The sequence below is a fragment of the Enhygromyxa salina genome (genome assembly GCF_002994635.1).
Lineage (GTDB): Bacteria > Myxococcota_A > Polyangia > Nannocystales > Nannocystaceae > Plesiocystis > Plesiocystis salina_B.
This window is the reverse complement of record NZ_PVNL01000077.1, coordinates 1-57,671: the sequence shown is the minus strand read 5'-3', so window position 1 is coordinate 57,671 and position 57,671 is coordinate 1. Positions and strand designations below refer to the sequence as shown.

At 68.5% G+C, this 57,671-nt stretch carries 40 protein-coding genes (1 of these 40 running past the window's edge); 28 read left to right on the top strand and 12 right to left on the bottom strand.

Annotation, left to right across the window (positions count from 1 at the left end):
* From ENSA7_RS20175 to ENSA7_RS43950, 7 genes are all read left to right on the top strand, one after another.
* On the top strand, positions 1-1,118 hold the 3' portion of the coding sequence (locus tag ENSA7_RS20175) for a sigma 54-interacting transcriptional regulator (protein ID WP_106090945.1). It extends 298 nt beyond the left edge of the window; the window shows 1,118 of its 1,416 coding nt (coding positions 299-1,416); the start codon falls outside the window, past its left edge; its stop codon occupies positions 1,116-1,118.
* Between the two features lie 212 nt (positions 1,119-1,330).
* Positions 1,331-3,142, top strand: a complete 1,812-nt coding sequence (locus tag ENSA7_RS20165) for a hypothetical protein (protein ID WP_181233932.1) — start codon at positions 1,331-1,333, stop codon at positions 3,140-3,142.
* An 82-nt stretch (positions 3,143-3,224) separates the two neighbouring features.
* Entirely contained in the window at positions 3,225-4,274 is a 1,050-nt protein-coding gene (locus ENSA7_RS20160; protein WP_106090942.1) for a hypothetical protein, read from the top strand.
* Between the two features lie 46 nt (positions 4,275-4,320).
* Positions 4,321-4,848 carry an RNA polymerase sigma factor gene (locus tag ENSA7_RS20155; protein ID WP_106090975.1) on the top strand — a complete coding sequence of 176 codons (528 nt, stop codon included), beginning with the start codon at positions 4,321-4,323 and terminating at the stop codon, positions 4,846-4,848.
* Complete coding sequence (locus ENSA7_RS20150; protein ID WP_106090941.1) at positions 4,845-5,636, top strand: hypothetical protein; 792 nt, start codon at positions 4,845-4,847, stop codon at positions 5,634-5,636. The genes ENSA7_RS20155 and ENSA7_RS20150 overlap by 4 nt, the downstream gene beginning before the upstream one ends.
* A gap of 31 nt (positions 5,637-5,667) precedes the next feature.
* Positions 5,668-6,486, top strand: coding sequence for a hypothetical protein (locus tag ENSA7_RS20145; protein ID WP_106090940.1), 819 nt, complete (start codon positions 5,668-5,670; stop codon positions 6,484-6,486).
* A 168-nt stretch (positions 6,487-6,654) separates the two neighbouring features.
* Positions 6,655-7,095 carry a hypothetical protein gene (locus tag ENSA7_RS43950; protein WP_181233931.1) on the top strand — a complete coding sequence of 147 codons (441 nt, stop codon included), beginning with the start codon at positions 6,655-6,657 and terminating at the stop codon, positions 7,093-7,095.
* 7 nt (positions 7,096-7,102) lie between these two features.
* Here the strand turns inward: ENSA7_RS43950 and ENSA7_RS20130 are convergent, their stop codons facing one another.
* A complete protein-coding gene (locus tag ENSA7_RS20130) occupies positions 7,103-8,731 on the bottom strand; it encodes an IgGFc-binding protein (RefSeq protein ID WP_106090937.1) in 1,629 nt (542 codons plus the stop codon).
* 172 nt (positions 8,732-8,903) lie between these two features.
* Between ENSA7_RS20130 and ENSA7_RS20125 the strand changes: the two genes are divergently transcribed.
* Positions 8,904-9,860, top strand: coding sequence for a DUF1152 domain-containing protein (locus ENSA7_RS20125; protein WP_106090936.1), 957 nt, complete (start codon positions 8,904-8,906; stop codon positions 9,858-9,860).
* 58 nt (positions 9,861-9,918) lie between these two features.
* Positions 9,919-10,614: a hypothetical protein gene (locus tag ENSA7_RS20120; protein ID WP_146157907.1), complete on the top strand. Its 696-nt coding sequence runs from the start codon at positions 9,919-9,921 to the stop codon at positions 10,612-10,614.
* Positions 10,615-10,620: 6 nt separating this feature from the next.
* Here ENSA7_RS20120 and ENSA7_RS42360 read toward each other — a convergent pair whose 3' ends face one another.
* The gene (locus tag ENSA7_RS42360; RefSeq protein WP_146157906.1) at positions 10,621-11,799 is read right to left on the bottom strand and encodes a hypothetical protein; all 1,179 of its coding nucleotides are present in this window, start codon (positions 11,797-11,799) and stop codon (positions 10,621-10,623) included.
* Positions 11,800-12,438: 639 nt separating this feature from the next.
* Between ENSA7_RS42360 and ENSA7_RS20110 the strand changes: the two genes are divergently transcribed.
* On the top strand, positions 12,439-13,767 hold the full coding sequence (locus ENSA7_RS20110; RefSeq protein WP_106090933.1) for an ATP-binding protein: 1,329 nt from the start codon (positions 12,439-12,441) through the stop codon (positions 13,765-13,767).
* 3 nt (positions 13,768-13,770) lie between these two features.
* A complete protein-coding gene (locus ENSA7_RS20105; protein WP_106090932.1) occupies positions 13,771-15,450 on the top strand; it encodes a hypothetical protein in 1,680 nt (559 codons plus the stop codon).
* A 10-nt stretch (positions 15,451-15,460) separates the two neighbouring features.
* On the opposite strand, the gene ENSA7_RS20100 is transcribed toward ENSA7_RS20105, so the two are convergent.
* From ENSA7_RS20100 to mfd, 5 genes are all read right to left on the bottom strand, one after another.
* A complete protein-coding gene (locus tag ENSA7_RS20100) occupies positions 15,461-16,279 on the bottom strand; it encodes a hypothetical protein (RefSeq protein ID WP_106090931.1) in 819 nt (272 codons plus the stop codon).
* 18 nt (positions 16,280-16,297) lie between these two features.
* Positions 16,298-16,615 (bottom strand): peroxiredoxin family protein, encoded by a 318-nt coding sequence (locus ENSA7_RS20095; protein ID WP_280524024.1) that lies wholly within the window; start codon positions 16,613-16,615, stop codon positions 16,298-16,300.
* A gap of 12 nt (positions 16,616-16,627) precedes the next feature.
* On the bottom strand, positions 16,628-18,115 hold the full coding sequence (locus tag ENSA7_RS20090; RefSeq protein WP_106090929.1) for an ASH domain-containing protein: 1,488 nt from the start codon (positions 18,113-18,115) through the stop codon (positions 16,628-16,630).
* Positions 18,116-18,379: 264 nt separating this feature from the next.
* Complete coding sequence (locus tag ENSA7_RS20085) at positions 18,380-22,456, bottom strand: serine/threonine-protein kinase (RefSeq protein ID WP_106090928.1); 4,077 nt, start codon at positions 22,454-22,456, stop codon at positions 18,380-18,382.
* Positions 22,457-22,646: 190 nt separating this feature from the next.
* Positions 22,647-26,351, bottom strand: a complete 3,705-nt coding sequence (mfd, locus tag ENSA7_RS20080; RefSeq protein WP_106090927.1) for a transcription-repair coupling factor — start codon at positions 26,349-26,351, stop codon at positions 22,647-22,649.
* A 300-nt stretch (positions 26,352-26,651) separates the two neighbouring features.
* On the opposite strand from mfd, the gene ENSA7_RS20075 reads away from it, so the two are divergent.
* The 7 genes from ENSA7_RS20075 to ENSA7_RS20045 all read left to right on the top strand — a co-directional run bounded on the left by ENSA7_RS20075 (position 26,652) and on the right by ENSA7_RS20045 (position 38,196).
* A complete protein-coding gene (locus ENSA7_RS20075) occupies positions 26,652-27,926 on the top strand; it encodes a hypothetical protein (protein WP_106090926.1) in 1,275 nt (424 codons plus the stop codon).
* A 9-nt stretch (positions 27,927-27,935) separates the two neighbouring features.
* Positions 27,936-29,855 (top strand): DUF8809 domain-containing protein, encoded by a 1,920-nt coding sequence (locus ENSA7_RS20070; RefSeq protein WP_106090925.1) that lies wholly within the window; start codon positions 27,936-27,938, stop codon positions 29,853-29,855.
* A 613-nt stretch (positions 29,856-30,468) separates the two neighbouring features.
* Positions 30,469-31,473 (top strand): AAA family ATPase, encoded by a 1,005-nt coding sequence (locus tag ENSA7_RS20065; RefSeq protein ID WP_106090924.1) that lies wholly within the window; start codon positions 30,469-30,471, stop codon positions 31,471-31,473.
* A 69-nt stretch (positions 31,474-31,542) separates the two neighbouring features.
* A complete protein-coding gene (locus ENSA7_RS20060) occupies positions 31,543-32,499 on the top strand; it encodes a DUF58 domain-containing protein (protein ID WP_106090923.1) in 957 nt (318 codons plus the stop codon).
* Complete coding sequence (locus ENSA7_RS20055) at positions 32,496-34,511, top strand: vWA domain-containing protein (protein WP_106090922.1); 2,016 nt, start codon at positions 32,496-32,498, stop codon at positions 34,509-34,511. The genes ENSA7_RS20060 and ENSA7_RS20055 overlap by 4 nt, the downstream gene beginning before the upstream one ends.
* Positions 34,508-37,567 (top strand): VWA domain-containing protein, encoded by a 3,060-nt coding sequence (locus tag ENSA7_RS20050; protein ID WP_106090921.1) that lies wholly within the window; start codon positions 34,508-34,510, stop codon positions 37,565-37,567. Before ENSA7_RS20055 ends, ENSA7_RS20050 begins: the two co-directional genes overlap by 4 nt.
* A 188-nt stretch (positions 37,568-37,755) precedes the next feature.
* On the top strand, positions 37,756-38,196 hold the full coding sequence (locus ENSA7_RS20045; protein WP_146157905.1) for a hypothetical protein: 441 nt from the start codon (positions 37,756-37,758) through the stop codon (positions 38,194-38,196).
* 9 nt (positions 38,197-38,205) lie between these two features.
* Here the strand turns inward: ENSA7_RS20045 and ENSA7_RS20040 are convergent, their stop codons facing one another.
* The gene (locus tag ENSA7_RS20040) at positions 38,206-38,700 is read right to left on the bottom strand and encodes a hypothetical protein (protein WP_106090919.1); all 495 of its coding nucleotides are present in this window, start codon (positions 38,698-38,700) and stop codon (positions 38,206-38,208) included.
* A 9-nt stretch (positions 38,701-38,709) separates the two neighbouring features.
* A complete protein-coding gene (locus tag ENSA7_RS43945) occupies positions 38,710-39,783 on the bottom strand; it encodes a hypothetical protein (RefSeq protein WP_106090918.1) in 1,074 nt (357 codons plus the stop codon).
* A gap of 123 nt (positions 39,784-39,906) precedes the next feature.
* Between ENSA7_RS43945 and ENSA7_RS43940 the strand changes: the two genes are divergently transcribed.
* From ENSA7_RS43940 to ENSA7_RS20010, 5 genes are read left to right on the top strand one after another with little or no spacing between them, the layout of a single operon-like run.
* Entirely contained in the window at positions 39,907-40,494 is a 588-nt protein-coding gene (locus ENSA7_RS43940) for a putative signal transducing protein (protein WP_106090917.1), read from the top strand.
* Positions 40,495-40,511: 17 nt separating this feature from the next.
* Positions 40,512-41,363, top strand: coding sequence for an alpha/beta hydrolase (locus ENSA7_RS20025; RefSeq protein ID WP_181233930.1), 852 nt, complete (start codon positions 40,512-40,514; stop codon positions 41,361-41,363).
* A 9-nt stretch (positions 41,364-41,372) separates the two neighbouring features.
* Positions 41,373-42,218 carry a M48 family metallopeptidase gene (locus ENSA7_RS20020; RefSeq protein ID WP_106090915.1) on the top strand — a complete coding sequence of 282 codons (846 nt, stop codon included), beginning with the start codon at positions 41,373-41,375 and terminating at the stop codon, positions 42,216-42,218.
* Positions 42,219-42,230: 12 nt separating this feature from the next.
* A complete protein-coding gene (locus ENSA7_RS20015) occupies positions 42,231-44,846 on the top strand; it encodes a hypothetical protein (RefSeq protein ID WP_106090914.1) in 2,616 nt (871 codons plus the stop codon).
* Entirely contained in the window at positions 44,843-45,763 is a 921-nt protein-coding gene (locus tag ENSA7_RS20010; protein WP_106090913.1) for a leucine-rich repeat domain-containing protein, read from the top strand. Before ENSA7_RS20015 ends, ENSA7_RS20010 begins: the two co-directional genes overlap by 4 nt.
* A 10-nt stretch (positions 45,764-45,773) precedes the next feature.
* Here ENSA7_RS20010 and ENSA7_RS20005 read toward each other — a convergent pair whose 3' ends face one another.
* Positions 45,774-46,733 carry a hypothetical protein gene (locus ENSA7_RS20005; protein WP_106090912.1) on the bottom strand — a complete coding sequence of 320 codons (960 nt, stop codon included), beginning with the start codon at positions 46,731-46,733 and terminating at the stop codon, positions 45,774-45,776.
* Positions 46,734-46,812: 79 nt separating this feature from the next.
* Between ENSA7_RS20005 and ENSA7_RS20000 the strand changes: the two genes are divergently transcribed.
* A complete protein-coding gene (locus tag ENSA7_RS20000; RefSeq protein WP_106090911.1) occupies positions 46,813-49,926 on the top strand; it encodes a DPP IV N-terminal domain-containing protein in 3,114 nt (1,037 codons plus the stop codon).
* 70 nt (positions 49,927-49,996) lie between these two features.
* On the opposite strand, the gene ENSA7_RS19995 is transcribed toward ENSA7_RS20000, so the two are convergent.
* Positions 49,997-51,634, bottom strand: coding sequence for a p24 family protein (locus tag ENSA7_RS19995; RefSeq protein WP_106090910.1), 1,638 nt, complete (start codon positions 51,632-51,634; stop codon positions 49,997-49,999).
* A gap of 174 nt (positions 51,635-51,808) precedes the next feature.
* Entirely contained in the window at positions 51,809-52,186 is a 378-nt protein-coding gene (locus ENSA7_RS19990; RefSeq protein ID WP_106090909.1) for a hypothetical protein, read from the bottom strand.
* Positions 52,187-52,379: 193 nt separating this feature from the next.
* Between ENSA7_RS19990 and grpE the strand changes: the two genes are divergently transcribed.
* From grpE to ENSA7_RS19970, 4 genes are read left to right on the top strand one after another with little or no spacing between them, the layout of a single operon-like run.
* Positions 52,380-52,919 (top strand): nucleotide exchange factor GrpE, encoded by a 540-nt coding sequence (grpE, locus tag ENSA7_RS19985; RefSeq protein ID WP_106090908.1) that lies wholly within the window; start codon positions 52,380-52,382, stop codon positions 52,917-52,919.
* Positions 52,916-54,631, top strand: a complete 1,716-nt coding sequence (locus ENSA7_RS19980) for an Hsp70 family protein (protein ID WP_181233929.1) — start codon at positions 52,916-52,918, stop codon at positions 54,629-54,631. The genes grpE and ENSA7_RS19980 overlap by 4 nt, the downstream gene beginning before the upstream one ends.
* Positions 54,631-56,841, top strand: a complete 2,211-nt coding sequence (locus ENSA7_RS42345; RefSeq protein WP_146157901.1) for a hypothetical protein — start codon at positions 54,631-54,633, stop codon at positions 56,839-56,841. Before ENSA7_RS19980 ends, ENSA7_RS42345 begins: the two co-directional genes overlap by 1 nt.
* Positions 56,841-57,212, top strand: a complete 372-nt coding sequence (locus ENSA7_RS19970; protein ID WP_106090906.1) for a J domain-containing protein — start codon at positions 56,841-56,843, stop codon at positions 57,210-57,212. Before ENSA7_RS42345 ends, ENSA7_RS19970 begins: the two co-directional genes overlap by 1 nt.
* The last annotated feature ends 459 nt before the right edge of the window (positions 57,213-57,671 follow it).

Genomic DNA, 57,671 nt, shown 5'->3' with positions numbered 1-57,671 from the left:
ACGCGCGACGGGTCGAGCACGCGACTGTCGACGCTGGCGCGCTGATCGGCCTGGGCCGGGTGCTGCTGCTGCTGCACCGCGCGCCGCTCGAGCTGCCGCGAGCGCCCGCGCTGCCGGGTCTGGTCGGCTGCGGTTGGTCCCACGCCAAGCTGCTCGAGGCGGTCGACAAGATCGCCACACGGTCGATCACAGTGATGCTGCTGGGGCCGACCGGCGCCGGAAAGTCCGCGCTGGCCGAGGCCATCCACGAGCGCAGCGGTCGCACGGGCCGACTTCATCGGATCCCGTGCGCGACCCAGACCAGCGAAGGTCTGGCCGAGCAGCTTCAGCGCCTCGATCCCGAGTCAACCGTATACCTCGACAGCGTCGGCGAGGCCTCGCCGGGCTCGCAGGCCAGCTTGCTGCCGCTGCTCGAGCTCGACCGCGCTGACGGGCCGCGGATCATCGCCAGCAACCGCACGCCACTCACCGCCTCCGTCGCCGACGGCCGGGTGCGGGCGGATCTGGCGACCCGACTCGAGCGCTGGCTGATCCACGTGCCCCCGCTCGCGTCTCGTCGCGAAGATCTGACGTCGATCGCTCGTCACTTCGCCGAGCGCCACGCGGGTGAGCCACGCGCGCTGCACTTCAAGCTCGCCCGCGCGCTGCTGCTGCACGAGCTCCCCGGCAACCTCCACGAGCTCGAGGCGGTGATCGAGTGCGCGTGCATTGACGCCGAGCCCGACGGCCCCCTGCCCTTGTCGCCACAAGTCCGCGCGCTGCTCGAGCGCGACGGCCCCCCGCGCGAAGCTCGTGGTGGTCCTGGCCTCACGGTCGCGCGCGACGGCAGCTGGTTTTGTCTCACCGGGCACGCGCGGGTCGACATGGGACATCGCCGGCCGCTGACCCGGCTGGTGCGCGCGCTCGCGGAGCATCGCCTGGCTCACCCAGGTCAGTCGCTGGAGCTGCGAGAGCTGCTCGCGCTGGGGTGGCCCGACGAGCACGTGGTCGAGCGCGCGGGCGCCAATCGGGTCTACGTCGCGCTGACGACCCTCCGCAAGCTCGGTCTGCGCGACGTGCTGCAGCGAGACGACCACGGCTACATGTTCGCGCCCGAGCTCGCGCTCGAGATTCGCTAGGCGATCGGCGGCTGGGGTCTGCTTAAGCTCGTTTAAGCCCGAATTAAGCCGCGTTGGGGCAATCGAGCGGTCAGGCTCTCGTCGTAGGCACCACCATGCGCACCCCAACGATTATTTTCAGCTCGGGCGAGGCTCCTCGCCCGCTTGCAGGCGCCATCTCCGGACTGCTTCACCGTGGGCAGCGAACTGTCACGCTTTGCTCGGCACTGCTCTTGCTCTCCCCGACTGCGGCCTGCGTGATCGTTGGCGACGACACCGCCGACACCGGGACCAGCGACACCACCGACACGACTGGCACCGACACCGACACCGACACGACGGACACCACCGACACTGCCGAAGACTGGGTCAGCACCCACGGCCCCGAGCACTGCGGTGAGATCACTGGCGACGAGGTCTGGGCCGCCGACCTCAACCCCCACATCATCACCTGCGACGTGTTCGTGGAGGGCGGCAGCGTGCAGGTCGGACCGGGGGTCGAGATCCGGGCATACGACAAGACCGGCATCTTCGTGTCACGCGACGGCGGGACCGCGGACTTTGGCGTGTTCGGCAGCGAGGCGGCGCCCGTAGAGCTGCGCTCGGACTCGGGGACGGGCGCGGGGCTGTGGAAGGGGATCAGCGTGTTTCCAGCGGCCGGCACGATCGAGCTGCACCACGCCACGATCGACTCCGGCGGTGGATTCAACACCGAGGCCAATCTCTATGTCGAGGGCGGCGAGGCGCTGGTCGATCACGTGACCCTGACCAACGCCGAAGAGTGGGGCCTCGCGCTGCGCGAGGGCGCGCGCCTGAGTCCCGACAGCACCGCCCTTCAGATCCACGCGACCATGGGCTGGCCGGTCCTCGTCGACCCTGGACACGTTCACAGCTTGCCCGCGACCGACAGCGACTACACCGGGAACGACTCGGATGGCATCTACATCCACGCGACTGGGCTCGACTGGTACGACGTGCACGAGTCGGTCACGTGGGAGCACCTGGGGGTCGACTACTTCGTGTTCACGCCGCTGTCGCTCGAGGGCACGGCCAACGCCGCGGCGGTGCTGGAGCTGGGCCCTGGCGTGACCGTGCGCTTCGCCGACGACGCGCCGCTGCGCCTGGCCTATCACGAGGGCGCGGCCGGCTTGATCACGCTTGGCGAGCCGACCGCGCCGGTCGTGCTCTCGTCGATGAACTCGCTCGACCGGGGGGCGTGGCCGGGGGTGCGGGCGTTCGACAACACCGTCGATGCCTCGTTTCGCCTGACCCACACGATCATCGAGTGGGGCGGAGGCTTCAACGCCGACGGCTGCCTGTATGCCAGCGACGCGGGGGTGTTTGTCGACCACGTCGAGCTGCGCGGCTGCGAGAGCGCCGGGTTCCTGTTCGAAGACAACGCCCGGTTCTTGCCAGACAGCACCGACTTGCAGGTCCACGACAGCGATCGCAGCGGCGAGATCCGTGCGAATCAGGTCCACACGATCCCCAAGACCGGCGTCGATCTAACCGGCAATGACGCCGACGTGATTGCGATCTGGGGGTTCAACCACGAGATCGACCACGCCGTGACGTGGGCCAACCTCGGCGTCCCCTACCGGGCCGAGACCCACATCTATCTCGAAGGTACGGCGCTCGATCCCGGCGTGCTCACCCTCGAGCCTGGGGTCACGTTCGCGTTCGCGGCGGATAATTTTCTGCGCTTGAGTCAACATGGCGGCGCCTCGGGGTTACTCGCGATCGGCACCGCCGAGCAGCCGATCGTGTTCACGGGCGCGGACGCGCTCGATCCTGGCGCGTGGGCGGGCATCCGCATCCAGGACGACGCGATCGACGGCCAGACCCGGTTTGAACACGTGGAGATCCGCTCGGGCGGCGGATTCAACTCGGACGCCAACGTGACCCTGTACGACGCCTCGCCGACCTTCATCAACACCCGGATCGTCGACAGCGACTGCTGGGGGATCTGGGCCGACAGCTTCTCCAACCCGTCGCTCAGCGGTGTCGTGTTCGAGAACAACAGCTGCGGCGACGTCGGCCCCTGAGCCGGACGGCCAGTTGGCCGGGCGCCTGCGACCGCGCCTGCGATCTTGATCCGCAAGATCCCGCGTGCTACCGCGCGAGTGCGTGATCACGAAGCTCTTGGTCGCCGCGCTGCTGGCCAGCGCCCCGGCTGCCCACGACCTGCAGGTTCGGTGGGCGGGGGCGCCAGAGTGTCAGGGTGGACAGCGCATGATCGAGCGGCTCGAGGTGCTCGCGCCCGAGCTGTCGGTCGCGCGCGCCGAGACGTCGGCGCTCGTGACCGCGACGGTGATCATCGAGCGGGATCCACGACGGCAGTGGTCGGTGCGGCTCGAGCTCGACGGCCCGCTCGGTGTCGAGCGCCGGACCTTCGTGGCCGAGAGCTGCGCGGTGGCGATCGACGCGACGGCCCTGGTGCTGGCCGTCGCGATCGATCCGGTCGCCGTCGCGGCGCGGATCAATGAAGAGGCACACGCGCCCGAACCACGACCCAAACCGGAGCCGGAACCACAATTCGAGCCAGCGCCGCCCCTGCCGGCTCGCAGCGAAGGCCCAGACGCGCCCGCCGTCGCGGTTGAAGACGAGTGGGACCCCGGCACGCTGGTGATCAGCGACGCCCGAGCAGACCGCCCGCCCGAGCAAAGCGGCCGCGTCCGGTTCGGCATCGCGGCCCTCGCTGGCGGCGGCTACGGTCCGATGCAAGCTGGGTCGGCCACCGTCATGGGCCGGCTGGCGGTGATCGGCCAGCGCTGGCGGGTCGAGCTGCGCGGCGCCTGGCTGCCGCCGCTTCGGCCCCCTCTCAATGACCGGGGTCGCGCTCGCGTCGACGGCTTCACGGTCGGCGCCCTGGGCTGCAACCTGTTCCACGCCGGCCCCGTCGAGTTTCCCCTGTGCGCCGGGATCGAGGCCGGGGCCGTGCGGGCCCGCGCGCTCGAGCCGATTCAGAACCCCGAGATGGCGACGCAGCCGATCGTCGAGGTCGTGCTCGGCCCGGGCCTGAGCTGGGCGCCGACCGAGCGAGTCGCGCTCGGCCTCGAGGTCCAGGCGCTGATCCCGTTTGTGTTCGGGGGCTTCGCGCTCGACAACCAAACGGCCCTCGACACTGCGCCAGTGGGCATCCGCGCGCTCGCGGGCGTCGAGATCCGACTACCGTGACCGGCCACCACGGAAACCGCCGCTGCCGGCAATCGCTGTGGATCGGATGACCTCGCCCAGCCTCGCGCGCGCTTCGAGCGACGAGTTTGACCTCGTGTATCGGCGCGAGATGGGGTTCGTGTGGCGGGTGCTTCGCTATCACGGCGTCGGCCCCGAGGCGATCGAGGACGCGGTCCAGGACGTGTTCATGGTCGTTCACCGCCGCTGGCACGCCTGGGATCCGCAGCAGTCGATCCGCTCGTGGCTGTTTGGGATCGCCCGCCGGGTGGCGGCGACCCGGCGGCGGGGCGCGGCCCGACATGAGCGAAAGCTCGCGGCGATCCCCGAGCGCGCGCCGACGGCCGCCCTCGATGAACAGGCCGCCGACCGCGAGACGCTGCGCCGCCTGGCCGACGTGCTCGCGCAGCTGGATCACAAGCTCGCCGCCGTGTTCGTGCTGTCCGAGATCGAAGGGCTGACCGCGCCCGAGATCGCCGAGCAGCTCGACGCCAACCTCAACACCGTCTACTGGCGGTTGCGAACCGCCCGCGCCCACGTCAACGGGGCGATGGCGCTGAAGGAGTCCCCGTCATGACCGAACTCGATCCGCGGATCCACGCCTCGATCGGGCGCAGCCTCAGGCAAGGGAGCCACAGCCCGCCCGCTGGCGTCGAAGATCACATGCTGGCCCAGTTTCACGCTGCGCTTGGCGGTCCGCCCGACGGTGGTCTGAGTGGCGCCGAGCCGGGCTCCGGGCCCGCGCTCGCGGGCGGCGGTCAGGTCGTTCACGCGATCAAGATCGTCGCGGCCGTCATCGGTCTGACCACGGTGGGGCTCGGCGGCGTCGCGCTGGTCGGGAAGGTTGTGCGGGGTGCTCGGACCGAGCGAGCGCCGATCGTCAGCGCGAGTTTGGAGCCAGACCCCGCGGAGGGGGTGAGCCAGGAGTCTGAGCTGGTCGCGAACGAAGCCGTGGACTCGAGCGCGCCCCCAGAACCTCCCGAGGTAGTCGAGCCGTCTCCGTCCACCTCGCAGCCCTCCAGCGCCCGCACGCCCTCCCCGACCTCGACCAGCTCGAGCGCCTCCGCCACGCTCGCCGCCGAGCTGCAGCTGATCCGCGCGGCACGCAACGCGCCCGCGGCCCAGGCTCTCGCGCTGCTCGACCAACACGCCGAGCAATTCCCGAACGGCGAGCTGGCCAACGAGCGCGAGGGCCTGCGGGTCATCGCGCTGTGCGAGCTCGACCGGTTTGACGAGGCGCAACGAGCCGGCGAGCGGTTCGTGGCCGGCTCGCCCGGCAAGCTGCTCGTCCAACGGGTCGAGTCTGCGTGTCGCAACAAATTTTCGTTGCCAACCACGGAACCCGAGGTGGCCGGCCACCGCTGAGGTTGAACCCGGTGCACGGGTCACTAACCGCATGAACGACAACTTGCAGAAACTACTCATCCTGGTCGGCGCGACCGCTCTGTCCCTGACCGCGCCCGGCTGTGATCTAGACGACAAGAACATCGGCGAGACCGGTGAGACGGACGACGGCGACTCGACAGGCGACGTCGACCCCGACCCCATTGGTGACGGTGACGGCGACCCCACGGGTGACGGCGATGCCACCTGCCCGCCCCCCGATGGCGCCGTGGAGTTCAGCTACGGCCCGGCCAACTTCAACCTCTCGCTGCCACCGTTTGACACCAAGATCGACTGGACCTGCACCGTTGCGATGATCGACAACGTGGACGATCTGTCGCTCGAGCTCGACTGCCCCAACAGCGAGGATCCGATGTTGATCCAGATCACCGCCGAGCCGGGGCTCTCCGTTCCGCTGGCCCAAGACGACATCGTTCGGGTCCGCTACACAGTGGAGACACCGTTTTGGTCCAATCTGTACCTGCGCCTGGACCTCGAGGGCTACGGCCACGTGCTCACCTTGGTCGACGGCGACAGCTTGACCCCCGACGACGCCGGGACCTTCGAGCTGCCGTTTGGCGTGAGCGCGGCGTCTGCAAATTGCGCCCCGGTCGACACCGAGTGCGGCATGATCGACCGCCTCGCGCTGACCTTTGACAGCATGGGCGAGCCCACGCAGATCGTCTTTGACGGTGACTACGGCAACATTCAGGGTGAGCCGGGCGCCAATGTCTGGCTGACCGGCGCACAGAACCTGACGCAGCACCCGAACATGATCTGCACGGACGTGCCCGCGAGCTGGTATCAGATGCTGATCGTGGACGCGAATTAGCGCGGCGATCTGTGCGACCCGCCCGCGGGTGTGTCGGTTTCATCGGGTTGGCTGCTGCAGCTCACAGCCAGCTCGACCGGACCGCGAAGCAAGCACACCCAGCGGCGGGACCAAGTGTTCGTGATGACCAAGCGAGCACGGCGATTAACGACCCTTTGGATCTCGAGCATGGCGCTGCTCGTCGCTCCCGCGTGTGACGAGGGTGACGACGGCAGCGACGAGCAGGCCGCCAGCACTGAAGGTGACGGTGACGGTGACGGCGACGGCGACGGCGAGAGCGGCGGCAAGCACGAGGGCGACGGCGACACCAGCGAGTCCGAGACCACGGGCGAGCTGATGGGCTGCGCCGTGCACGAGACCCAGGCAGCCTGCATGGCTGAAGCGGGCTGCGGCGCCATCTTTGGCAACCCCGTGGTCGAGGATGGCGAGGGCAGCTACTGCACGCAGAGCGAGAAGACGTACATCGGCTGCGTGTTCGCGGGCGACCTGTGTCCGATGCTGCCCAACATCCTGTGCAGCGAGGACGCGGTGTGGACCTCGAGTGGCTGCGTGCCGGAGAACGTGATGATCTGCGAGTCACCCGGCGAGATCACTGGCGCCTGCGCGTAGGCGCAGGTTACCCCTGAGGACTCGGGTTGATCACCGAGGTCCCGACCCCGCCGAGGTACGCGTAGCTATCGTACGAGTCGAACCCGACCACGGTCACGCTAACCGGGTCCCCGAGCCCGTCGACGGCGTGCACGCCATCGGGCGTCAGCAGCCGCGCGACCTCATAGTCCCCGTTCCCGACCGGGATGAACTCCATGTCTGGAACGACGACCCCGTCGACCTCGACCTGCGCGCCCTCGAGCCGCGTGATCACCAGATAGTCATTGACCCACGTCGCTGGGACCAACACCACATAGCGCGGCAAGTACTGCTCGACCGGGCTCATCTGCACCATCGCCGGGTCGCCGTCGCCGGAGTTGATCCCGATCAAGTACGACATGACGGCGATCGGCTTGTCGGCATCAACAAAGAAGTCACCCGGATTGGCAATTGAGCCGGTCGCCGGGAACTCGACCTTTTCACCTGCGTCGAGCACGATCGGGCCCGGCGGGAGCCCGGTGACCTCGACGCTCGCGTCGATCGTGATGGTGGTGTCGTCCTCCGACGCGTAGATCTGCCAGATCGTGGCCTCGGGATCGTTGACTTGGCGGATCGGCATGCGCGAGGCCACGAACTGCGTGCCCCACAGGCGCAGGCCAGTCAGCATCTCTTCCATGTGATCGCAGGCGCCCTGCCCCGTGTTGGTGCACTCGGTCCCGGTGAACACCCCGACCGGGTGATCCTCGTCGGTCAGCAGCCGGGTGCCGGTCATGCTGTTGTTGGCGCCCTCGGTTGCGATCTGGGCGACGTCGCCCTCGTCGAGCTGGATGATGAAGGGCACGTTGGGCTGCCCGGCCGGGATCCCGGCCCCAGCCACGGTTGGGTTGGCGACGGTGACCTCGAGCTGGGTGCCGTCGACGGCCCCGACCACGTTGATGTAGCTGCCATAGCTAATCGTCACGTGATAGCCAACGATGTCGTAGATGTAGTCCCAGCTCGCGACCGGATACAGCAATGAGGCGTCAGTCGTGTACGAGTTGTTCCCGTCGTATGGGTTGAACTGGTAGGCCACCGTGGGCACGTCGGTGGTCACACGATACGTGCCACCGACCTTGAGCCCGCTCCCCTCTTGGTGGTTGTCGGGCAGGAAGAACGGGAACGAGTCGAGGGGCTGGATGGCCTGGGGCCCGGCGATCATGTTCCAGTTGCCGCCCACCTTCTGCTCGACGTAGGCGGTGGCGACCTGATCCTCTTGCACGTTCGACACGATGATCCCGTATTGCGAGGTCTCGCCGGACGAGAGGTTGTCGAGATCCAGGCCGAAGAACAGGCACCCGACCGCGCTCTCGACCTGGGCGGCGGTGTTGCAGTCTTCGGGGATCCCCATGAAGCCCCCGCCCGTGTCGCCGCTACCGTCGGGCACTGGCATGAGATCGAACTTGGGGCCGGTGCCGCCGCCGGTCGGATCATCATCGCCGTCCCCCGAGTCGCCATCGCCGTCGCCGTCGCCCGTCGTGCCGGAGTCAGGCCCGCTCGCGCCGTCGTCGGGACCGCTGGTCGAGTCGCTGGTCGTGGGCACGATCGTGGTCGGTCCAACCCCGGTGTCCGACTCCGCCAGCCCATCGGATGACGTACACGCGGCAAGCGAGATTGACATACATGCAAGAAGAGAAGCGCGGCGCATGGCTGACTCTACCAGCCCAGGCCCCGGTGGCGCAGCAACGCGGGCCGACGATTGGCATCTTTCCGATCACGTGGCTTGCGCGAGGCCCCAGCGTCGCGCCAGTGACGCGAGCCGCTCCGCACGGATTCTCCAATAGACTCAGCCCATGCAGCTCGACGCCATGCCCTTCTTCGATCGCCTGCGCGACTGCAAGCGCGTCCTGCTCGCGGGCGCGGGCGGAGGGTTCGACATCTTCTGCGGGCTGCCGCTGTACTTCGCGCTGCGGCGGCGCGGGTGCGAGGTCCACCTCGCCAACCTCAGCTTCTCGCGCCTTCCGCTTCGAGATGACGACCCTTGCCCCGTGTACAAGGTCGAGCCCACGACCGAGGGCAGCCCACACTACTTTCCCGAGCGCTGTCTCAGCGAGTGGTTCGCCAGCGAGCTCGGCGAAGATGTCCCGATCTGGTCGTTCGCCAAGTCGGGCGTGCAGCCGCTGCGCCGCGCCTACGAGCTCGTGCTCGCGCAGACCCGCGCCGACGCGATCGTGCTGATCGACGGCGGGACCGACAGCCTCATGCGCGGCGACGAGTGCGGGCTGGGCACGCCGGCCGAGGACATGTCGACGATCGCCGCGGTCCACGGCATCGACAGCGCGCTGGCGCCGACGCGATTGCTGGTCAGCGTTGGCTTTGGCGTCGACAGCTTCCATGGGGTCGCCCACGTCGACGTGCTCGAGGCGATCGCCGCGATCGACCAGGCCGGCGGCTACCTCGGAGTGTTCCCGCTGCTGCGTGGCATGCCTGAGGTCGAGCGCTACCGCGAGGCGTGTGAGTACGTTTGCGCAGCGACGCCAACGCGCCCCAGCATCGTCAACCTCTCGATCCTCAGCGCCATCGACGGTGAGTTTGGTGACCACCATCGGACCGCCCGCACCCGCGGCAGCGAGCTGTTCATCAACCCGCTGATGAACCTGATGTTTGCGTTCGAGCTTGGGCCGCTCGCGCAACGCGTCCTGTACCTCGACGCGCTCGAGCAGACCCAGACCATCTACGAGATCAGCGCGGTGCTCGAGCGGGTCCGCGGTGCCAAGGGTGGCCGCCCGCGCCGCAGCATTCCGATTTAGCGCCGCTGCAGGCTCAAAACTCTGCTCGCGACTCGCGCTCGTCGCGTATGATGCCCGCGTGCGACGTCGACTGTCACTCGCGTGTGTCTTGGTGACCGGCTGCACGCTGCCGAACCCCGCGTTCGACGACCCAGCGACAGCTGGCGACGAGTCGACCTCGGGTGAGCCAGGCGACGGCGACTCAGGCGACGGCGACTCGGGCGACGCCGACTCGGGCGACGCCGACTCGGGCGACTCGCCGGGCGACGGCGACTCAGGCGACGGTGACGGTGACGGTGACGGTGACGGCGATGGCGACCCCGAGGCGTGCGTCCTCGAGGACTACGAGGGGCCCTACGTCCCCGTCGCGGTCCACTCGATCGCGGACGTCGACATGACCGGCGCGCCCGAGTTCGACGCGTTCCCCATGGACTGCTACGCGATGACGATCTGCGCCGCAGAGCAGGTCAACTGCGGTCCCAACACCAACTTTTTAGGCCGGATCCGCAGCGGCGGCAGCTTCGCCACTGGCAGCGGCTCGGGCACCTTGACGCCGATCAGGCTCGCGTTTCACCCGGGGCCCGCGATCTGTGGGCAACCCTTGCTGTTCGGCACCCAGCAGTCGTTCGAGCTCACCTACGAGATCAATCAGGTCGAGTACACGATCCCGGTCCGGCTGCCCTGCGTCGACGGTGACGACCCCACGCTGTTCGTCGCCGACGATGGGTCGACCTTCTGGGACCCCCTGCTCACCCAGCCCGCCGCGCTCTGGTAGCGACCGTCAATCACCGACGCAGTTCTCGGGGTCCACGGACTTGTCGGTGGGATATGAGCCTGGGAATTTGTCGTTTGCGGGGCACAGGCGCATGTAGACGTCACCAGCGTCGACCACCGGAAGCTCGACTCGATGTTTGCCCGTCCTGCGAAACGTCGTGGGTCCGTTGTTGTTCATCGTAGTGCTGCGTACTGTGTCAAAATCGACGCCATAGAGCGGCTCATCGAGGCAGGGCGCTACCGCGGCTGACATGTCCGACGGAATCCACGCGGCGATTGGCACACCGTCGAACTCGACGGGGACGTCGATTGTGAAGGCGACGAAATTCGTCCCGTCACCGCTCGGCCCGAAGGTGTGTGGCGCATCACAGTCCGCGGTGAGGTTGAGCTCCCACCTGTCGCCGTTGAGGGGCAGCTCCATGAGCCCTTCGCACAGACCCGGGAGTGGATAGGTGATCGCGGCGGTTGCTGCGTATTCGGCTTCGAGCTCCGCGAACGTCAAACCGTAGATGTCTTCGACGGCATCGAGCACCTGTTCCTTGGTCGCGTGCTGGTCCAGCCGCGGCTCGAACAATTCGCTAAACTTCCCCGGACCGAAGCGAGCAATCAACCACCGCGAGAAGTGGCCGCTGTCATACGAGCCAGATCCAACGATCTCCAAGAGGACTTGATTAGTCATGGAAGGATAGACCCACGACGTGCCCGGTAAGTACCAGTCGAGGCCATGCGCGATGCCTTCCGAAAACAGCCTGACACTCCGCCCCCACGCAGGCGTCACCACCGCATGAACTAGTTCGTGACGAAGGGTCCTAAAATCAGAATGAACGACGCCTTTGTAGCAGCCGGCACAGCTCCCGTTGCACCAGTCGCAGATTTCAGCCCGTTCTGCCAAGGATCCCGTCGCTAATCCATTGTACCAAAACACCGTTGTCGGCTGTTGTATCTCGATGCCCAAAAGATCAGCTACCGCTTCCATATAGCGATCCATCTCGTCGAGCGAACCCCTGCACACAGGCTGGCTAAACCCTGGCGCGATGTCCAAATATTTCGTGTGGTAGCGTACTTCGAAGTCCGGCCCACGAGCCGGAACTTCGCCCGGTTCGTCATCCGGTTCGTCATCCGGTACGCAAGATGACAGCAAGATGGCCGGCACGAACAGGATGTGGGGCGGGATAAAATTTCTCATGGACGACGAGTATCCGCACAGGCCGGGTCTGGCGTCAAGCGGCTTGCCTCCTCGCCGAAGATAGCTGCGATCTGCAACAACTCAGCTGTTGTTTTTTGCAACACCAGGATGCATGTACGGATTACTGAGGCCTCGACCAAAAAGAACGTTCACATCAACGTGGGCACATTACATCAGTGCATTGGCGAGGCCCGCGGCACCCTCGACTACGAAAGCCATGGTTTCGGGACGGCCGAAAATGCGGTGGATCCCCGGCGACCGACCCCAACGCAGGGGGAATCCTCGAGGGTCAGCTGGGCCAACCTCTCGACCGCCGCCACCCGGAGCGCGGCCCAGAACTCTGCTCGGCTTGCGCCACCTACGCCCGACTGAGCGTGCGACGTCGACTGGCACTCACATGGGGGCTTGGTGACCGCCGCACGTTGCCCGGCGCCTCCGAGCTCGACTGCCGGGCCGGGTCCGCCGTGGCGGCGACTTCGCCACAGACAGCGACTCGGGACCCCCTCACGCCGCTCAGGCTCGCGTTCGCCCGGACCCCGCGATCTTGTGGCCAGCCGTCGCAGTTCGCCGCTCAGCGGCCGCTCGATGGACTCGCCTCCGCTCTAGGCGCTGGCGCGCGACCCCTGTAGAGTGGCGTGGGTGGGCGAGCACATTCAGGCGAGGAACGCGTCGGAGGCATACTGGACCCTCGATCCCTACGCCGTCGTGCAGCCGGGTGATCCATGGTTTGCCAACCTCGAGACCATCGTCCCGCGTGAGCACTACGGCGTCGCGCACAGGCTCAAGAAGCAGCTCAGCGCGGGCCCGGGCCGTCCGGACTTCGTGCATGTCGGGCTCATGGGCCACGCGGGCGTCGGCAAGACAACGCTGGCCCGCAACGCGCTGGCCGAGCTGTCCCGGGACGGGATCGCGCCGATCTACATCAACTCGCTCGAGGCCTTCGATCAGAGCGACTATGTGTTCTCGGATCTCATGCTCGTGGTCGCCGAGTCGATCATTCGCCACCTCGCGGCGCTCGACGTCGACATTGACCACGAGCGGCTCGAGACCGTGCGCCAGTGGTTCGCCGACGAGGTCCTGTTCGAGACCCACCGCGACCAGATCATTGGCAGCCTCGAGGTCTCGGCCGAGGCCAACACCTCGCTCCCGTTCCTCGCTGCGTTCGCAGCCAAGCTGACGGCCGCGCTCAAGTCTGACAACGAGTACCGCCGCGAGATCCGTCGCCGTACCCAGCGCGATCCGATCGACCTGGTCCGCCGCATCAACTTGCTGCTCGACGCCGTCCACGAGGGGCTCGCGCCGCGCAAGGCCAAGCTGTGCGTGGTGTTCGACAACCTCGAGAAGACCAAGCTCGAGCTGGTCGACCGCGCGCTGCTGGCCCGCTCGGACGAGTTTCGCCGGCTGCGGACCAACGCGCTGCTGTTCTTCAATCCGGCCTGCGAGTACTCCCCGCTCAGCACCCCGGCGAGCCGCGCGTTCGAGTGCATCAACGTGCCCGTGCTGCCCGTGCGCCACCCCGGTGACCCGGCCGAGCTCGTCCGCCCCGAGGCCGCGAAGGCTGTCGAGATCCTGCTGTCGAAGCGGCTGCTGCTCGACGCGGTGTTCACCGACGTGCCCGCGTGCATTCACGCGCTCGCGCACTGGTCGGGTGGCCACATTCGCGACATGCTCATGATCGCCAGGCGGGCGGTCGAGAACGTCGAGCCCGAGCCCGTGACCGTGGTCGACATCGAGAAGGCGGGTCGCTGGCTGGGCGGTCGCCGCACGTCCTCGCTGCGCCCGGAGGACTTTGCGCGGGCGGTCGCTATTCATCGGACCAATCGCATTTTGGACACCGATCAAGACCGCCGCATGCTCAAGAATTCATGCGTGCTGCCGTACGATGGCACCGAGTGGTGGGACATGCACCCGGGCGTCCGCGCAGATGAATTGTTTCGCCAGGCCCTGCGCGAAGCCGACCAGGCGTGAGCCATGCACGATGAGCAGGAGCTCGACCGACTGCGTCGGTTCTCGACCCGGCCGGGACCGCGGTTTGGGCTGGCGATCGCCATATGTGCCGACATGGTGCTGGCCGAGCAGCACCGCGCAGCCTTGACCAAGCTGGTCGACAAGCGGATTGCGACGGTCGAGTTTCAGCATGAGGACGAGCGCAGCGATCTCGTTCAACCGATCATGGACGCAGCGGCCAACGCCGACGTGGTGTTCGTGGTCGGCCTCGACCGGCTGGTGACCGACAGCTTTGGGCGCACCCGCAACGCTCCGGCGGTCGCCAACCTCAACCAGCGCCGCGACGAGCTGCCGGAGCTGCTCGACGCGCGGGTCGTGTTCTGGGTGGCCAAGTCCGCGTATCCAAGCCTCAGCGAGGTCGCGTGGGATCTGTGCCAGGTCATGCTCACGACCGCGGAGTTCGAGGCCACCCGGACCCAGAGCTTCGCGCCGCGACCCGCCGCGAGCCTGCCCGAATGGATGGAGCTGGCCGACGAGCGCGAGGCCCCGGCCTTGGAGCGGCAGCTGGTCACGCTGGCCGAGATCCATGCGAACGCGACGACCGCGATCAGCCGGTCCGAGCTGGCCGAGAGCGCCAGCGCGATCAACATTCGACTCGGCCGACCAACGCAAGCCGTGACCTGGCTCGAGCGGGCGGTCGCGGCCGCGATCGAGGCCGAGCAGCCGCGCGAGGCCGCCCGCCAGCATCGCCGGCTCGCGCAGCTGCGCATGTTCGTGGGTGATCTCGACGGCGCCATCCAAGACGTCGATCACGCCGCGCGGCTCGGCGACTCTCCCCAGCAGATCGCGCTGGCCGACATGCTGCGGGCCGACATTGCGATCCAACGGCTCGACTTCGACGCCGCGCTCGAGCTGCTGCGTGAGCGCTGTCTGCCCGCGTTCGAGCGGGCCCGCGACCGCGCTGCCACGGCCCAGGTCTGGGACAAGATCGCCACCATTCACGAGCTGCGTGGCGAGCTCGATCAGGCGATCGCCGTGCGCGAGGAGCAGCAGCTGCCGCTGTATGGTCAGCTCGAGGACCCGCGCGGCGAGGCCGTCGCGCTCGAGAAGATCGCCGGTAGCTTGGCGCGCCAGGGGCAGCTCGAGAGCGCGCGCAAGCTCATCAACCAGCGCGTGCTCCCGGCCCTCGAGGGCATCGACGATGCGGTCGCCCACCAGTCCGCGATGGCGCAGCTCGCCGACGTGATCGAGGACCAGGGAGATCGTCGCGAGGCCACGCGGGTCCGCAAGCTGGCCGCGCGACCGGGGAGCACGCCCAACGCCCGGGCCGCGACGCTGAGCCTCGAGGCCAATGATTTGACCGACGCGGGGCGATCACAGGACGCGCTGACGCTGTGGCGCGAGCAGATCCTGCCGATCCACGTCGAGCTCGGCGATCTTCGCAGCCAGGTGGTGGCGCACCTCGAGATCGCGCGCGCGCTGGCGGCGACCGGCCGAACCGCCGAGGCGCTCTCGGTGCTAGAGCGGCAGGTGTTGCCCTCGACCGAGCGAGTGGGTGACGCACACGGTCGGGCCGCCGCCCTCGAGCTGGCGGCGCAGCTGCGTCGCACGCTGCAGCAGCTGCGACGGCGGCGTTGGATGATCGGTGCTGGCGTCGCGCTGGCTGTTTTCGCGGTCGTGGCCGTGCTCGCGTTCGTACTTTAGCGAGCGCGCGCTACAACGCGCAGATGACCAGATAGGTGAGCCGCGTGATCCCGGCGCCGGGGTCGGTCGTAGCGTAGCCATCCAGCACGTGACCCGGGACCGAGTCCGAGAAGCTCCCGTCGAGCGAGCTGATCGTGCGAAAGCTGACCGCGGTCCCGTTGGGCAGGTCGACCGGGGCGCGCAGCTCGATCGGAGACGCGCTGGTCGCAGCGAAGGGATGCATGGCATAGACCGCCACCAGCGTCTCCGCGTCCCATTCAGCGTCCAATTCGGGATAGGACGGGACGTGCTGAGGAGGCAACCGGCGCGCCGCGACATCGTAGAGAAACTCGCCGATCGGCGGCGTGATGTCGTCGCGGCGCAGTGTCAGCTCGAGCCCGTCGCCGGCCGCCAGCGTCTGCGGAGCGCTGCCCGCAAATTCGATGATCGCCCCCTCGGGGAGCTCGGGGACATACACGGTGCCAATGTCCACGAGCGCCTGGTCGACGATGTCGACAGGCTCGAGCGCCGCGGCCATGCGAGGGCTCTGGCCCAGATCCGTGTGGGTCTTCAGGGCCACCTGTGCCGGTGGTTCGATCTCGAATTCGAAGTAGCCGTCTGGCCCGCTCTGACCGTACGCACAGCTGGTCGCCTGGCAGGCGAGGACTTGGACGTTGGGCATGGGTTGCTCGGCCGCGTCGATCAGGCGGCCGCGCAGGCCGGGCCCCGCGATCGTGTCTTCGCTCCCGCCTTCGGACACATCGTCTCCACAGCCGACCTGCGGCGCGATCATGATGGTCAGGGTGATCGCCGTCGTCGTGAGCCGTGCAAGGGTCGCCTGGCGTCGCATGATCCTCCGAGTCCGATGCTACTCCGCGAGCAGCTTGATGATCATCGCATCCATCGCAGCCGGATCATACTCCCGGGCGACGTAGCGGATGATGCCTTGCTTGTCGACGATGACGTCGACCGGATAAGGGTTGGTGCCGTCGAAGCTGCTGGTGAACAGCTCGTAGGTCGACGTCTCCTCCACGCCCACGGGGTAGGTGACGCCAAGTGTCTCGCAGAACGCCTGAACCTCGGGGATCTGCGTGTAGTCGTCTGGGTCAGGATTGATGGCGACCATCACCAGGCCCTGCGACTCGTACTTCTCGAAGAAACGCTGCTGCATGTCTGGTAACTCCAGACTGCAAACCGGTCAGAAGGTAGCGAAGTAGGCCAAGACCATGACGTTGCCGATCAGCGGCGCCGTCGACAACGTCGAGCCGTCGAGCAGCGTGACCTCGGTGTCGGGGAGCGGCTGACCGACACCGAGACCGGGCTGGTTGCCGACGAGGTACGCGCTGCGAATTGGCTGCTGCGGATCGTCGGACCACAGCTGCAAAACCGCTGTCTCGCTGGTGGTCACCGTGGCGGTGTAGCTGAGCGTGAGCTCGGCCGATTCGCCGGGCTCGATCCGAACTTGGGCGGGCGAGACCGCGAAGGCCTCGTTGTCGACCCAGTTGTCAAACAGCGTCAGCGCGGCGTTGCCCTCGTTCTTGACCGAGAGCTCGCGCGTGTTCGTGTCGCCGACCTCGGTCGGTCCAAGGTCGATGCGGGCCACGTCCTCGGGGAGCACGATGCTGGGCGCCGAGCGATCGGCGTGGACGCGGAACGAGTAGGGCACCCACCAGTTGCCGACGAACATGTCGTCGCCAGACGCGGCCACATGCAGCGTCCGCGCGGTGGGATCCGGGCGCTGGGTGTCGGGCACGCACACTTCTGGATCGCCCGAGCAGGTCTCGTAGCCCTGCTCGATCGTGAGCCGCAGCGCCGCGATGAACGCGGGCGAGGCCGGGTCCGACACGTCATAGATCCGCGTGTCGTTCCAAGCGGCGACGTAGGCACGGCCAGCCGAGTAGGCGACCCCCACTGCGCTGCCCGGCGTCGGAACGTCCGACAGCACGCTTGGGGCCGCCGGATCGCTGACATCCACGAGCACGAGACCACCGCTGCCGGCCGCGACGTAGGCGACGCCATCGGCGACGACGAGATCCTCGGCGTTGCCCCCAAACACCACCCGAGCGATGAAGCTCGGGGCCAGCGGATCGCTGACATCGACAGTCGCGAGGCCACCGGTCCCGTCGGCGACGTAGGCGATGTCGCCGATGACCTGCACGTTCCAGGCGTTGTTGAGCCCGGACGCGGTCGAGATGTTGGTCCAGCCGGTCCCAGCGTCGTAGTCGTAGATCCCCAGGCCGCCCGTCTGCAGGGCGACGTAGATGAGCCCGTTCTCTACGTCGATGCCACCGTAGGCGACGCCCGGCTCCTGCAGCGCGGGGAGCTGAACCGGAGCGTCGGGATCGGTGAGATCCCAGCCGCTCAAGAACACCGCGAAGTCGATGTTTCCACGGTGTGAGGTGTAGACGAGGTCGAGGTCGTCCTCGTCCCACGCGAGGTGCAGGCACCCCGGGTCGCGATTGGACCCGCTCGGCGTGACGTGCTTGAGGCCCTGGACCTCATAGCTCATGTCCTGGGGATCGGAGGCGTCGATCATCCCAAACGTGTAGCTGCAGAAGAACAGCTTGCTGTCGGCCTCGCGGTACTTCAGCTGGGCGATGTGCATGTGATCCGCGTCGCCCTGCAGCCGTTGCAGCTGAACGAGCGGCGACAGGTGACGCCCCGGCTGCAGCAGTGGGTCCGGCATGTCCTCTGGACCGCAGCCACTCAGCCCGCCCGCACACGTCGCGATTAGCACCACGGAAGCAAGCCCAAGCCTGGTCATAATCGCCAGGCTGTCACGCCCCGCGAGACCCGTCAATCGGATCGTTGGACCCCATGGACGTGTCGAGATCGCTACTGCCGGATACACTCGACCGGCCCAAACGGCGCGGCGAGGCCGTCACAATAGGCCTGTAGCACGTTGGCCGCCTCGCGGCTGACCATATTGGACTGCAGATCGTTCTCTTGGCTAGCACACGTTCAGCTCGGGGTAGCGAGCGTCGAGCTCACGTACGAGCCGCCTCGCGCCCCATTGTTCATACAGCCCCCGGGCGTCCCGAAGGTAGGCCTTGGCGGTGCGCTTGCTGCCACGGCCTCGCCAAAACTCCCCAAATCGCCAGCACGCGAGCGCCTCCTGATCCAGGACCGCGCGCTCGCGGGCGTGCTCGATCGCCTGCTCGTACAGCTCGATCGCCTGCTCGAGCGGACCCCCGCTGACGCGAACGAGCTCGGCTTCGACGAGTAAGTGCATGTGTCGAAAGTTGTCCGGGCACCGCTGCGCGCAACGCTGGAGGTCGGATCGCCAGGCTTCGATCAACGGTCGCGCGCGCGCCCGCTGGGACTCGAGCAAGCTCAGCGCCGCGTAATAGCGAATCTCTCGAACCTGCAGGTTCCCAGGCAGCAAGGTCTCGAACATGGCGACCCGCCGGATCAGCTCGTCTGGGTCGTGGGCGTGTCCAAGCAGATACTCGAGCTTGGTCAGCGCCGGGTAGTACCAGCCCAGCGCGAAGGTCGAGCGACCAAACCTCGCCAGGTGCGAGTCGTGATCAAAACTCAGCCCGAGCTGGGCGAGCGGGATGTCCATCAGCGTACACGTGACCAGCACGATATGCGGCACATAAAAGGCCGAGAGCAAGCTTGGGACCGAGCGCTGAAGGAACGGCAGGTGCGCGTGGATCTCGGTCAGGACCTCGGCCAGGGGCACGCCCGCGACCAGCCGAAAGTGCTGCGGAAACAGCAAGTGGTGGCCCGCGTAGAGCAGATCGCCGCCTTCGACACACTTGCCAAACGCGGCCGCGAACTCGGGCAAGATCGCTCGGAGCGGGTGGCTGTAGTACGCGGCGTGGCCGAGGTAGACGATCAACGCTCGACCGGCGGCCGACGGATCATCGTAGCGCTCACACAGCGCGACCGCGAGCTCGCCAAACCCACGCGCGCGATCGTACTCGCCCCGCTCGGCCAGGTGCAGCGCCATTCGTGCATAGGCCACGCTCGACAGCGTTGAATTGCCCGAGCCCACGAAAATAGCGGTCATCCGGGCCGTCGCCCATGCATAGATATTGCGGCGACCTGCAAAATACGAGATCGCGCCGAGTCCGTGCAGCAGCCCGAGCATGGGCCGAAGGTCGTCGTCGCACAGCTCGGGCAGCTCGAACAGGCTGCTCAGCGGACGCTGCTCCAGCGCGTCTGCGAGCGCCGAGGACTCGGCGGAGAGCATCGCCGCTGCGTCCTCGTCGTGCTCGGGCAGCGCGATCCCGCACAGCCCAAACGCCCGCTGACACGCGGCGTACCCCCGCTCGAAGTCAGCCACCAACAGGGCGTGCTCGACCTGCGCGGTGTTGACCAGCAGGCGCTCGGCGACGGTCCTGGCGTGGGCGCTCACGTGCTCGTAGCAGGCCGCTGCCTCGGCGTAGCGGCCATCCAAAGACAGCGCCCGGCCCCGCGCGTGCTCGACCTGAAACCACCGCGCGTGCTCGGTCGTGGCGGCGTTGGGCGCGAGCAGCTCGGCGGCGACAACGAGATAGTCGATCGCCGACGCGTAGGCGGCCGAGGCCAGCGCTCGGCGCCCGCACCGAATGTTGAGCTCGACGAGGTCCAATCGCTCGACGTCGTCGAGCAGCGCGCGCGCGGTATTGAGGTGGTCGGCGATCTCGAACGCGCGACCGCCCGGCTCGTCATCGTCGACCCGACGGCGAAGCACCCGGCCGATCTTGAGGTGGACCTGGGCCCGATCGGACTCACTCAGCGAGCCGGCCGCCGCCTGCTGGATCCGCGCGTGGCGAAAGCTGACCGCGACCTCGACCGGGCTGCGGGTCTGGGCCGTGCTCTCGATCAAGGCGAAGTTGTCGAGCAGGTCGCCACCGAGCACCAACAGGCCCTGCTCGAAGGTCGGCCAGAGGCTAGAGAACACGTCGACCGGGTCGAGATCGGCGACCGCCGCGAGCACCAGCAGATCGACGCGGGGCCCGACACAAGCCGCGATCCGGGTCAGCTCGTACGCGACGGGTGGCAGGACCTCGAGGTTGCGCAGCAACACCTCGCTGACGTCGCCAAACGCCGAGCAGCCCACGATTCGGTCCATCTCCCAGCGCCACGCTCGCGCGCTGGCGTCGTACTGAAACAGGCCCTCGTCGTACATCGTCCGCAGCAGCTGACGCAGATAGAAGGGGTTGCCCTCGGTCTTGTGGTGCGCCAGCGCGGCCAGCTCGCGCACGTCGGCTGGGGCGCCGCCCAGCGTCGACACCAGCACACGCTCGACGTCTTCGGTAGACAGCGCGTCGACCTCGACGCTCGACACGCTCGCGCCCGCGGCCCGAACCCGCTCGACGGCGTGGCGGAGCGGATGCTCGGGGCCGAGCTCGTTGGTCCGACACGCGCCGACCACCAGCACCGAGCCCAGCCCCGGACTCGCCAACAGATGCTCGAGCAGCGCCAGCGAGGCCGGGTCCGCCCACTGCAGATCATCGGTGAACACCACGAGCGGGTGCGCGGGTGAGGCCAGCGCGGCCATGAACCGCTCGACCACCATGTGCAAGCGGTTGAGCCGCTCGGGGCCGGGAAAGTCGGGCACCGGTGCTTGCGGACCGAGCAGGCGCGCCAGCTCGGGGGCGAGATCGGTGAGCAGCCCGCCATTGCGGCCGGTCGCCGCCAGCAGTCGCTTGCGCAGCTTGGCCTGGACGGCCGCGCCCCGACGCTCGACCTGCGCGACGAGATCCGTGAGCGCGGCGACGATCCCCGCGAGCGGCGTGGCCCGACGCTGATCGAACCCGCCCGAGATCATGAGCCCCGCGCGGGCCTCGACGGCCGGCGCGAGCCCGGCGACCAGCGACGACTTTCCGATCCCGGCGAGCCCGCTCACCAGCACCAGCTCCGAACGCGCGCCAGCGCAGCGGGCCCGCTCGAGCGCCGCCTGCAGGGTTGCGAGCTGATGTTCGCGGCCGACCAGGCGCTCACACACGCGAAAGTTGGCGGGCCGCGGCCGGTTTGTTGGCTCGAACAGCTCGCTGGCACCGGACTCGCGGACCCGGGCGAGATAGCGCTGAATCTCGGCGATGCTGGCCACCGCGTCGAGCTCGTCGAGCAGCGCGGTCATGCTTGGCCAGCGATGGCTGGGATCGGGCGAGAGCCCACGCACCAGGATCTGTTGGACCCGCTCCGGCACCCCGGCGTGGCCCGGAATCGGCTCGGTCTGCCCCCGCTCGATCTTGTCCGAGAGCTCGCTGAGGGTCGCGCCCGCGAACGGCCGATGGCCCACCAGCGCCTCGTAGGCCGCCACGCAGAACGAGAATTGATCGGAGAGTGGATCGCCCCGGCTCCCCCATATTTGTTCGGGCGCCATGTAGGCTGGCGTGCCGACCAGCGCCCCGCTGCGGGTCAGCGACGAGCCGAGCGACGCGCCCGAGTCTGCGAATGTGTCGCCCAGCTCTTCCGCGAATTCGTCGTCGAGGTCATCATCGAATTGGTCGAAGCTTCGCAGCGTCGCCAACCCGACGCTCTCGATCACGCTGCAATCGCGAGCGAGGCCAAAGTCGAGCACGCGGGCGCGCCCGTCGTTTCCAACGATGACATTCGCTGGCTTGAAGTCGCGGTGGACCAGGCCAGCGACGTGCGCCGCCTCGAGCCCACGGCCCGCCTGCCGCAAGATGTTGAGGGTCTCCCGCCACGAGCGCTGATCGGGGGCGATCCAATCGCGCAAGGTGCAGCCCTCGACGTATTCCATGGCCACGAACATCGAGCCGCGGTGCTCGCCGATCTCATGGACCTGGATGACGTTGGGATGCGAGAGTCTCGCCAGCCCCTGAGCTTCGCGGACCAGCCGGCGCACGCCCACGCTCGCCATCGCGTTCGCGCGAATCAGCTTGATCGCAATCTTGCGCTCGAGCTCGGCGTCGCGGCCGAGAAACACCACCCCCATGCTCCCCTCACCTAGCTTGCCGAGCACCACAAACCGGCCGATCTGGTCGGGTGTCGGCGCCTCGATCACGTCGGCGCCGAGCGACGGCAGCGTCGCGTTGGTCAGCGCGTCATCGAGCTCACTGACTGACACGCGATGACAATAACACGGCTTGCGTGGAGCACGGGCTGACGTGTCCGGTCAGCGTCCGAGCCGGCGACGTGCGCGTTCCTCCTCGGTTCGAGTGGCGGCGAGCGCTGGCGCGCGTCAGGTGTGGACCCTCTCATGATGTTGTCGGCGTCAGCCGGAACGCCACATGCGCGGGCACAGAAACCGACCGACATCAGCGCCGCTTGCCAGCGACCGCCGTGTCCAGCCGCGCAAACGTCAGCAGCTCCGCGAGCACGTTCTCGCACACCTCGAGCTGCCGCGAGCAGTCCTTGCCCGTGCGATTGGGGATCGTCGCAATGATCCGCTCGCCGCCGCTGGCCAGCCGCACCCGCCCGTCGGTCGCGTCCGCCAAACCCAGCGCGACCTCGGCCGGGAGCGGCGTCTGGGGCCCCAGGCGGATCGAGAACCGCATCCCGCCCAGCTCCAGGCTCATCGCCCGCAGCCGCCGACCGTAGCTCTTGCACGCCATCATCAGGCCAAAGTGGGTCGCCTCGCTGGGCAGCTCGCCGTAGCGATCGTGCAGCTCCTCCATGACCTCGCGGACCTCGTCGGCGTCGCGGGCGGTGCTGAGCCGGCGGTAGAAATCCAGGCGCTGCCCGACGTCCTCCACGTAGGTGTCGGGCAGGAACGCTGGCACGTCGAAGGCCAGCTCCGGATCGCTCTCGTACGAGATTGGATCGCCGCGCAGCTCGGCCACGGCCTCGCCCAGGATCCGCGCGTAGGCCTCGAACCCGATCGCTTGAATGCTGCCGCTCTGACGCCGACCGAGCAGGTCTCCGGCGCCGCGAATCTCGAGATCCTGGCTGGCGACGTTGAACCCCGAGCCCAGCTCCGAGTGGCGCTGGATCGCCTCGAGCCTTCGCCGGGCGTCCTCGGACAGACGCTCGAGCGAGGTCACCATCAAGTAGCAGTAGGCCCGCAGCTTCGAGCGACCGATCCGTCCGCGCAGCTGATAGAGCTGGGCCAGCCCGAACTGATCGGCGTTGGCGATGAACATGGTGTTGGCCCGCGGAATATCCAGGCCGCTCTCGATGATCGTGGTCGAGATCAACACGTCGGCCCGGTGCTCGACGAAGTCCAGCATGGTCTGCTCGAGCAGCTCGGGCGGCATCTGGCCGTGGGCCACCATCACCCGGGCCTCGGGGCACAGCTCGCGGACCCGCACGGCGTGCTCCTCGATGCCCATGACCCGCGGGACCACATAGAAGATCTGTCCGCCCCGCGCGAGCTCGCGCCGGATCCCCTCGTCGAGCACCACGTCGGAGTGCCGGGTCAGATAGGTGCGAACCGCCAGCCGATCGCTGGGGGCGGTGTTGATCATGCTGACCTCGCGCAGGCCCAGCAGCGACATGTGCAGGGTCCGGGGGATCGGCGTGGCGGTCAATGTGAGCACGTCGACGGAGGTCTTGAGCTGCTTGAAGCGCTCCTTTTGCTTGACGCCAAACCGCTGCTCTTCATCGATCACGACCAGGCCGAGATCCTTGAAGCGGACGTCGCGGCCCAGCAGCCGGTGGGTGCCCACGACCACGTCGATGTCGCCGTCGCGCAGGGCCTTGATCGTGTGCTTGCGATCGGCCTCCGTGGCGAACCGGTTGAGCACGCCGACCCGGATCGGGAACGCCTCCATCCGCTCGGAGAAGGTCAGGTAGTGCTGCTGGACCAGCACGGTGGTCGGGGCCAGCACCGCGACCTGCTTGCCGGCGGCCGCGACCCGAAACGCGGCCCGCAGCGCGACCTCGGTCTTGCCAAACCCGACGTCCCCACACACGAGCCGGTCCATGGGCTGGGGCTTGGACAGATCACGCTGGACGTTGTCGATCGCGTCGGCCTGATCCGGGGTCTCCTCGAACGGGAAGGTCTGCTCGAACTCCTCGTACATCTCCTCGGTCGGCGGGAACGCGTGGCCGCTGAGCGCCTCGCGCTGGGCGTAGATCTGCAGCAGCTCCTCGGCCATCTGGCGCACGTCCGCGCGGATCTTGCCGGCCTTCTTTTCGAACGACTGGCCGCCCATCTTGTCGAGCTTGGGCGGCTTGGCGTCGGCGGCGACGAAGCGATCGATCTCGCCGATCCGGTGGACGGGCAGGTACAGCTTGTCCTTGCCCGCGTACTCGACGATCACGAAGTCACCGGTGATCGGCTTGGCTGACGGGGCGCGCGGATCGAGGCCGGTCGGCCCGCCGGCTCCACCCGGCATCGGCATCGCCAGCTTGGTCAGGCCCATGTAGCGGCCGACGCCGTGCAGCAGGTGCACGACATAGTCGCCGACGTTGAGCTGCGTGAGCGAGGCCAGCCCGGCGCCACGCTTGCGACGCTGCTGCTTGCGCCGCGCGACCGAGCCGAAGATCTCGGACTCCGAGACGATCAACAGGCGGTCGCCGACGCTGGTGAAGCCCTCGCTCAGGCGCCCGGGCAGCACCCGAACCCGGGGCTGCGTGAGCGCGAGCCCGCCCAGCTGCTGCAGCGCCCCGCGATCGCTGGCGGCCTCGGGCTTGTCGAGCGCCAGGCCGGTGATGCCGTAGCTGCGCAACATCGCGGTGAGTCGCTCGGCGTGGGTCAGGTTGGGCGCGACCAGGATCACGTCCCACGGGTCGCGGTCACCCGGATCCAGCTGGCCACCGAGCACGGCGTCCTCGTGGATCCCCAGGGCCCGAATGTGCTCGACCACCGGCCGCAGCAGCTCGCCACCTTTTTGCCCGCGCGCGGCCTCGAGCTTGGTCTTCAGCTCGAGGTTGTGGCCGAGATCCACGCGCAGCAGCTTGCGGTCGGGCGAGCCGCCGCCAGCCTCGGGGTCGTACAGATCCAGGCGCTGACCGACGACCGCGGTCTCGCGGATCTTGGTCCGCAGCCGCTCGCGCTCGACGAAGAACTGCGGCGGCGGGGCGACCAGGTGCTTGGCCTCGAGCGCGCGGCGGTGCTCGAACTCGATCTCGTCGAGCATCCGCTCACCCAGCCCGATCAGCGCCTCGGGCTCGTCGAGGTACCAGCGGGTGTCGGCGGGCAGGTGGTCCCACAGCGGGACCAGCTGGTCGTGGAAGATCGGCGTGAGCGCGTCGACCCCAAAGAAGTCGACGCCAGACGCGAGGTTGTCGATCACCTGCCGGGTCTTGCTGCTGGGGACCTCGATGCTGTCGCCGAGCTCGAGCACCGCGAGCCGCAGGTCACGCTCGCTGGTTGCGATCGTCTCGCGGACCGGGTGGACCCGCAGCGTCCGGACCTCTCGCAAGCTGCGCTGGGTGTCGGGGTCGAACACGCGGATCCGCTCGATCTCGTCGCCCCACCACTCGAGCCGGGCGGGGAACCGCTCGATCGGGACCCAGACGTCCAAGATCCCGCCGCGGATCGCAAAGCTGCCTGGATCACCGACGACGTCGACGCGCTCGTAGCCGGCCGCGATCAGAAACGCCGCCGCCTCCTCGCGCCCGAGCTCGCCCTCGGTCTGCCACTGCTGGCACAGGCTCGCAAACCCCTCGGCCGGGATGGTCTTGCGCAGCAAGCTCCGCAAGCTGGTGACGATGAGCTCAGCCTCGCCCGCGCGCAGGCGCTCGAGCGCGGCGAGCCGGCTGCCCACCGCGCGCGGGTCAGGCGAGACGTCGCCATAGGGCGAGACGTCGATCTCGGGGATCAGCAGAATCCGCGAGCCCTGCTCGAGCTCGCCCGCGGCCACCCCAGCAAAAAATCCCACGTCAGCCGCGACCGCCCGCGCGCTCGCGTCGTCGGCCGCGAGGTAGCAAAGCGGCGCCGTGGTGTCCGGGTCGGCCATCGCCCGGGCGAGCAGCAGCCCGCGGTAGCCACCGTCGGCCCCGAGCACCCGCGTGCGTCGGCCGCTGCGAAGCGCGGACAGGATCGGCGCGATCGCCTCTAGCGGTTGATGAGCCATGCGGCGGGCCGGGCTTAACCCACCCACGCCGCACGAACAATGGGCCCGGTCGAAGCGGCGCAGGCCGCCGCGGCGATCACGGCCCGCGCGCCGAGTCAGGCCTGCACATCTGCGTCAATTCCGAGTGATCTCGATTGCTTAGCTCGGAGCCGGGCGGGGCTGCTACGCTCGTGGTCGGTGAATGCACGCACATCGCTAAGCGCCCCCATTGCGGGTCTCGTCATCGGGCTAGGGCTGAGCGCCTGCCACCCCAGCCCCGGCGCCGGACCCACGGACGCGAACGCCGACTCCGATCACGCCGTGGAAGAAGATCCGGGCCCAGACGTTCGCGGCCCGGATGCCGACGCCGCCCGTCAAGCCCAAGCCCGCGCCGAGTCGCAGGCCAAGGTCGACGCCTCCGCGCGGCGGATCATCCAAGAGGTCGCCAGCTCCCGCGGGCTCCCCGTCAAAGGAGAGTTCGCGGTGGAGCTGATCAGCAAGGACGGCGTGCGCGAGTTCGTCCGCGAGGTCATGCATGAAGAGATGACCCCGGAGGAGATCCGGGTGACCGGCCGGGTCCAGGCCGCGCTGGGCGTGGTCCCCGTTGGCAGCGACGGCGAGCAGGTGCTGCTCGACCTACTGGAGTTCGGGATCCTCGGCATCTATGACCCCAAGCGCAAGGTCCTGCTGATCGGCGACTTCGTCGATCGCGGCGCGCTGGGCATGGTCGTCGGCCACGAGGGCGCGCATGGCCTGCAGGACATGCACTTCGACCTCGAGGCCCTCAACCACATGAACAAGGGCCGCAGCGACCTCGACACGGCCCGAACCTTTTTGATCGAGGGCGACGCGCAAGCCTCGTATCTGGCGTGGATGACCGGCAGCGAGGGCGTCGGCAGCATCGGCGACGATCTGCTCGCAACCCAGGCCGACATGGTCCTGCAGATCCGAGACGGCATGGGCATCCCCTACCCCACGCTCGCGCGGATGCTGCAGATGCCCTACACCGACGGGACCCGCAGCGTGATCGAGCTGGCCCGCAGCGAGGGCTGGACCGCCGTCGATGCGCTCTACGCCCAGCTGCCGACCACGACCGAGCAGATGCTGCACGCCGACAAGCTCGCCGCCCGCGAGCCGGCCCGCAGCGTCGAGATCGACACCAAGGTGCTGCTCGAGCTCGCGACCGATCACGAGGTCGTGTACGAAGACGAGCTCGGCGAGGCCAGCCTGGTGGCGATGCTCGCCGACGTCGCGTCGCCGTTCACCGCCCGCAAGGCCGCCGCCGGCTGGGGCGGTGATCGCTTCGTCGCGCTCGAGCGCAAGACCAACCAGGCCCCCGCTCCGTTGGTGGTCGGCGTGATCGCCTGGGACAGCGTGGCCGAAGCCCAGCAGTTCGAGCCCGTGTTCCGCGACTACCTGGAAAAGCACAAGCCTGACGCGCACCTGTTGGTCCGCACCCGCGACCAGGTTTTCTACGCCACCCACCACGACGCGCTGTCGCTGGCTGGGGCACCCGACAGCACCGGCCGGGACGCGGCCCTGACCAAGGCCGCCGCCAAGGCGTTCGCCGTCGGCAAGGCCGGCAAGAGCAAGTAGCCACCCGCCATGAGCAAGCGCCCCGAACTCCGCCCGATCTACAGCCTGCTGACCCGCGTGCAGCGGCGCGAGCGAGCCGCCGAGGCGCTCGCGCTGACGGTCCGGGTCGCGCTCCCTGCTGGCTTGATGATCGCCGCTGTCGCCGTGATCGGCGCGCGGCTGCTGATGACCCCGATCGACTGGACCCTGGCCGCGGTCGCGCCGATCCCCGTGGTCCTGGCGTTCGTGGCGGTCCGCCGCCGCTCGCTGCGGGCCACCGCGCGCCGGGTCGACGCCCACTACCGGCTCCACGACCAGCTCGGCAACGCGATCGAGTTCGCCGAGCACGACGCCAAGATCCCCGAGCACGATCCCCGGACCCGCGAGATGGCCGAGCTCGCGATTCAGGCCGGTGCCAACAGCGTCGGCGGGCTCGCGGCCAAGCCCGTCGTTCGGTTCATCGTTCCGCGCCCGCGCCTGCTCGATGGCCTGGCGCTGTCGCTGTTGCTCGCCGCGCTGTTGCTGCCCCAGCGGGTCGTCGAGCTGCCCGAGGATCGGCTGGCGACCGGCCCCGAGGTGCCCGATCTCGCGACCGACGACGCCAACCACGGTCTCGACATGACCCGCGCCGAGCCGCTGCGCGAAGAGCTGCGCAAGCTCGAGGCCAGCAAGGAAGAAGAGATCGCCCGGATCTCCAACGAGCTGCTCGGCGTGCTCTCGGATCTCGAGGCCGGCGAGGTCGACCAAAAGCAGGCCCTGCAGAAGCTCGAAGAGCTCGACGAGCAGCTGCTCGAGGCCGAGGCCAAGCTCGAGGAGGAGCTGCAAGAAGATCCATGGATGATGGCCGAGGGCATGCGCGAGCTCGCCGAAGATCTGCGCGAGCACGACGTCATGCGCGAGGTCGCCGAGGCGCTCGCCAAGTCCGACGCCGAAGAGGTCGAAAAGGAGCTGCAAGAGCTCATGGACAAGGCCGAGGCCGAGGGCGGCGATCTGAAGGCCGAGCTCGACAAGGCCCTGCAGGAGATGGAGCGCTCGCTCGCCCGCACCTCGAAAGAGAACACCGGCACCGAGAAGGCTCTCGAAGAGGCCGAGCGTGAGCTCAGCCGCCAGGAGAAGAACCCAGCCGAGGACCCCGAGGAGCAAGAGCGGGCCCTCGAGCGCAAGAAAGAGCGGCTCGAGGAGCTGCAGCGCCAGGCCGACCGCGAGAAGGCCGCCCGCGAGAAGCTCGAGCAGTTGAAGGAGCTCTCGCGCCAGTCCCAGGGCAACAGCCAGTCCGGCGGCTCGCAGGAGAAGCGCAAGGACGCCCAGCAAAAGCTCAGCAAGGGCGCCGGCCAGGCCAGCAAGCAGTCGCGCCAGCAAAAGCAGATGGGCGAGGTCCGCGACGCCATGGACCAGGCCAAGTCATTCGTCCAGCGCTCGGGCCAAAACGGCGAGTCGCAGAACCGCCGCAAGCAGCAGCAAAAGAACTTCCAGAAGGCCGCCAAGGGCCAAAAAGGTCAGGACGGCAAGCCCGCCACCATGCTCACCGAGGGCGAGGTCGGCGACAACCCCGACGGCGTCATGATGGGCGAGGGCCAAGAGGGCCAGGGCGAGGGTGAGGGCGAGGGCGAGGGCGAGGGTCAGGGCCAGCAGCCCGGCCAGGGTCAGGGTCAGCAGCCCGGCGCCGGTCAGGGTCCCGGCATGGGCGACGGCAGCGTCGACGCGCTCGGCGACCCCAACAGCACCGACGTCAAGACCAAGAACGAGCGGGTCGATGCCAAGCAGGGCAAGGGCCAGACCCGCTCCGAGGTGATCGAGACCGCCAGCCAAGAGGGCTTTGCGACCGAGAGCTACAAACGCGTCTACCGCGACTACAAGAGCTTCGCCCAGAGCGCGATGGACAACGAAGAGCTGCCCGAGGGCCACCGCCGCCGCGTCAAACGCTACTACCAGATGATCCAGCCTCAGTGAGACCGAAGGCTCCAACAGACCCCCACATAGACCTCAGACTTCGCCGACTGCAGCCGCTGGCGCGTCTGGTCGCTTCGCTCCTCGGGGCCGTTTGTTCGCGGCCGCATGTGTGGCCCCTGGGAGGGGGCTCCGAACCCACTTCTTCGTGATCATGGTCCCACGACATTCGCAGCTGCTCGGCCTCGGTCCTCGGTTCTCACCCTTCACAGCTCTCCGCTCGCGCCCGCTGCCACAACCCACGCCACTCTCCATCAAAATCTCGTTGATCGAGGCCCACCCACGCGATCACGTCCGGCTGCTCGGATCGGCGCAACCCGCCGCGAACGGGGCGCACAGGAGGGTCTTGGGGGTCGTGAGCGCGCGCAGTCCGGCGCGGCGGACGATCCGACGAAGCTGAGGCGTTCGAACAGGCAGCCGCACCAAGAGCCCACATACGCCCGATCTTCAGCCGACTTGTCTGAGCACGACCACCACCCCCAAGACCCGTGCGCCTGCCTCGTCGGAACCCCGATCCCCCTCGAACACCCCAGACGGCTCCCCAAAACCCCACTCCAACAGCCAGCCTCCCAGTTTCCCGCCCCCCTCGACAACCGCTAAGCTCCCCACGCCCCCGATGACTGCGCAAGATCAAGACACCGCCGCCCAACTGCAGACCCTGGCCCAGGATCTGCGCACCCTCGTCGATGAAGTCCAGAACGTGATCGTGGGGCAAGACGCGGTCATCCAGGGCGTGATCACCTGTCTGCTGTCCAACGGCCACGGGCTGCTCGAGGGCGTGCCCGGCCTCGGCAAGACCCTGCTGATCCGCACCGTCGCCGAGGCGGTGTCGATGAGCTTCAACCGGATCCAGTTCACGCCCGACCTGATGCCCGCAGACATCTTGGGCACGTCGATCCTGGTCGACGGCGAGCACGGCAGCGGCGGGCGCAGCTTGCAGTATCAGCCCGGCCCGATCTTCGCCAACATCGTGCTGGCCGACGAGATCAACCGCGCCACGCCCAAGACCCAGTCGGCGCTGCTCGAGGCCATGGCCGAGAAACAGGTCACCGCGGGCGGCCAGACCCGGCCGCTGCCCAAGCCCTTCTTCGTACTCGCGACCCAAAACCCGCTCGAGCAAGAGGGCACCTACCCGCTGCCCGAGGCCCAGCTCGATCGCTTCTTGTTCAAGATCAACGTCGACTTCCCCGACGAAGAAGAGCTCATCGCGATCTTGGACCGCACGACCGGCAGCAAGGCGACCGCGGTCAAGCCCGTGCTCGACGGCGAGCGACTCGTGCAGATGCAGGCGCTGGTCCGCGCGATGCCAGTGACGGCGAGCCTCACCCGCTACGTGGTCAGGGTCCTGCGCGCCACCCACCCCAACGACAAGAACGCGACCGACGGCGTCAAGCAGTACGTGCGCTTCGGTGGCAGCCCCCGCGGCGCGCAGTCGGTGCTGCTCGCGGCCCGGGTCCGCGCGGCGATCGAGGGCCGGACCTCGCCCTCGGTCCCCGACGTCAAGGCCGTGGTCCCGCAGGCGCTGCGGCACCGCGTGCTGCTCAACTTCGAGGGTGAGGCCGAGGGCGTGTCGACCGACGCCGTGCTCGAAGAGGTCCTCGCCAAGGTCAAGCCGGACTGAGCCGAGCCGAGCTAACCTGACCGCGAGCTGCCCCGAGTTGCACCCAAGCTGACCCGACCCGAAAATTTCATGGCGCTAGGCGAACGTATCGGCCGCGGACGACGGCAGCAAAAGCACACCAAGCAGGTCGATCGCTCGAACTTGTTCGACGAAGAATTTCTGCGCCAGCTCGAGCTGCTGCAGGTGGTCGCGCGCCGGCTGATCCGCGGGCGCCAGCGAGCCGAGCGCAAGACCAAGAAGGTCGGCAGCGGGCTCGAGTTCGCGGATCACCGCGAGTACTCGCCGGGCGACGACATTCGCGCCGTCGACTGGGGCGTGTACGCGCGGCTCGGCCAGACCCTGGTCCGGCTGTTCGAAGAAGACGAAGACCTGCCGCTGCGCGTGGTCGTCGACGTCAGCGACTCGATGCTGACCAAGGACGGCCAAAAGCTCATCTACGCCCAGAAGATCGCGGCGGCGCTGGCCTACGTCGGGCTCGCCGGGCTCGACCGCGTGGGGCTCACGGCGTTCTCGAGCACGGTCCACGAGACCCTCCCGGCGATCCGCGGCAAGGGCCGGATCTTTCGCGTGTTCGAGTTCCTCAAGAACACCAAGATCGGCGGCCCCACCAGCATCGCGGCCGGCTGCAAGCGGGTGGCCGCGCAGGCGTCGCAGCCGGGCGTGACCGTGGTGCTCTCGGACTTCTACGATCTCGAGGGCGCGTTCGAGGGCCTCAACATGCTGCGGTTTCGCAAGCACGAGGTCGTGGCGATCCAGGTCCTGGATCCGATCGAGGCCAACCCGATCGACACTGGCCTGCGCGGTGACGTGACCCTGGTCGACGTCGAGGGTGACGCCGGCAACTCGCGCGACGTGACCCTGAGCGCGGCGCTGCTCGAGGCCTACGCGCAGGCCCACGAGCGGTTCTGCGCCCAGCTCGAGAACAGCTGTCGGTCGCGGGGCATGCCGTTCTTTCGGGCCTCGATCGACGAGCCCTTCGAAGATCTGGTCCTGCGGATCTTCCGGCTGGGCGGGGTGCTGCGATGACGCTGGCTGGCTGGGCCCTGGCCGAGCTCGGGCTGATCTTTGCGATCGGCAGCGCGACGATCACCACGCTGTACCTGCTGCGCATGCGCAGGCGCGAGGTCATCGTGCCATTCGCCGCGCTGTGGGATCGGGTCACGCGCGAGAGCGAGAGCCGCCGTCTATGGCGCAAGCTTCGCCGCCTGTTCTCGTGGCTGTTTCAGCTGTTGTTGCTGGCCCTGGTCTGCCTGGCCCTCGGTGATCCCCGGCCCGAGGCGTGGCTGCGCGAGCCGGCGACCACGGCGATCGTGATCGACACCTCGGCGAGCATGGCCGCGGTCGGCGACGAGGACGGCAACACTCGCCTCGAGCTCGCGCTCGAGCGCGCCCGCGCCGAGGTCGACGCGCTCGGCCCCGCGGATCGGATCCTGATCATCGCGGCCGGCAGCGAGGTCTCGGTCCCGGCGCCGATCACCGGTGAGGCCGGCACCCTGCTGCGGGCGATCGACGAGGACGTCGCGGTCGGGCCCGGCGAGTCCGACATGTCGCGCGCGCTGCTGCTGGCTCGCAACGCGCTGTTTGGCCGGCCGGGCGCGCGAATCCTGATCCTGAGCGACGGCGCCCTCGATGTCCCGGGGCTCGCGGCGGTCGGCCGGTGCACCAGCCGCGCGCAGCTCGAGGGTGAGTCCCGCTGCGACGTGCTCGAGCTCGGGGCCGAGCACGAGGTCGGCAACGTCGCGATCACGGCGTTCGCCGCCCGCCGCTACCCCTCGGATCGCGACAAGGTCGAGGTCCTGATCGAGGTCCAGAACCTCGGCACCACGCCCGCGCGATTCGAGCTGCGGGTGACCGCCGACGAGCTCCCGGTCGGCGGCAAGAAGCTCGAGCTGGCCCCCGGCGCGCGCGTGCGTGAAGTACTGCCCAAGCTCGAGGCCGCGCGCGAGCGCCTGGTCGCCGAGCTGGTCGCGCTGCCCGGCGACGCCGAGTCGGCCAAGTCGCTGGGCCCGGCGATCGACGATCGGGCCTACGCCGTGATCCCGCCCCTCGATCCGATGGAGATCGTGCTGGTCACCGACGGCACCAACCTGTTTCTGGAGGCCGCGCTGCTGACCCTGGACGACTATGTCCGGCTGTCCACGCTGCCACCGGGTGAAGGCGGCGCGGGCAACGAGCTGATCGGCACGGCCAACGTGGTGTTCTACGACATCGCCGACAGCCCGCTCCCGGATCCGCTGCCCGACACCAACTTGGTGATCTTCGATCCGCATCGGCTCGACAAGTCGCCGGTCCCGATCCCCAAGCTCAAGGACCTCGCGGGCCCGCGGCTGTCGGAGCAGCGCAAGGGCCACCCGCTGCTCGAGGGGGTCGTGTTCAAGGACGTCAACATGCACCGCGGGACCAGCTTCGATCTGGCCCCGGGCGACGTCGCGCTGGTCAGCCACCTCGGCGAGCCGATGGTCGCGCTGCGCGAGGCCGAGCACGGGATGCTGTTGATCGGGTTTGACCCGCGCAGCTCGGATCTCCCGCTGCGCAGCGCGTTCCCGCTGCTGGTCGCCAACGCGGTCGACTACTTTGGCATGCGCGAGGCCGGGTTTGTGGCGGCGATCCCGATCGGTGCCAGCCGTGAGCTGGTCCTGGCCGACTTTGGGATCCCTGGCGCCGACGTGTCGCTGCTCGAGGTCACGCCGCCCGATCCCGACCCCGACGACGAGCTCACGCCCGAGCCTTTGCGGGTCCGGGCCCAGGACGGCCGGTTCCGGCTGCGGGCGCTGGTCCCCGGCGTCTACACCATCGCAATTCAAGACGGCGGGGCCGAGGGCTCGGTCGTCCAGGTCGCCGTCAACCAGGCCAACGCCGCCGCGTCAAACCTCGAGTCGCGGCTCGACGAGGCCACCCTGCCCGAGCCCAGCCGCGCAGGTGAGCCGCCCGAGCCGGCGCCGCTGACTGAAGGTCCGCTGTGGACGCTGATCATGCTCGTGGTCGTGGCCCTGATCGCGCTCGAGTGGGCGACCTACCACCGGAGGAAGACGGTATGAGCGACGCAGGCAAGCGCGGCAGCAAGGCGGGCGCGAGCACGCCGGAGACCAGCGGGATCATGCCGATCTCGCCGGGCGCGGCGGCGTCGATGACGTCTGGCAGCGGCGCGGCCCCGCGCTCGCTGCATGAGCGGCCCGGCCACAAGCGCAAGCGGCAGCCCAAGACCAAGGTCGGCAAGCGCACCAACGAGCTGATCCACCACCCGCTCGCGCTGCCGCTCATCGCCCTGCTCGCGGGCCTGCTCGCGGCCCGCGTGTTGCTCGGGGTGATCCCGCTGCGGGGCTCGCTCGAGCTCGATCTGCCGCTGTGGCTGGCCGAGCTGCTCAGCGAGTCCGGCGACCACCGCCTGGTGATCGCCCGACCCCACGCGCTGTGGTTGATGCCGACGGCGGTGCTGCCGTTCTTGGTCGTGATGGCCACCCGCACCCTGGTCGACGTCCGCTGGTTTCAGGTCGCGCTGCAGGTGCTGTTGCGGCTGCTCGTGGTCATGGCGATCGCCCTGGGCCTGAGCCAGCCCAGCTTGCAGTCGCCGATCCGCGGCAAGACCGTGGTGTTCGTGGTCGACGCGTCCGAGAGCATCGACGACGAGCAGCTCGCCGGGGCCGAGCGGCTGGTCCGCGAGGCGATGACGCTGGCGGCCGACGAGGTCGAGGCCGGCGTCGAGCGTGAGGACCGGACCCGGGTCCGCCTGGTGACCTACGCCGGGCTCGCCAACGTCGTCGAGCTCGCCACGCAGCTCGATGACGAGCAGCTCGACCCCAACGAGCTGCACATCACCCGCGACCCCGAGCACGCGCTGGCCTCCGATCACGCCTCGGCCCTGCGCCTGGCCGAGGCCCTGCTCGACCCCGACACCGAGGGCCGCGTGGTCCTGATCACCGACGCGACCGGCGACCTGACCGAGCGCGAGGGCCTGGGCCAGGCGCTGATCAACCTCGAAGAGCGCGGCGTCGCCGTGCACACGCGCAGCTTCCCGGCCAAGATCCGCGGCGACGTGCTGATTGAAGCCGTGCACCTGCCCAAGGAGCTGCGGGTGTCGCAGAGCTTCGAGGTTGCGATCGACATCGTCGCGACTTCGGCTGGCAAGGTCCGGCTCACGCTCGACAAGGACGGCAAGCCCAACCCGATGGATCCCAGCCAGGAGGTCGAGCTGCGACCCGGCCGCCAGCAGATCAAGATGGCCGCGCGGGTCACGGATCCCGGCCCGGTGCTGTTCGAGGCCCGGCTCGACACCAGCGAGATCCCCGAGCAGGACAACCGCAGCGAGGTCAACGACAAGGCCGCGGTCGTCGGCGAGGTGATCGGTCGCCCGCGCGTGCTGCTGGTCAGCACCGACTCGACCGCCGCGCTGTCGCGGGCGCTCGGCTCGAGCCACCTCTCGATCGACACGATCGCCCCCAACGAGCTGCCCGGCAGCGCCGAGGGCCTGCGCAAGTACGACCTGGTCGTGTTCCACGACATCCCCTCGCGCTGGATCACCGCCCCGCAAGAGGCCGCGGTGGTCCGCTACGTCAAAGATCAGGGCGGCGGGTTCATCATGGTCGGCGGCGAGAACAGCTTTGGCGTGGGTGGCTGGGGCGGCAGCACGATCGAAGAGATCCTGCCGGTCCGGTTCTCGGGCGAGCGCCAGCGCGAGCAGCCCACGCTGGCGCTGGTGTTGGTGATCGACAAGTCGGGGTCGATGTCCAGCGACGACCGCCTCGACCTCGTCAAAGAGGCCGCCCGCGCGACCGCTCGGGCTCTGGATCCGCATGACGAGATCGGCGTGGTCGCGTTCGACTCGGCCCCGCAGGTGCTGGTCCGGTTGCAGTCGGCGTCCAACCGGCTGCGGATCTCATCGTCGATCTCGCGGCTCACGGCCGGGGGTGGCACCAACGCGATGCCGGCCCTGCGCGAGGCCTACCTGCAGCTGGCCGGCTCGAAGGCGCTGGTCAAGCACGTGATCCTGCTGTCCGACGGCGAGTCGCCCGAGAACGGCATCAGCGCGCTGCTCGGCGACATGCGCGAGGCCGACATCACGGTCTCCGCGGTTGGGGTCGGCGCGGGCGCGGGCAAGGACTTCCTGGTCCGCGTGGCCGAGCGCGGGCGCGGTCGCTACTTCTTCTCGGAAGACGGCACCGACGTGCCGCGGATCTTCTCGCGAGAGGCGCGCGAGGTGAAGCGCAACGCCCTGGTCGAGCGCAACCTGTACCCGCGCGTGGCCAAGCCCGTGCAGATGCTCCGCGGCATCAACTTCGATCAGGCCCCGGGCCTGCGTGGGATCGTGCCGGTCAAGCCCAAGGCCCAGGCCGAGGTCATCTTGCGCACCCACTTTGGCGATCCGCTGCTGGTCCGCGGGCGCCGGGGGCTGGGTCGCGTGGCCGCGTTCGCCAGCGACGCCCAGCCACGCTGGGCGGTCAACTGGATCGGGTGGAGCGGGTTTCCGCGGCTGTGGTCGCAGCTGGCTCGCGACACCATGCGGCAGGGCGCGGGGATGCTGGGCGGGGCCCAGATCAAGGTCAGCCCGGCCGCGGATCCGGGCGCGTGGCGGGTGGTCGTGGATGTCGAGTCGCCCGAGGGGTTTGCGAATGATCTGGCCGGGACCGTGGAAGTGATCGACCCGTCGATCCCCGAAGAGAAGGGGCCCGACGGGGAGCTGCTCGACAACGGTCGGCTGCGCGAGGTCACCCTGGAGCTCTCGGCTCCGGGTCGCTACGAGGCGGTGGTCCGGGACATCGAGGCGGGGCAGCGGCTGCTGAAGGCCAGGTTGTTCGATGACAGCCAAAACCCGCCGCGGCTGGCGGCCGAGGCGATCTCGCATGTCAGCGTGCCGTATCCAGCGGAGCTGTCGCCGCAGACCCTAGAGCCGAACGGGGAGTGGCTCGCGGGGTTGGTCGAGCGCGGGACCACGAGCGGCGCGATCGATGAGGTGATGACGACGCCGGGTGATGCGATGGGCCGGACCCGGACCAAGCCGCTGTGGCCGCTGGTGTTGGTCTGGCTGTTGTTGCCCATGTTGGGGCTGGATCTGTTGTTGCGGCGCGTCAGCTTGGGCGTTCGCCGGGTCAGCGTCTGAGCGCTCGCTCGAAGCGAAAACCTTGCTTGGCGGCAGTCCGATTGGGGGTCGCGGGCTATGAGTGAGTCGTGGGGTCTCGGACACGTCATGCATGGATAGTCGGGGTTGCGCTATCTGGGTGTGTGGCCAAACCTGGGGCTGGTGGGGCGAGAGAAGCTTCGGATGCAAGCGAGGTAGAGTTGGTCTGTATGCATGCCTATGACGTTCTCGTCGTGCGGCGTGGGGTGGGGTCGCCGGGCGTTCGCCGGGCGTTCATGCGCCAGTGTGTGGTTGGGGCGCAGCGCAAGCGCGATGAGCTCGGCGAGGGGGTTTGGGGCCAGCGGCGGCTGTGCATGCTGGCAGGTCAGTCGCCCGATGAGCTGCGCGAGTGTGTGGGGCGGGTTCGGGCGGCGCCCGGGTTGCTCGAGGGAGTCCACGCGGGGCTGGCGGTCGCGGCTTGTGATCATGCGTTCTTGCTCGTGAATCGGGAATTTGGGGGCAGGCTTGTGCCGCCGACGGAGCTGGTGCGGGAGTGCGTCGAGCAGCTCGAGGCGGCCTGCGAGGCGGATCCGGTCGCGTTCGAGCGGCAGGCTCGGTGCATCACCAGCGCGCGCAACCTCGATGAGCTCGAGCGGTGCGAGCCACCGTGATCACCGCCCTCATGCAGCGGGATGGTTGATCTGCACGAGGTCATCGACATGCGGCCGCATGACCGCGGCTCGCCGGACTCGGGCGAGGCTGGCCTGGATGGCGGCCGGGTCGGGTGTCGGCGAGATCGAGGCGAGGTCGAGACCGGCTGGCGTGAACAGCGTCTTGCTGAAGTAGATCGCCATGATCTGCGCCTCACGGTCGAGGTCGACCACGTACCAGTCGCTGGACAGCAGCGCGAGCAGTCCGCGACCGCGCCAGGTGAAGTGGCACGAGAGCTCGGGATCTTGGGTATCGACGCCGCGGATCTGCTTGGTCGCTCCACGCTTTTCGTACTCGACCAGGTCATCGAGGGTCGTCGCGTCGATCTGCCGATAGTTGAGGGTGGGACGCGTGTTCTTGCCGTTGCGCCACATTGGAAAGGTGGTCTGGACGATGTGCCAGGTCCCAATTAGATCAGCCGCGCGCAAACTAGGGAGCGCAAACTCGGTGATCGTCAACGGCATTGCTCGTGACTACTCCGCGATGCAGACGCCGACGTCCGCGAGCATCGGCGGCGCCTCGTTGGGCTCGAAGAAGGCCACGCAGCCGAGCGACTGCGGGCAGGTGTCTGGCTCGTCCAGATCACACCACCGCGTGCAGCAGCTCGGATCATTGCCCTGACAACCAGGGACCGCGTCCTTGGGCACGCACGCGAGCCCAGGCTGGCAGTCATTATAGTCATCGCACGCCTGCCCCTGTCCGACTTGCGAGGCCGTCAGCGCGCAGTCGAACCCGTTGCCCGACCAGTAGCAGCCGTAGTCGAGCGGGCAGTCCTGGATCAGCGGGTCACACTGCTTCGAGCACAGCGCGATCGCCCCGGAGAACAGGCAGCCCCAGCCAACCGGACACATCAAATTTTGCGGTGGCCCGACGCAAAACGGGACGCAGGTGCCGTGCCACTCGCCCTCGGACCAGTGCAGCTTCCAGCAAAAGCCGTCGCTGTTGCAGTCGTCCTGGGCGTTCTGCGGGCTGTCGAGGGTGCAAGCTTCGCCCCACGCCTTGTCGCCGAGGATCGGCATGCACTTGTTCGCGTCCCAGAAGCTGCCGTTCGGCTGGGTCGCGTAGGGCACACATTTATGGGTGGGAAAGCAGGCCTGCGCGAGCGGATCGCAGGGCTCGTTGGTCACGTCAGGGGGGATGCCCCAGGTGTCGTCGCCCCACTCGTCGGTGTCGCCGTCGCCGTCGGGGCCGGTGTCCGGACCGGTGTCCGGACCCGTATCGGGGCCGGTGTCCGGACCACTGTCGGGGCCAGCGTCGGGGTCGCCATCGCCATCGCCATCGGGGCCGACCTCGCCGCTGCTGTCGGGATCGCCATCGCCTGCGTCATCGCTGGAGCTCGAGCTCGAGCTCGAGTTGGTGGTGCTCGGTCCCGCGTCTGCGTCGGCGTCGTCGCCCACCGAGGTGGACGGCGCCGTCCCGGCTGTCTCACCGCTCGCGTCCGCGCTGCCAAACCCGAGGTCCGGCAGCGGACCGCGACCGCAGGCGGCCGCACCAGCGACCATCGCCAGCATCACCCACTTGGCGTGGCCCGCCGAGCCAGCTCCCATCGGCCCCACGATACCAGAGCTCCACGGGCAGCGCGGCAACTATCCACGCAGTGGCCCGGGTGGCCAACCCGCCGCCGGGCCCGCTGTGGTGGCCCAGCGGGCCCGGGCGACTATGCTCTAGCCGTGCAAGACGCACTCGTGCCCCTGTGTCGCTGCTCGGGGCTCATCCAAGCCCAGGCGATCCGTGGCTCGCTCGAAGCCCGAGGGGTGCCAACCCTGATCGACGGCGAACACCAGCACAACGTGCTCGGGATGTTCGGCTCGATGATCGACCTGCGGATCATGGTTCCACGCTCGCAGCTGCGCCTCGCGTACGAGCTGGCGCGCGAGGTGATCCCCGACCTCCCCGAGCCCGAGTTCGACGAAGACCTCGAGCTCGCCCGCGGCCTCGAGTCGCCGCCGCACCGCCGCGCGATGCCCGAGGATCTCGTGCCCTACCCCGACGAGGATGACGAGGGTCAGGACGACGACGACGACGACGACAGCCACGATTTCGCGCAGCTCAATGAAGACGAGGACGACCTCGCCGAGATGCGCGAGCGCAAGTCGCTGATCGGCCCGCGGATCGGCGTGGCTGTGGGGGTGCTGTTCTGCGCGGTCCAGATCGCGAGTCAGCAGACTGTCATCGGCGTGATCGGGCTGTGCATCATCGCCGCGCTGGTCTATTCGCGGGTGATCCCGATCACCGCGGGGCCCCCAGCCAACCCTTGATGTGGCACCCTCGACCCATGCACTGGGCTCGGTCACGCCACCCGATCAGCTGCGCGATCCTGTGCGTGCTCGCGACAGCGTCGCTCACCGCTTGCGAGGCGCGAAGCCCCGAGCCCACTGCGCAGCACCCGATCAAGGCCGAACCAGCGCCACCGCCGGTCGCGGCCAGCCCCGCGTCACCCGACGCCGATCGATTCCAGCAGATCGCCGGGGTCCACTACCTCGAGTTCGTGACCGCCGGCGCCGATCCACAGGCGACCCTGCCCATGATCATTGCGATCCACGGCCTCGGCGACGCTCCGGAGGGCTTCCGCGGCTTGCTCGAGGGCTTCGATCAGCCCGCGCGGGTGATCGTGCCCCGGGGCCTCGACGCGCACGGGCCCGGCTGGTCATGGTTTCCGATCCGCGTGAGCGAGGTGCAAGGCGGCGACATGCGAGCGCTCGCGGTCGGCATCGAGCGCGCCGCCGACAAGCTCGCGCCCATGATCGAAGCCCTCGTCGCAGCCCGTCCGACAACGGGCAAGCCGATCGTCACCGGCTTCTCGCAGGGCGGCATGCTGTGCTTCACGCTGGCGGTCCAGCACCCGGAGCTGCTGTCGGCCGCGCTCCCGATCAGCGGCTGGCTGCCCGAGCCGCTGTGGCCAACCGCCACCGCCGACGCTGCCGCGATCCCGATCTTCGCGTTCCACGGCGACGCCGACGCGATCGTCCCCTACCCCGCAACGGTGACCGCCGTCGCTCACCTCGAGCAGCTCGGCTACCAGGTCCAGCTCCAGGGCTACCCGGAGATCGGCCACGCGATCTCACAGGCCATGCACACAGACCTGCTCGAGGCCCTGCGCGCCAGCCTGGCGACCTCGCGCAACTAGACCGCCGCCATGCCGCAACTCAAGACCCTCCCGGGCCTCGCCGCCGCCGACTTCATGCACCCGTGGGACGCCAAGGCCACGGCCGCGCTCAAGGCCGTGCCTGGCTTCGACAAGCTGATCGCCAAGATCGTGGAGTACAGCTTCGAGCGGGTCTACTACCTGCAAAACGTGGCTGACAACGTGCGGGTCAGCGACAAGATGTTCCCCAAGCTCAACCGCTACCTCGAGTGGGGCTGCAAGATCCTGGGCGTCGACAAGCCCGAATTCTATGTCTCGCTCGACCCGGCCTACAACGCGTTCACCTACGGCCACACCAAGCCGTTCATCGTCATCACGTCATCGCTGCTCAACCTGCTCGACGAGCAAGAGAAGATGTTCGTGATCTGCCACGAGCTCGGCCACATCAAGTGCGAGCACGTGCTCTACACCCTCGTGGCCGAGAACATCGCCGTGCTGATCGAGATCTTCGGCAAGATGACGCTGGGTCTGGGCTCGCTGCTCGGGGCCGGGCTCGCGCTGCCGCTGCTCGACTGGTACCGCAAGGCCGAGCTCTCGGCTGACCGCGCGGCGCTGCTGGCCGTGCAGGATCCCGCGGTCGCGATGCGCACGTTCATGAAGCTGGCCGGCGGCGCCGAGAGCCTGCTCGACGACATGGACACGGCCGAGTTCCTGCGCCAGATCCGGGCCTACGAAGACCGCGACGTGTCGGGCCTCGATCGTGCGTACAAGCTGCTGATCACGATCTTGCGGACCCACCCGTTTCCGATCATGCGGGCCAAACACCTCGATCGGTGGATCGCCGACGGGGGCTACTCCAAGGTCAGCGGGCTCAGGGCCGAATCGCTGCGGGTCTGAGCAAGCCCAGGCATGGACAAGGTCGACGAACTCATCGCGCGGCTCGCAACCGAGGGGGAGCTCGACTCGGCGGGCAGCTTCACTCTGGATCCTCAGGTCGCGCTCGCCAAGCTGCGCGCGTTCACGCTGCGCGACCCGACCCGCTTCGTGCTCAACTGGGTCCGCGCGGCCACGCTGCTCGGGGCCACCCGCGTCGACATCGAGATCGACGCCGACGACGTGTGGTTTCGCTTCGACGGCGACACGCTGACGGCCGCGGAGTTCGAGTCGCTGTGGTCGGCGGCCGTCGGCGGCAGCGGCTCGGCCAAGCTGCGGGCGTGTCGCGAGCTGGCGCTGGGGATCAACGGCGCGTTCACGTGGTCGGCCAAGGCGGTCAGCGTGCACAGCGGTGAGCTGCGGGTCGAGGTCGCCCGTGACTTCTCGATGACGCCCGTGCCCAACCAGGCGGCGGGCGCGGTGGCCAACGTCATCCACGCCAAGCGCCCGCTCGGGTGGGACCTCGTCGGTCGGCGGATGCAGGACCAGCGCGGCGAGCTGCCCGAGGAGCTGCTGCTCGCCAGCGCCTGCGCCCACGCCCAGGTGCCGCTGTACCTCGAGGGCAAGCTGCTCAACCCGGTCCAGGCCGCGCCCGCAAACGCGTGGCTGACGATCCCGATCGACGACGATCAGCGTCGCGGTCGCCTGAGGTTGCGGCCCGGTGAGCGCTCCCAGGTTCGCGTGCTCGTGGCCGGCGTCGAGGTCTGCGTGGTCGAGCTGCCCTACGGCCAGGGCCTGGTCGACGCGGTGATCGACGATCCGCTGCTGCCCCTGGATCTCTCCGGTGACAAGCCGGTCGAGGGCGAGCGCTGGCAGGCCCTGCTCGACTGCGTGTCCACGGCCCGGTGGTCCGCGTGGTTCATGCTCGCCAAGCGCGAGGCCGCGCCGGGCCGCGCCGCGCTGATCGACGACCTGCTGAGCAGCGACGACGCGAGCTGGATGGGCGTCCCGGGGGCGATGGAATTCGCCGATCAGGTCGAGCTCCCGCGCGCGGTGGTCAACCCCCACGCGGGGTACGCCCCGCTCACCCAAGCGGCCGAGCGCGACCTGCCGATCGCCGAGCCATGGCCACCACCACGGCCGCCGCCGCTGACCCTCGGCGAGCTGGTGCGCTGCGCCAAGCAGCGCGGCGTGCTGTTCACGAGCCCGGCCCGCCGCGACGATCTGCCCTACGCCCCCGCGCTGCCCGTGCTGTTGTATGGGCGCGTGGCTGGCCTGGCTGCGCTCGGCCGGGTCACCCTCGATCGGCCCGAGGCGCTCGAGCGTTACGAGCACGAGGTCGCGGCGTCGCGCCAGCTGTCGGGTGCGCGCGCGCTGCCAGATGAATGGTTGGAGTCGCGCTATCACAGCGGCGCCCTGAAGCTGCGGATCGGCTGGCGCCGTGGCGCGGCCCGGTGCCGCGGCATGCTCACGCTCGGGTGTGACGGCCGGGTGCGGCGTCAGCTTGCGCTGCCCTCGAGCTGGGGGCCGCTGTGGGTCGAGGTCGAGCTTGGGGACGCGGCCGAGCTCACGCTGCCGCTCGAGCACAACCTCGCCGCGGCCCTGGCCGTGCTCGCGCTGCTCGAGCGCCATCACGATCTGCTGGCCGGTCTCGATGGTGAGCGGCTCTCGACGTTCGAGCGCGAGGTCGTGCTCGCGTACCTGCGCGAGAGCTTTGGGCGCTGGTCGGCGCGGCGCCTGGCTGAGCTCGATCGCCTGTCTGTGCGCGTCCGTCAGGCCGCGGTCGCCAGCTGGGAGGCCGATTGGGGCGTGCCGCCGGCCTGGGTCGAGCCACCGCCGAGCGAGCGGGCGGACTGCGATCATCCGTTGATGGATCTCGCCTGGCTCGAGCACGCCGGGCGGTGGGTGACGCTGCGTGATATCCAGCGCGAGCTCGCCGTCCAGGGCGCGCTGGTCTGGGTCGAGCGTGAACCCAGCAGCGATGGTGTCTTGGCCCCGGCCCAGGTCTGGCGGCTCGACACGAGCGAGCGGGCGATCATCACCGACGTGTTCTTTGCCGCGCTCGAGCGGTTTGATCAGCACGCCTGGGCGCGGCGCGAGCTTGGGCCGCTGTCGATCCCCACCGATCTCGACGGCGCGTGTGAGCGGGTCGTGCTCGAGGGCCCGGCCGACCCGCGCGGGAGCTCGACGGGGATCTTGGGCCTGCCCGCGTCCGCGCTGCCGGGCCCGTGGGCGAGCGCGCCCGGTCGCAACGCTCGCCTGCGCGTGCAGGCCAATGGCCACGACCTCGGGTGGATGGACGTGCCGCTCCCAGTCGGACCGTTCTACGGCGTGATCGCTATCCCGAGCGCCCGCGCGGTCGCCCACGCCGATCGCGTGCTCAAGGACGACGCATGGCTGGCAGCCGCAGCGATCGTCGAGGCCGGCGCGCTCGAGCTCGCGCGCGCCCGACTCGAAGCCTGGCGCGCGGGCCACTGTCACGCCGACGAGCTCCCCCGGATCCGCGCCTGGCTAATTGATCTCGAGCGCGGCGGCTGGCTCGAGCGCGGCGGCTGGCCCGAGTTCGCCGCCGCCCTCCGCGACTGGCAAACTGCCCTGCCCGCCGACGATCCGATGCGCGTGGAGATCGACCCCCAGCCGAGCCTGTCATGAACCATCCCTTCGCCGATCCCCGCCTCGAGTTGGCCGTCCGCGCCGCGCTGCCCCAGGACGTGCTGGCCCAGCCGCTTCGCTCGCTGACCCGGCTCGACGCCGCCGCGCTCGGGATCCGCCGGCTGCTCGGGATCGAGGCGCTCAGCGAGCTGCGCTGGCTCGATCTGAGCCGCAACCCGCTCAGCTCCCTGGTCGACCTGCGGGCCAACACCAAGCTGATTCGGCTGCTGCTGAGGCAGACCGGGATCGCGTCGCTCGCTGGGCTCGAAGGCCTGCCCGAGCTCGAGGATCTCGACCTGAGCGGCGCGCAGGTCATCGACATCCAGGCGATCGAGGGGCTCCCGTCGCTGCGCAGCCTCGATCTGGGCCTGTGCCTCGTCAAGCGGCTGAGCGCGCTCGCCACCCTCGCCAGGCTCGAGTCGCTGACCCTCGGCAACCCCACCCTTGCGCTTGGGCGCTCGTTCTTTGCGCGACCCCAGCCGATCGAGCTCGACCTCTCGCCCCTGCGCGCGCTCGGTCGGCTCCGCCAGCTGCGGCTGTACGGGCTGAGCATGCGATCGGCGGCGAGTCTCGACGCGCTCTTGGGCCTCGAGGAGCTGGTGCTCGACCGCTGCACCTTCGAGGATCGGCTCCGGGAGTTCCCGCTGCTGGCCCGGCTCGAGGTCCTGAGCCTGAGCGACTGCGACGTGTCGGCGCTCCGGGTGCTCACCCGGTTGCCGCGCTTGCGGGTGCTGTGCCTCGACGAGGCGGAGATCTCGGATCTCAGCCCGCTGCTCGGCTGCGAGGCGCTGGAGTCGGTGAGCCTGCGCGACGTCAAGCTGAACAAGCGCGGCTCGATCGACCAGCTGCGCCGCCACCCTCGGCTCGCGCAGCTGCGCCTCGACAACCAGCTGGTGGAGTTGCGCGATCGCAAGTAACGACCAAGAGCTACTGTGCAACGATCGAGTCGCAGTTGAGCCTGCCAGTCTGCGGATCCGGCTGACCACTAAATCCATCACCAATCGCGATCGACTGCCAGGTGACAAAGTCGAGCTCGCACGTGTCCACGGTATCGTCGTAGCTGAAGCTCACCACATAGCGCTCGGTCTCCACCCCCGTGCGCTCACACAGCAGGCAGTTGCCCTCGCCGGTGGTCCTGAGCCTGATGTCGGGCCAGCTCGGCTCGGGGGTCAGCCCGCTGCCCTCGGCCCGGAGCTCGCGGACGGTGTGCCACTCGTTGAGCCGGTACTCGCACTTGTCGGTCCCGGTCTTCTCGCGGATCAGCTTGGCGCGCGCGGGCATGTCATCACACAGCGTCGTCGCCCGGACCTCGCTGAATTGCTCAATCTCGATCGTGCGCGACCAGCTGTGCTCGACGACCCGGAGCTCGAGCCCGCCCTCGCGCGCTCGCATGAACACCAACCCGATCGCCAAGATCCCCACCCCCGCGAGGATCGAGCGCCGCCGCGAGCGGATGGCGTCGGCCGCGGCGTCGTGCGCGGCTCCGCTGGCGAGCTGCTGTTTGGCCGAGACCCGGCGCGAGCGCTCGAGCGCGGCCTGGGCAAACGCCCCGCTCTGCCCGGCGAACCCCTCGGCCCGGCCGAACGCGTCGCGCTGGCCGATCTCCCTGGCGCCCGCGAGCGGGCAGCCGCAGCCGCGGCAGTAGTTGGCCGCCGCGCTGCTGGGGATCTCGCAGGCGAGGCACAGCAGGTCGCGACCGATGAGGGAGTGATCCTCGGCCGTGATCCCGCCTTCGTCGGGCGGCGCGTACAGGGGGTTTTGATCCTGCGCCGAGCCGCACGCCGGGCAGTGCTGGTGGCTCGCGCCGAGCAGCCGACGAGTTCCACAGCTGGCGCAGTCCCACAGCATGTGGTGCGCCGCGACGTCGCCTGTGCCCAGCTGGTCCACGCGGATATCTTAGGCTGTCTTTCGGCTGCAGTGCACGATGTCTGTGGGGGTTCAGGCACATGGGTTACGCTCGCGGTCGGTGCCCGACCCGGCCAACCACGAGCTGCGCCCGCCCGCGTGGGGACGACCGCTCACGGCCGCGGTGCTGCGCTGGCTGGTCACCGCGTGCCTGCTCATGGCGCTGTGGCTGCTGCCGACGGCCAGCGCCCACGCCAACCCCGATCTCGAGTTCCGCACGATCACGACCGAGCACTTCGTGATCCACTATCACGTCGGCGAAGAGGAGGTCGCGGATCGCACAGCGATGCTGTCGGAGCGCGCTTACGAGCGCCTGACCATGGGCCTGGCCCACGCGCCCGCGACCCGCACGCACATCGTCATCACCGACACCACCGACGCCAGCAACGGGTTCGCCAACGCTGTCCCGTTTCCGCGCATCCGCCTGTTCGCGGCCGCCCCCGACACCCTCTCGGTGCTCGAGAGCTACGACGACTGGCTCGACATCCTCGTCACCCACGAGTTCACCCACGTCGTCCACATCGACACGGTCCACGGGGTGACGCGGCTGCTCAACGCGATCCTCGGGTTCGGCGTGGCCGGCAAGCTGCTCGGGCCCAACATCGTGCAGCCGCGCTGGATCATCGAGGGGCTCGCGACCATGTACGAGTCGGACACCTCGGCCCAGGGTAGGCACCGCTCGGCGCTGTTCAACATGTTCATGCGCATGGCCGTGCTCGACGGTCGATTCCAGCGCAGCGACCAGATCAACTCCAGCGCGCGCGTGTTTCCCCACGGCTCCAGCGTGTACATGTATGGCCTGCACATCATGCATTACATCGGGATGCACTACGGCAAGGACAAGCTCGCGGAGCTCAGCCATATCTATGGCAGCCGCATCGTCCCGTGGGGCATCAACCGCGCGCTCGAGGACGTGATCGGCGTCGGCTTCGACCAGGTCTACGAGGAATTTCACACCGACCTCGAGCGCCGGTTTTTCGCGGAGGCCCGCCAGATCCGCGCTCGGGGGCTGCGCCAGGGCCGACGCCTGACCTTCACCTCGAGCTCGGGCTCGTCGGGCGCGCACACCCGGTATCCGGTGTGGGCGCCCGATGATCAGCACATTTACTTTTACGACGACACTGGCCAGGTCCAGTCTGGCATCCGCAAGATCCCGGCCGAGGGCTCGCGGATCCGCGAGGGCTGGGGGATCGGCAATCAAGGCACCAGCCCCGACATCGAGCGGGTGATCGACATCGAGGACAACGGCCGGCCCAGCTTCATTGGCCCCAACGAAGATCAGATCGTATTCGACATGGTCGGCGTGCACGATCTTCGCTACCACTGGAGCGACCTCTACCGGTGGAAGGGCCCGGATCGGCGCGGCCGCGAGCAGCTCACGTTTGGGTTGCGGGCGCGCAGCCCCGACGTCTCGCCCGACGGGCGCACCGCCGTGTTCGTGCGCAACGACAGCGGCCAGTCACGGATCGGCATGCTCGCGCTCGACACCCTCGAGGTCAAAGAGCTCGCGCCGCTCGACCACGTGCAGCACGTCTACGATCCCGACTGGCACCCCGACGGCACCAAGATCGCCTACGCGGCCTGGCGCGACGGTGGCTACCGCGATCTCTACGTCTACGACCTCGGCACCGAGACCCACGAGCGCATCACCGCCGATCGCTCGCAGGACAACTCCCCCGAGTGGTCGCCCGACGGCCGCTGGCTGCTGTTCACCAGCGATCGCAGCGGGGTCTACAACATCCACGCCTACGACACCGAGACCAAGAAGATCTGGCAGGTCAGCAACGTGCTCGGCGGCGCGTTCGAGCCGGGGCTCAACCACGCGGGCGATCAGATCGCCTATGTCGGCTACTCGAGCACGGGCTACGACGTGTGGAAGATGGACTTCGACCCCGAGGCGTTCCTCGAGCCGGTGCCGGGGATCCCCGCGTGGCCGACCGCCGACGATCCAACCCCCGAGCGCAGCGCCGACGCCGGTCGCCAGCCCAGCCTGAACTCCAAGCCCTATCGGTTCTATCGGACCTTCTATCCGCGCACCTTGTTTCCTTCGGCCGCCGAGTTCGAATTTGGCAGCCTGTTCTCCAGCTTGGGGCTCTCGCTCGCGGTCCAAGACGTCGTCGAATTTCACTCGCTGGTCGGCAGCTTCGAGTGGCTGACCGCCGTCAACAAGCCGAGCGGATCGGTCTCGTATCGAATGTCGCGCTTGTTCCCCAGCTTCAGCTTTGGGTTTGGTCGCGACTATCGGGTCCGCAACGGCTACCGGCGCTATGTCTACGATCCCCCGCCGGACAGCGCGGGGTATGGCGAGGGCCAGCCGTATTTGCTCGAAGGTTACCTCGAGCAGGTCACCTCGTTCGCGGTCGACATGGACCTGCCCGTGATCCGCCTGGCCCGACAAAACGCCGATCTCGGCCTCGGCTACACGTTCAATCACTACAAGAACCTCGATGACTTCGACGACATCGTCGATCCAAACTCGCCGGCCTCGAACCTGCCCGCGGTCGGCAACGTGGCCTCGATCGATCTGAGCTTCAGCTACGACAACCGCGAGGGCGTGCGCTACGCCTGGGGCACCGAGACCGGCCGGCAGCTACGGACCAACCTCAGCGTCAGCGACAAGCGGATCGGCAGCGACTACGGCGACGTGCGACTCAGCGGCAGCTACACCGAGTACCTGCGCATGCCCTGGCCCGGCCATCAGATCCTGGCGCTGCGGATCTCGGGCGGGGCCTCGGCGGGCGGGCTGCGCGGGCGCGGGCCATTTCGGCTCGGCGGGCTGAGCGAAGATCAAGATGTCATCCGCACCGTGATCGCCCGCGCCGCCCTGGGCGAGGGCACGACCTTGCGCGGCTATGATCCCAGCCGGTTCTCGGGCCTGTACTACGGGCTGTTCAACGCCGAGTATCGAATCCCGCTCGTCGACCTCGACCGCGGCGTCGGCAGCGTGCCGGGCTTCCTCGAGCGAATGGTGGCGGTCGTGTTCACCGACTGGGGCATGGCCTGGAGCGACCCGATCAAGTTCAGCGATCTCGCGGGCAGCATTGGCGCCACGCTGATCACCAGCTTGAAGCTGGGCTACGGCGAGCGGATGTCGCTGTTCTTCCAGTACGCCCACGGGTTCGACAAGGAAGTCGGCATCGACTACTTCCGCGTCTTCGTCGGCCGCGGGTTTTAGTCCGTAGCTAAACTTTCACCATGTCGTGCGTCCCATGGACACAGTAAAATCGGGAATGCTTGGTAATAGGTTAGTCCGAAACGATCAGGATCAGCGAGGTCGCCAGGGTCGCCGAGTCACCCTGCCCGTAGATCACCCGAAGGTCGTAGCTCGTGTTCGGGTCGGGTGAGTCCACGATCACGATCGGGTTGCTGTCCGGCTCGTGGTCGACCGCGGTCTCGCCAGTGTTGGCGTTGATGACCTCGAGGTCGATGTTGAACGACTCCTCATGCGACACCGCGGCGAACACCGCCGAGTTGCCGCCGAGCGTGATGCCCGTCTGACGGATCGCCTCGCCAGGATACAGGACGGTGCCCTGCAGGGCCCAGTCGTCCTCGTGGAACACCAAGCCGTTTTGGAACCCGAGTTCCTGGACCTTGCCCGAGGCGAACGCCCCCGAGTCGAGCAGGCGCTGAAACACCATCTGGAGGGTCTCGGCGGGAATCGGCAGGCCGCCGTCTTGCATGATCACGATCGCGCCAAACTCCTCGGCCTGATTCACGACCGAGAGCTCGATCTTGTAGTTGCCCTCGGTCGGCGCCGTGAAGGTCACCGCGGGGGTGCCGTCGGCCTCGGTGTCGGCGGCGATCACGTTGCCGCCTGGATCCTTGATCACGATGTCGATGTTGGCCTCGGTCGAGCCCGCGCCGATCACCGCGTAGGTCTTGCCGGCCTCGAACACGCGGGTGAACTGCTGGGGGTGCTCGGGCCGCAAGAACCCGGCGGCGACCGTGCTGCCCTTGTCGTCAAAGCCGAAGTCGGTGGTGTTGTCGACGCGGGTGGCCATGAGCAGCAGCCGCTCGAGGGCCATGGCCATGAACGAGCCCGGTCGCCACTTGGCCTCGTCGACGTGGAGCGCGAGATCGGTGTTGACCTGACGGCTCGGACCGCTGCCGCTGCCGCTGGTGTCGGCCGTCCGCACGGGCGCTGGATCGACCGCACCGCTGCCCTCCCAGTGGCGGGCCGCGAGCGGCATCATCAGGACCTGCAGCGGCGTGAAGCAGTCGTTGAGCGCGGCCTGATCGTCCATGCACGAGTCGAGGTCGCCCATCTTCGTCATCTCACCCGCGCCGCGCCCAGCCGAGGCCCCGACCCCGATCCCGGTGGTCTTCTCGGCGACCTCGATCCCGCCCTCGATCGCCTTCTCCTCGCTGAAGTTGAACGCGCCGACGCTGAGCGTGACCACGTAGTGGGTCGCGCCCTCGCAGTCAGGGTCGTTCTTGGGGATCTTGAACTCACCGATGAGCTCGTACGAGCCGATCGTCACGTAGTGGAATTCGAGCGACTTGCCGTTCTTGATCTGACCAGCGAAGCGCGCGTAGTTGACCGGGACCTTGGCCTGCAGCTCCTGGAACGAGCGCACGAACATGCTCTCGACTCGCCGACCGTTGGCCTGGCGGTACGAGTAGGTCGCCGCGACCGGACAGTTGACCCACTTGAGCTTGTCGGGGGTCTCCGGGTCGTAGCGGACCAAGAACACGTTGCGATGCAGCTCGACGGTGTTGTGGATGTGGTGGAGCTCGCTCTCCTCGAAGCCGAACAGGTTGATCGTCGCGTGGTTGTCGGCGACCAACACGAGGATCTTTTCCTTCTTGCCCGCACAGCCGGCGAGCAAGATCAGCGCGAGGAACAACAGGGTATGTCGGAGTGCGTCGAAGGTGGCCCGCATATCTCGGCCGCAGTCTATCAGCGATGGCCGACATCGAGAGCGTTGAGCGTCAGCGCTCACAATCGCGCGGTCGACTGATCCAGCCTGGCGATTGAGCCAAGCTAGCGGCCGAGATCTGGAGATACGCGGTTGGCACGCTTGGTGACCGCTTGTCCGCCGCGCACGGAAGCCGCGCTACCCACCGCGCGGGTCGGGCCCGATCGATGAGATCTGAGGGGGCGGTGCCAGCGAGTCCGGGCTCCTCAACTCAGCCCCGCGCTCACCTGACCCAGCCGGATCGTCCAGAGCGTCGAGTGCCCCGTAGAGATCGAGCGCGTCTTCGTAGCGCCGACCGATTCGCATGACCCCGTCGAGGTAGCGATCGGGCGCCTTCTTGGCGAGCAGAAAGTCGAGCACGGCCGCGCCGAGGCTCAGCGGTCCGAGCACGAGATCCTTGAAGCCCTCCAGCAACAGCTTGATCTGAAACACCAGCAGATCCTGCAGCGTGCGAACACGCCGACGCGATCGCACGCGCGAGTCTTCTGGCTCCGGTCGCACCTGCAGATCGCTCATGCTCGCGCAATATACCTGGCGCGTCGCGAGCCGGCGCTGAGATCGCCAAGTTCGCCACCAGCGTGGACACAGTCCGCTGCCCACGGTGAGCCAGTCTACGAATGGCGCCTGCAAGTGGGCCAGAGGCCTGGCCCAAGCCGAGAACAGTCCGCTGCCGTTGCCAGTGCGTGAGCGCCATGTTACCTGCGAGCGGATGCTCGATCGCATTCGCGCCTGGCTCGGTCCGGCGCCCCAAGCTGGCGATTCGGAGGCTACTTCAGGATCAGAGCTGGACGCGGAGCTCGAGGTCCGCCTCAAGATGATCGCGCGGGCCCAGGCCAAGATCTCGCTGCGCCTCGACGAGATCACCGAGCTCGTCGGCGCCAATCACCGCGCGGTGCTCGAGCGTCTCACTGCGCCCACGCAGGCGCCAACCGAGACCCTCGACGAGGTCCTCGACGCCCTCGATCGGCTCGACGACGCGCGGCGCTCACTCGGTGCCGATCAAGCGGCGGTCGCCGACGGACTCGCCGGCATCTCGCTGCGACTCGAGCGCTTCATCGCAGCTCGGGGGCTCCGGCGCCACGCCGACACGGGCGCGCCGCCGCAAGGCCAGCGCTTTCGCATCGTGGGCACCGAAGACGATCCTGCGCTGGCCGACGGGGTCGTGACCCGGGTGGTGCGCTCGGCCGCGACTCGAGGTGACGAATTGATCCGCGAGGGAGAAGTCATCGTGAACAGGAGGGCGCCGTGACCAGCCAAGACCGCGCTGTGTTTGGGATCGATCTGGGGACCACCAACTCGGTCATCGCCCGGCTGCACGGCGGCGTACCGCAGGCGCTGCCGGTCGACGGCAGCGCGATCGTGCCCTCGGTGGTCATGTACACCGAAGATGATCGCGTGCTCGTGGGCCGCGAGGCCCGGAACCTGGCGCTGCTCCATCCTGATCGAGTGGTGCGCTCGATCAAGCGGCGCATGGGCCAGTCCGAGCCGGTCGAGGTCGCGGGTCGGTCGTTGCTGCCCGAGCAGATCTCCGCCGAGATCCTCCGCTCGCTGGCCGCCGCAGCCCAGGCCCAGACCGGCGAGCACGTGCGCGACGTGGTCATCACCGTGCCCGCCTACTTCAACGACGCGCAGCGGCGGGCGACCCTGGCCGCGGGCGAGCGCGCGGGCCTGCAGGTGCTGCGCCTGCTCAACGAGCCGACCGCGGCCTCGCTGGTCTACGACCACGTGCGCGCGAGCGAGGCCAGCGGCCCCGAGCTGCTGCTGGTCTACGATCTCGGCGGCGGGACCTTCGATGTGTCGGTGCTCGAGGTGTTCGGCGACGTCCGGGAGGTCCGATCGACGACCGGCAACACCAGCCTCGGGGGCGACGACTTCGACGAGGCGCTGGTCCGCATGTTCGTCGACGAGCTGGGGACGGCGCGCGGGCTCGAGCTCGACGCCAGCGCCAAGGCCCGGCTGCGCAGCGCGGCCGAGGCCGCCAAGATCGCGCTGTCGAGCAAGGTCGAGGTCGAGGTTCACGAAGAGTTCATCGCCCGCGCCGCCTCGCAGCCGGTCCACCTGCAGCTCACGGTCACGCGCCACGCGTTCGAGGCCGCGATCCTCGCGATGCTGCGCACGACGATCGAGCTGGCCCGGCGGGCGATCGCCGACGCCAAGCTCGGTCCCGACGAGCAGATCGCACGGATCTGCCTGGTCGGCGGCTCGACTCGGATCCCGCTGGTCAGGACCCTGCTCGCCGAGGCGTTCGAGATCGACATCCACGAAGAGATCGACGTCGACCTGGCGGTCGGGCTGGGCGCGGCGATCCAATGCGGCATGCTCTTGGGTGTCAGCTGCGATCGGATCCTGGTCGATGTCGCCGCCCACACCCTGGGCCTGCGCGCCATTGGGGAAGACGACGACCCCTACCTGGCCGACGACCCCGACACCTTCGCGGCCGTGCTCCACCGCAACACCGCCCTGCCCGCCGATCGGACCGAGGAGCTGTACACGATGGTCGATGACCAGGATCAGGTCCAGGTCGACGTGTTTCAGGGCGAGTCCCCGCGCTGCTCGGAGAACCTGGAGATCGGATCGTTTCATCTCGAGCTCGAGCCCGCGCCCCGCGGCACCCCGGTCCGGTTTCGGTTCGCGTATGACCTCGACGGGATCGTCAAAGTCACGGCCACGCAGGCCGGCGCCGAGGACAAGCAAAAGACAGTGAGCCTGCGCCTGCCGGACGCGACCACGCGCGAGGCCGCTCCCGCGGCGGATCCCGCTGGCGTGGACCTGCGCCGGATCGGGACTGACAGCGCGCTGATCCGCCGAGCCAAGCGCCTGCTCGAGACCGCCGAGCCGCGGACGGGTGACCAGCTGACGCGGCTGATTCAAGCGTGGGGGGCGGCCGCGCCCGAGCAGCGGGGCGACATCGAAGACGAGATGCTGGATCTGTTCCTCGAGCAAGAGGCCGGAGACGGGTAGTGGCAAGGCGCAAGGATCGGCGGCAACGCAAGCAAGACAAGCGGGCGGTCCGGGACGTCGACAAGGCCCAGCGGCGTGGCGACGCCCTGAGCCTGCTCACCGCCAACCTGCCGCCGGGTCAGCCCGGGCCCACGTTCGAGCTGATCGCGGCCGACATCGAGCACAGCTACGCGCAGCGCGACGACGCCCGGGTGCTCGCGTTCGTGCGGCCGATCGCAGCCAATCCCGCGCTGCTCACCAGCGACGACCAAGCCCGGGTTCACGCGTGCAGCTGGCTGTTGTTGGCCCGCGCGCTGCGGGCCCGCCAGTGGGAATCGAGCGAGCGCTTGTTGGCCAGCTTCGGCCCTGGTCTAGCCGCGCGCGCGCCGGGCCTGGTGCCGTGGTGCCGTGCCTATCTGGACCATCGTGGCGAGCCGCCCGCCGAGGTGGTGAGCGAGCTGGTGCGCGTGCGTGTCCCGGCCAGCGCCAAGCCCTCCGCTGGCGCGCCGATCCCAACTGACCCCGCGGGCCTGGAGCTGGCGCTGTTGGCTGGGGCTGACGACCTCGATCGGCTCGAGGCGATCGAGCGTCAGATCATGCGGCTCGAGCCCGCGCAGCGGCGACCGCTGCTGGCGCTCACGGCCCAGCTCGGGTGGCGGCTGGCGCTGCGCGGCGCCAGTGATCGGCGCAGCTCGGCGACCCCTCGCGCGCTCACGTTGCTCGCGCGGGTCCTGGATCCGAGCGTCGATCGAGCGCTCGTGCCCCAGGCCATTCGGCTCGCGCGTCAGCTGTCTGCGACTCCGCAGCCGCCTCCCGAGCTGGCCGGTTTGCTCGAGAGCGCCTATCGAGCCCCCGCCCTGCGCCCCCTGGTCTGCAGCGCGCTCGAGGCCTACCCGCCACCGCCGCGCTCGCCCGGCGTCGACTCCGAAGCCACGCTCGGCCTGGGGCGTCGGCTGCTGCGCCTCGATCCCCAAGCCACGCGGGTGTGGGAGTGGACGCTCTCGTGGTGGCTCCGCACCGCCCAAAAAGGCGACGCGGCGCCCAACTGGCTGCGAAGCTTCGGCGCGGAGCTGGTCCGGTCGGGCGCGCTCGCGCGACCGCTCGCCACCCTCGACGCGTCCAACCTACAGGACCGGATGGCCATCCAGCACCTGTGCAGCCGGGTCAGCTGGTTGGCGTGGAAAGACCAGCTGCTGTTCGTCGAGCAGGCGCTCGAGCTCGTGGAGGGCGACGCCCGCCGGCCACTGGCACGCCTGGCGCTCGACGCTTTGCGTGAGCACGAGCAGGTCCGCCGACCGGTGGGATCCAAGCAGCCCAAGGTCAAGGACATGATCCGCGGTCTCGAGCGCGCGCTCGCGTCGATCGATCCAACCGTCGACGATCTCGAGGCAGCGCTCGAGCTGAACGATATGCTTGGGATGTTGCGCATGATGCCAAAGAACATGCCGGTTCCGGCCGAGTTCGGGGACATGCGCTTCCTGGTTGACGACTCCGAGCCGCTCGGGCCCACGCAGCTGGCGTTCATCGAGCGCCACGCCGCGCAGCTGCTGCCCCACGACATCGACCTGCTCATCGAGTTGCTGCACCGCGACAACGTGCGGGACCGCGGCGTGGAGTTCATGCGCATGTACCTTGACGCGGCGCCGACCGCCGACCAGCTGGTCCGGGCGATCATCGCGTCGTCCGACCATGATCGGCGGGATCTCGAGCTGCTCGCGCTGGCTCCGCTGCTGGACCGGTTTGGGGGGGAGCCGGCCGCGCTCGCGCGGGCGCTCGCGCGGCTCCTCGATGTAGGAATCGATCCGCCCACGACCAAGCCGGTCGCGCGGGCGTTGGTCGCCGCGGTGGAGCGGACCGGTGAGGCCGACGGCGTCGACCCTCGGCTTCTGCGGGAGGCGGAGCGCCTCGCTGGCGTGCGGCGGCGGCAGCCGAAGAAGAAAGCCATCGCCAAGAAGAAGGCCACCGCCAAGAAGAAGGCCACCGCCAAGAAGAAAGCCTCCACGAAGAAGCCCTCCACGAAGAAGCCCTCCACGAAGAAGCCCTCCACAAAGAAAGCGGCAGCCTCGCCCGAGGAGCCGCGAACGTCGAAGAAGAAGCCGTCGAAGAAGGCCGAGAACAGCGCGCCGCGCACGACGAAGAAGAAATCGAAGAAGGCGGCTCGAGTCGAGCCCCGCGAGGCGAACGAGAAACCGGCCAAGCAGCGCACGCTGTTCGACGAGGATGGTTGGTGATGGCGTCCAGTGATCCCTTTCGCGTGCTTGGCATCACACCGACGATGGATCGTGCGGTGATCAAGCGCGCCTACTTTGGGCTGCTCCACCAGCACTCACCGCACGCTGATCCCGTGGGGTTTCGTCGGATCCGCGACGCCTACGAGCTGCTCGCCGGGGACGGCTTGACCACGGCTTTCTCGACGGCCGAGCTGGACATCGAGCGTGAGCTGCAAGCCGTGGACGCGCAGCTCGGCGAGCGAATCGCGGCCGCGCAGCAGGCCTCGCTCGCGCTCGAGGCCGAGCGCGAGGGGATCGCCGCATTCACAGCGCTGCTGAGCCTCACGCTCGCCGACGCGAGCGCCCGCTGCGAGCTGCCCCGCGACGCTTGATCGACGTCCGCCCCCGTCACCAGCTCACACACTCCTTCCATGCCGTGTTCTCGGCGCGACACGCCGAGCCGACACGCTTACATTCTTCGCGAAGTCGGTCGACAATGCACCCCTTTAGGTTCACCGCCTCTGCGAAACATCCTTGAGACGCGTCGATGTCGAGGTTTGACCAGCACTGAACCCAGCAATTCCCCCAGTCATGGTACCCGCCGTAGTTACACTGATCGGCAAGATCGCACAGCGCACGACACTTCGCCGCTCGTCAAAAATGACCCACCTCTGCTCGTCAGAAGTGACCCACCCAAGAGCAGCCTGAGCCGAGGAAAAGCCCTCGTGGCCGTTGGCCCCCGCCCATTACTGGGCGGTCCATCCCGATCGCAGTGACGCTTGCGGGCGATGCCCCGCACGCGCCCCTGTCGGATCTGCCGTCGATGGTTCCAACCGCACCCGCGAGCCGGC

Excerpts from the sequence above, each read along its gene's own strand:
- ENSA7_RS20155 (WP_106090975.1), top strand. The coding sequence starts at position 4,321 with ATGACCTCGCCCAGCCTCGCGCGCGCTTCGAGCGACGAGTTTGACCTC.
- ENSA7_RS20150 (WP_106090941.1), top strand. The coding sequence starts at position 4,845 with ATGACCGAACTCGATCCGCGGATCCACGCCTCGATCGGGCGCAGCCTC.
- ENSA7_RS20145 (WP_106090940.1), top strand. The coding sequence starts at position 5,668 with ATGAACGACAACTTGCAGAAACTACTCATCCTGGTCGGCGCGACCGCT.
- ENSA7_RS43950 (WP_181233931.1), top strand. The coding sequence starts at position 6,655 with ATGGCGCTGCTCGTCGCTCCCGCGTGTGACGAGGGTGACGACGGCAGC.
- ENSA7_RS20130 (WP_106090937.1), bottom strand. The coding sequence starts at position 8,731 with ATGTCAATCTCGCTTGCCGCGTGTACGTCATCCGATGGGCTGGCGGAG.
- ENSA7_RS20125 (WP_106090936.1), top strand. The coding sequence starts at position 8,904 with ATGCAGCTCGACGCCATGCCCTTCTTCGATCGCCTGCGCGACTGCAAG.
- ENSA7_RS42360 (WP_146157906.1), bottom strand. The coding sequence starts at position 11,799 with ATGAGAAATTTTATCCCGCCCCACATCCTGTTCGTGCCGGCCATCTTG.
- ENSA7_RS20105 (WP_106090932.1), top strand. The coding sequence starts at position 13,771 with ATGCACGATGAGCAGGAGCTCGACCGACTGCGTCGGTTCTCGACCCGG.
- ENSA7_RS20100 (WP_106090931.1), bottom strand. The coding sequence starts at position 16,279 with ATGCGACGCCAGGCGACCCTTGCACGGCTCACGACGACGGCGATCACC.
- ENSA7_RS20090 (WP_106090929.1), bottom strand. The coding sequence starts at position 18,115 with ATGCCGGACCCACTGCTGCAGCCGGGGCGTCACCTGTCGCCGCTCGTT.
- mfd (WP_106090927.1), bottom strand. The coding sequence starts at position 26,351 with ATGGCTCATCAACCGCTAGAGGCGATCGCGCCGATCCTGTCCGCGCTT.
- ENSA7_RS20070 (WP_106090925.1), top strand. The coding sequence starts at position 27,936 with ATGAGCAAGCGCCCCGAACTCCGCCCGATCTACAGCCTGCTGACCCGC.
- ENSA7_RS20065 (WP_106090924.1), top strand. The coding sequence starts at position 30,469 with ATGACTGCGCAAGATCAAGACACCGCCGCCCAACTGCAGACCCTGGCC.
- ENSA7_RS20060 (WP_106090923.1), top strand. The coding sequence starts at position 31,543 with ATGGCGCTAGGCGAACGTATCGGCCGCGGACGACGGCAGCAAAAGCAC.
- ENSA7_RS20055 (WP_106090922.1), top strand. The coding sequence starts at position 32,496 with ATGACGCTGGCTGGCTGGGCCCTGGCCGAGCTCGGGCTGATCTTTGCG.
- ENSA7_RS20050 (WP_106090921.1), top strand. The coding sequence starts at position 34,508 with ATGAGCGACGCAGGCAAGCGCGGCAGCAAGGCGGGCGCGAGCACGCCG.
- ENSA7_RS20045 (WP_146157905.1), top strand. The coding sequence starts at position 37,756 with ATGCATGCCTATGACGTTCTCGTCGTGCGGCGTGGGGTGGGGTCGCCG.
- ENSA7_RS20040 (WP_106090919.1), bottom strand. The coding sequence starts at position 38,700 with ATGCCGTTGACGATCACCGAGTTTGCGCTCCCTAGTTTGCGCGCGGCT.
- ENSA7_RS43945 (WP_106090918.1), bottom strand. The coding sequence starts at position 39,783 with ATGGGAGCTGGCTCGGCGGGCCACGCCAAGTGGGTGATGCTGGCGATG.
- ENSA7_RS20025 (WP_181233930.1), top strand. The coding sequence starts at position 40,512 with ATGCACTGGGCTCGGTCACGCCACCCGATCAGCTGCGCGATCCTGTGC.
- ENSA7_RS20020 (WP_106090915.1), top strand. The coding sequence starts at position 41,373 with ATGCCGCAACTCAAGACCCTCCCGGGCCTCGCCGCCGCCGACTTCATG.
- ENSA7_RS20015 (WP_106090914.1), top strand. The coding sequence starts at position 42,231 with ATGGACAAGGTCGACGAACTCATCGCGCGGCTCGCAACCGAGGGGGAG.
- ENSA7_RS20010 (WP_106090913.1), top strand. The coding sequence starts at position 44,843 with ATGAACCATCCCTTCGCCGATCCCCGCCTCGAGTTGGCCGTCCGCGCC.
- ENSA7_RS19995 (WP_106090910.1), bottom strand. The coding sequence starts at position 51,634 with ATGCGGGCCACCTTCGACGCACTCCGACATACCCTGTTGTTCCTCGCG.
- ENSA7_RS19990 (WP_106090909.1), bottom strand. The coding sequence starts at position 52,186 with ATGAGCGATCTGCAGGTGCGACCGGAGCCAGAAGACTCGCGCGTGCGA.
- grpE (WP_106090908.1), top strand. The coding sequence starts at position 52,380 with ATGCTCGATCGCATTCGCGCCTGGCTCGGTCCGGCGCCCCAAGCTGGC.
- ENSA7_RS19970 (WP_106090906.1), top strand. The coding sequence starts at position 56,841 with ATGGCGTCCAGTGATCCCTTTCGCGTGCTTGGCATCACACCGACGATG.